General features: G+C 63.2%; 51 protein-coding genes (2 of these 51 running past the window's edge). 24 read left to right on the top strand and 27 right to left on the bottom strand.

Features of this window, described 5'->3' with window-relative positions:
• Window positions 1-796, bottom strand: the 5' portion of a protein-coding gene (locus QMX89_RS03565; RefSeq protein WP_282346900.1) for a glycerophosphodiester phosphodiesterase. 275 nt of this gene lie to the left of the window's left edge; 796 of the gene's 1,071 nt are visible here — the first part of the coding sequence; its start codon is at window positions 794-796; the stop codon falls past the left edge of the window.
• Window positions 797-936: 140 nt separating this feature from the next.
• Between QMX89_RS03565 and QMX89_RS03560 the strand changes: the two genes are divergently transcribed.
• Window positions 937-1,956: a DUF4917 family protein gene (locus tag QMX89_RS03560; protein WP_282346899.1), complete on the top strand. Its 1,020-nt coding sequence runs from the start codon at window positions 937-939 to the stop codon at window positions 1,954-1,956.
• Window positions 1,957-1,968: 12 nt separating this feature from the next.
• Here QMX89_RS03560 and QMX89_RS03555 read toward each other — a convergent pair whose 3' ends face one another.
• Window positions 1,969-2,181: a helix-turn-helix transcriptional regulator gene (locus QMX89_RS03555; RefSeq protein ID WP_275669801.1), complete on the bottom strand. Its 213-nt coding sequence runs from the start codon at window positions 2,179-2,181 to the stop codon at window positions 1,969-1,971.
• A gap of 96 nt (window positions 2,182-2,277) precedes the next feature.
• Complete coding sequence (locus QMX89_RS03550) at window positions 2,278-3,474, bottom strand: SAM-dependent methyltransferase (protein ID WP_282346893.1); 1,197 nt, start codon at window positions 3,472-3,474, stop codon at window positions 2,278-2,280.
• 225 nt (window positions 3,475-3,699) lie between these two features.
• Here QMX89_RS03550 and bglX point away from each other — a divergent pair, with 225 nt between their 5' ends.
• The 5 genes from bglX to QMX89_RS03525 all read left to right on the top strand — a co-directional run bounded on the left by bglX (window position 3,700) and on the right by QMX89_RS03525 (window position 11,296).
• Entirely contained in the window at window positions 3,700-5,991 is a 2,292-nt protein-coding gene (gene bglX / locus QMX89_RS03545) for a beta-glucosidase BglX (protein ID WP_282346891.1), read from the top strand.
• 23 nt (window positions 5,992-6,014) lie between these two features.
• The gene (locus QMX89_RS03540; protein WP_282346889.1) at window positions 6,015-7,769 is read left to right on the top strand and encodes an ATP-binding protein; all 1,755 of its coding nucleotides are present in this window, start codon (window positions 6,015-6,017) and stop codon (window positions 7,767-7,769) included.
• Entirely contained in the window at window positions 7,766-9,094 is a 1,329-nt protein-coding gene (locus QMX89_RS03535; protein ID WP_282346887.1) for a sigma-54 dependent transcriptional regulator, read from the top strand. The genes QMX89_RS03540 and QMX89_RS03535 overlap by 4 nt, the downstream gene beginning before the upstream one ends.
• Window positions 9,095-9,253: 159 nt before the next feature.
• Window positions 9,254-10,573, top strand: a complete 1,320-nt coding sequence (locus tag QMX89_RS03530; protein ID WP_056845109.1) for an MFS transporter — start codon at window positions 9,254-9,256, stop codon at window positions 10,571-10,573.
• A 96-nt stretch (window positions 10,574-10,669) separates the two neighbouring features.
• The gene (locus QMX89_RS03525; RefSeq protein WP_049860689.1) at window positions 10,670-11,296 is read left to right on the top strand and encodes a flavin reductase family protein; all 627 of its coding nucleotides are present in this window, start codon (window positions 10,670-10,672) and stop codon (window positions 11,294-11,296) included.
• On the opposite strand, the gene QMX89_RS03520 is transcribed toward QMX89_RS03525, so the two are convergent.
• On the bottom strand, window positions 11,289-11,528 hold the full coding sequence (locus tag QMX89_RS03520; RefSeq protein ID WP_134722576.1) for a hypothetical protein: 240 nt from the start codon (window positions 11,526-11,528) through the stop codon (window positions 11,289-11,291). The genes QMX89_RS03525 and QMX89_RS03520 overlap by 8 nt on opposite strands.
• Window positions 11,529-11,570: 42 nt before the next feature.
• Window positions 11,571-11,894: an antibiotic biosynthesis monooxygenase family protein gene (locus QMX89_RS03515; protein WP_049860687.1), complete on the bottom strand. Its 324-nt coding sequence runs from the start codon at window positions 11,892-11,894 to the stop codon at window positions 11,571-11,573.
• 312 nt (window positions 11,895-12,206) lie between these two features.
• On the opposite strand from QMX89_RS03515, the gene QMX89_RS03510 reads away from it, so the two are divergent.
• Together QMX89_RS03510 and QMX89_RS03505 are read left to right on the top strand one after the other, a co-directional pair.
• Window positions 12,207-13,136, top strand: a complete 930-nt coding sequence (locus QMX89_RS03510) for an AraC family transcriptional regulator (RefSeq protein WP_282346877.1) — start codon at window positions 12,207-12,209, stop codon at window positions 13,134-13,136.
• Window positions 13,137-13,259: 123 nt separating this feature from the next.
• Complete coding sequence (locus QMX89_RS03505; RefSeq protein ID WP_282346875.1) at window positions 13,260-14,768, top strand: MDR family MFS transporter; 1,509 nt, start codon at window positions 13,260-13,262, stop codon at window positions 14,766-14,768.
• A gap of 111 nt (window positions 14,769-14,879) precedes the next feature.
• On the opposite strand, the gene QMX89_RS03500 is transcribed toward QMX89_RS03505, so the two are convergent.
• Both QMX89_RS03500 and QMX89_RS03495 read right to left on the bottom strand, forming a co-directional pair.
• On the bottom strand, window positions 14,880-15,776 hold the full coding sequence (locus tag QMX89_RS03500; protein WP_049860684.1) for a DMT family transporter: 897 nt from the start codon (window positions 15,774-15,776) through the stop codon (window positions 14,880-14,882).
• A gap of 97 nt (window positions 15,777-15,873) precedes the next feature.
• The gene (locus QMX89_RS03495; RefSeq protein WP_090356615.1) at window positions 15,874-16,506 is read right to left on the bottom strand and encodes a TetR family transcriptional regulator; all 633 of its coding nucleotides are present in this window, start codon (window positions 16,504-16,506) and stop codon (window positions 15,874-15,876) included.
• A 257-nt stretch (window positions 16,507-16,763) separates the two neighbouring features.
• Here QMX89_RS03495 and QMX89_RS03490 point away from each other — a divergent pair, with 257 nt between their 5' ends.
• The 4 genes from QMX89_RS03490 (at window position 16,764) to QMX89_RS03475 (ending at window position 24,129) form a co-directional block, all read left to right on the top strand.
• Window positions 16,764-17,912, top strand: a complete 1,149-nt coding sequence (locus tag QMX89_RS03490; RefSeq protein WP_056845099.1) for an efflux RND transporter periplasmic adaptor subunit — start codon at window positions 16,764-16,766, stop codon at window positions 17,910-17,912.
• A 3-nt stretch (window positions 17,913-17,915) separates the two neighbouring features.
• A complete protein-coding gene (locus tag QMX89_RS03485; protein WP_282346869.1) occupies window positions 17,916-21,086 on the top strand; it encodes an efflux RND transporter permease subunit in 3,171 nt (1,056 codons plus the stop codon).
• Window positions 21,083-22,537, top strand: coding sequence for an AdeC/AdeK/OprM family multidrug efflux complex outer membrane factor (gene adeC, locus QMX89_RS03480; RefSeq protein ID WP_282346868.1), 1,455 nt, complete (start codon window positions 21,083-21,085; stop codon window positions 22,535-22,537). Before QMX89_RS03485 ends, adeC begins: the two co-directional genes overlap by 4 nt.
• A 326-nt stretch (window positions 22,538-22,863) precedes the next feature.
• Entirely contained in the window at window positions 22,864-24,129 is a 1,266-nt protein-coding gene (locus QMX89_RS03475; RefSeq protein ID WP_282346867.1) for an OprD family porin, read from the top strand.
• 50 nt (window positions 24,130-24,179) lie between these two features.
• On the opposite strand, the gene pcaC is transcribed toward QMX89_RS03475, so the two are convergent.
• The 9 genes from pcaC to pcaR form a co-directional block, all read right to left on the bottom strand.
• Window positions 24,180-24,572 (bottom strand): 4-carboxymuconolactone decarboxylase, encoded by a 393-nt coding sequence (pcaC, locus tag QMX89_RS03470; RefSeq protein WP_282346866.1) that lies wholly within the window; start codon window positions 24,570-24,572, stop codon window positions 24,180-24,182.
• 12 nt (window positions 24,573-24,584) lie between these two features.
• Window positions 24,585-25,373 (bottom strand): 3-oxoadipate enol-lactonase, encoded by a 789-nt coding sequence (gene pcaD / locus QMX89_RS03465; RefSeq protein WP_282346864.1) that lies wholly within the window; start codon window positions 25,371-25,373, stop codon window positions 24,585-24,587.
• A 10-nt stretch (window positions 25,374-25,383) separates the two neighbouring features.
• Window positions 25,384-26,748 carry a 3-carboxy-cis,cis-muconate cycloisomerase gene (locus QMX89_RS03460; protein WP_282346862.1) on the bottom strand — a complete coding sequence of 455 codons (1,365 nt, stop codon included), beginning with the start codon at window positions 26,746-26,748 and terminating at the stop codon, window positions 25,384-25,386.
• Window positions 26,749-26,793: 45 nt separating this feature from the next.
• Window positions 26,794-28,083: an MFS family transporter gene (locus QMX89_RS03455; protein ID WP_090356603.1), complete on the bottom strand. Its 1,290-nt coding sequence runs from the start codon at window positions 28,081-28,083 to the stop codon at window positions 26,794-26,796.
• Between the two features lie 219 nt (window positions 28,084-28,302).
• Entirely contained in the window at window positions 28,303-29,508 is a 1,206-nt protein-coding gene (gene pcaF / locus QMX89_RS03450; protein ID WP_282346855.1) for a 3-oxoadipyl-CoA thiolase, read from the bottom strand.
• Window positions 29,505-30,284, bottom strand: a complete 780-nt coding sequence (locus QMX89_RS03445; RefSeq protein WP_056845092.1) for a CoA-transferase subunit beta — start codon at window positions 30,282-30,284, stop codon at window positions 29,505-29,507. Before QMX89_RS03445 ends, pcaF begins: the two co-directional genes overlap by 4 nt.
• A complete protein-coding gene (locus tag QMX89_RS03440) occupies window positions 30,281-31,141 on the bottom strand; it encodes a CoA transferase subunit A (protein WP_043186954.1) in 861 nt (286 codons plus the stop codon). Before QMX89_RS03440 ends, QMX89_RS03445 begins: the two co-directional genes overlap by 4 nt.
• 133 nt (window positions 31,142-31,274) lie before the next feature.
• Window positions 31,275-32,621 (bottom strand): MFS transporter, encoded by a 1,347-nt coding sequence (locus tag QMX89_RS03435; protein ID WP_282346853.1) that lies wholly within the window; start codon window positions 32,619-32,621, stop codon window positions 31,275-31,277.
• A 291-nt stretch (window positions 32,622-32,912) separates the two neighbouring features.
• Complete coding sequence (gene pcaR / locus QMX89_RS03430; RefSeq protein ID WP_282346851.1) at window positions 32,913-33,797, bottom strand: pca regulon transcriptional regulator PcaR; 885 nt, start codon at window positions 33,795-33,797, stop codon at window positions 32,913-32,915.
• A gap of 296 nt (window positions 33,798-34,093) precedes the next feature.
• Between pcaR and QMX89_RS03425 the strand changes: the two genes are divergently transcribed.
• Window positions 34,094-34,294 (top strand): hypothetical protein, encoded by a 201-nt coding sequence (locus tag QMX89_RS03425; protein ID WP_049860670.1) that lies wholly within the window; start codon window positions 34,094-34,096, stop codon window positions 34,292-34,294.
• A gap of 297 nt (window positions 34,295-34,591) precedes the next feature.
• The gene (locus QMX89_RS03420; protein WP_049860669.1) at window positions 34,592-36,064 is read left to right on the top strand and encodes an inorganic phosphate transporter; all 1,473 of its coding nucleotides are present in this window, start codon (window positions 34,592-34,594) and stop codon (window positions 36,062-36,064) included.
• A 69-nt stretch (window positions 36,065-36,133) separates the two neighbouring features.
• Here the strand turns inward: QMX89_RS03420 and QMX89_RS03415 are convergent, their stop codons facing one another.
• Entirely contained in the window at window positions 36,134-37,606 is a 1,473-nt protein-coding gene (locus QMX89_RS03415; protein WP_282346846.1) for a helicase HerA-like domain-containing protein, read from the bottom strand.
• 364 nt (window positions 37,607-37,970) lie between these two features.
• On the opposite strand from QMX89_RS03415, the gene QMX89_RS03410 reads away from it, so the two are divergent.
• Complete coding sequence (locus tag QMX89_RS03410; protein ID WP_056845088.1) at window positions 37,971-38,966, top strand: lysylphosphatidylglycerol synthase transmembrane domain-containing protein; 996 nt, start codon at window positions 37,971-37,973, stop codon at window positions 38,964-38,966.
• On the opposite strand, the gene QMX89_RS03405 is transcribed toward QMX89_RS03410, so the two are convergent.
• Window positions 38,935-39,162 (bottom strand): hypothetical protein, encoded by a 228-nt coding sequence (locus QMX89_RS03405; protein WP_282346840.1) that lies wholly within the window; start codon window positions 39,160-39,162, stop codon window positions 38,935-38,937. The genes QMX89_RS03410 and QMX89_RS03405 overlap by 32 nt on opposite strands.
• Window positions 39,163-39,164: 2 nt before the next feature.
• A complete protein-coding gene (purU, locus tag QMX89_RS03400; RefSeq protein ID WP_056845086.1) occupies window positions 39,165-40,016 on the bottom strand; it encodes a formyltetrahydrofolate deformylase in 852 nt (283 codons plus the stop codon).
• Between the two features lie 314 nt (window positions 40,017-40,330).
• Here purU and mvaT point away from each other — a divergent pair, with 314 nt between their 5' ends.
• On the top strand, window positions 40,331-40,711 hold the full coding sequence (gene mvaT, locus QMX89_RS03395) for a histone-like nucleoid-structuring protein MvaT (protein ID WP_282346837.1): 381 nt from the start codon (window positions 40,331-40,333) through the stop codon (window positions 40,709-40,711).
• Between the two features lie 83 nt (window positions 40,712-40,794).
• Here mvaT and sbcB read toward each other — a convergent pair whose 3' ends face one another.
• From sbcB to QMX89_RS03375, 4 genes are all read right to left on the bottom strand, one after another.
• On the bottom strand, window positions 40,795-42,234 hold the full coding sequence (gene sbcB / locus QMX89_RS03390; protein ID WP_282346834.1) for an exodeoxyribonuclease I: 1,440 nt from the start codon (window positions 42,232-42,234) through the stop codon (window positions 40,795-40,797).
• Window positions 42,235-42,307: 73 nt separating this feature from the next.
• Window positions 42,308-43,465 (bottom strand): phosphatidylserine/phosphatidylglycerophosphate/cardiolipin synthase family protein, encoded by a 1,158-nt coding sequence (locus QMX89_RS03385; protein ID WP_282346832.1) that lies wholly within the window; start codon window positions 43,463-43,465, stop codon window positions 42,308-42,310.
• 122 nt (window positions 43,466-43,587) lie between these two features.
• Window positions 43,588-43,917: an amidase gene (locus QMX89_RS03380; protein WP_282346830.1), complete on the bottom strand. Its 330-nt coding sequence runs from the start codon at window positions 43,915-43,917 to the stop codon at window positions 43,588-43,590.
• Window positions 43,914-44,993: a serine hydrolase gene (locus tag QMX89_RS03375; protein WP_282346829.1), complete on the bottom strand. Its 1,080-nt coding sequence runs from the start codon at window positions 44,991-44,993 to the stop codon at window positions 43,914-43,916. The genes QMX89_RS03380 and QMX89_RS03375 overlap by 4 nt, the downstream gene beginning before the upstream one ends.
• A 208-nt stretch (window positions 44,994-45,201) precedes the next feature.
• Here QMX89_RS03375 and olsB point away from each other — a divergent pair, with 208 nt between their 5' ends.
• Both olsB and QMX89_RS03365 read left to right on the top strand, forming a co-directional pair.
• Entirely contained in the window at window positions 45,202-45,957 is a 756-nt protein-coding gene (gene olsB, locus QMX89_RS03370) for an L-ornithine N(alpha)-acyltransferase (RefSeq protein WP_049860659.1), read from the top strand.
• Window positions 45,957-46,727, top strand: a complete 771-nt coding sequence (locus QMX89_RS03365) for a lysophospholipid acyltransferase family protein (protein WP_282346826.1) — start codon at window positions 45,957-45,959, stop codon at window positions 46,725-46,727. Before olsB ends, QMX89_RS03365 begins: the two co-directional genes overlap by 1 nt.
• A gap of 124 nt (window positions 46,728-46,851) precedes the next feature.
• On the opposite strand, the gene QMX89_RS03360 is transcribed toward QMX89_RS03365, so the two are convergent.
• Entirely contained in the window at window positions 46,852-47,424 is a 573-nt protein-coding gene (locus tag QMX89_RS03360) for an ACP phosphodiesterase (RefSeq protein ID WP_282346824.1), read from the bottom strand.
• Window positions 47,425-47,565: 141 nt separating this feature from the next.
• Here QMX89_RS03360 and QMX89_RS03355 point away from each other — a divergent pair, with 141 nt between their 5' ends.
• From QMX89_RS03355 to QMX89_RS03345, 3 genes are read left to right on the top strand one after another with little or no spacing between them, the layout of a single operon-like run.
• Window positions 47,566-47,868, top strand: a complete 303-nt coding sequence (locus QMX89_RS03355; RefSeq protein ID WP_049860656.1) for a helix-turn-helix transcriptional regulator — start codon at window positions 47,566-47,568, stop codon at window positions 47,866-47,868.
• A 13-nt stretch (window positions 47,869-47,881) separates the two neighbouring features.
• Window positions 47,882-49,048 (top strand): MFS transporter, encoded by a 1,167-nt coding sequence (locus QMX89_RS03350; RefSeq protein WP_282346822.1) that lies wholly within the window; start codon window positions 47,882-47,884, stop codon window positions 49,046-49,048.
• 15 nt (window positions 49,049-49,063) lie between these two features.
• Window positions 49,064-50,113 (top strand): alkene reductase, encoded by a 1,050-nt coding sequence (locus QMX89_RS03345; RefSeq protein ID WP_049860654.1) that lies wholly within the window; start codon window positions 49,064-49,066, stop codon window positions 50,111-50,113.
• Window positions 50,114-50,150: 37 nt separating this feature from the next.
• Here the strand turns inward: QMX89_RS03345 and QMX89_RS03340 are convergent, their stop codons facing one another.
• The 3 genes from QMX89_RS03340 to QMX89_RS03330 all read right to left on the bottom strand — a co-directional run bounded on the left by QMX89_RS03340 (window position 50,151) and on the right by QMX89_RS03330 (window position 53,107).
• On the bottom strand, window positions 50,151-50,990 hold the full coding sequence (locus QMX89_RS03340; RefSeq protein ID WP_282346819.1) for an ATPase: 840 nt from the start codon (window positions 50,988-50,990) through the stop codon (window positions 50,151-50,153).
• Between the two features lie 90 nt (window positions 50,991-51,080).
• Window positions 51,081-52,079 (bottom strand): NAD-dependent epimerase/dehydratase family protein, encoded by a 999-nt coding sequence (locus tag QMX89_RS03335; protein ID WP_282346817.1) that lies wholly within the window; start codon window positions 52,077-52,079, stop codon window positions 51,081-51,083.
• Between the two features lie 137 nt (window positions 52,080-52,216).
• On the bottom strand, window positions 52,217-53,107 hold the full coding sequence (locus tag QMX89_RS03330) for a LysR family transcriptional regulator ArgP (protein ID WP_282346815.1): 891 nt from the start codon (window positions 53,105-53,107) through the stop codon (window positions 52,217-52,219).
• An 89-nt stretch (window positions 53,108-53,196) separates the two neighbouring features.
• On the opposite strand from QMX89_RS03330, the gene QMX89_RS03325 reads away from it, so the two are divergent.
• The 3 genes from QMX89_RS03325 to QMX89_RS03315 all read left to right on the top strand — a co-directional run.
• Window positions 53,197-53,796, top strand: a complete 600-nt coding sequence (locus QMX89_RS03325) for a LysE/ArgO family amino acid transporter (protein ID WP_049860650.1) — start codon at window positions 53,197-53,199, stop codon at window positions 53,794-53,796.
• A gap of 186 nt (window positions 53,797-53,982) precedes the next feature.
• A complete protein-coding gene (locus QMX89_RS03320) occupies window positions 53,983-54,579 on the top strand; it encodes a Fe-Mn family superoxide dismutase (RefSeq protein WP_192065200.1) in 597 nt (198 codons plus the stop codon).
• A gap of 257 nt (window positions 54,580-54,836) precedes the next feature.
• Window positions 54,837-56,757 carry the 5' portion of a GGDEF domain-containing phosphodiesterase gene (locus QMX89_RS03315; protein WP_282346813.1) on the top strand. It continues 149 nt past the right edge of the window, so the window shows 1,921 of its 2,070 coding nt (coding positions 1-1,921); its start codon is at window positions 54,837-54,839; the stop codon falls past the right edge of the window.

The following is a 56,757-nucleotide window of genomic DNA, read 5'->3' as shown; positions in this document are numbered from 1 at the left end:
CCTTGGCGATGTCGAGCCAGCGCTCGAACTCGGCGCGATCACGGGGCTGTTGCTGGGCATAGTACGCCGCCTTGTCGGTCATGCCGGACGCCGCGAATGACCCCTTGGATTTGGGCTCGATGCTGCCCTCGCCGACCCACAGCAACAATACCTTGGGCACCTGCGGCATTTCCTTGGCCAGCAATTCCAGACTGTTTTTCTCGAACGTCTGCAACACCACGCGATGCTGACCATCCAGCCAGCCCCGTTGGGCAAGCTTGGCCTTGAGATCGCGTTCGATACCGGGAAACTGCTGCGGTACCTTGGTTTCGATGTACACCCCAGGTTTGTGGGTACCGTCCTGGGCGACGTCGAGCACTTCGTCCAGCGTGAGAATCTTCAGCCCCTTGTAGCTGTCACGGGCACGCTGCGGGTGCGCAGCATTGAACCAACTGCCGGCGTCGAGGGTTTTCAGCTCCGCCAGGGTGAAGTCGCTGACCGGCTTGTCCTTGCGCTCGGGGAATTTGCTGGCGATGTCGGTGGTGCGCAGCAGGGTGTCGTCGTGCAGCGCGATCAACTGCCCATCGCGGGTGCGTTGCACGTCGAGCTCGAGGTAGTCGGCGCCCAGATCACGCGCCAGCAGGTAGGCCGGCAGGGTGGATTCCGGGGCATCGTACGAGGCACCGCGATGGGCGATGACGGCGGGATAGGGAATGTTGGCGGCATGGGCCAACTGTTCGGGCGTTTGCCCGTGGGCCGAGGCAGCGGCGCCGAGGGCGACGGTCAGGCACAGCGTCTTGCACAGGGATGTCAACATGCGTAGTCCTTTCAGAGGTGATCGAAAACGGCACCGCAAGATACCGATGAACCGACCTAGCATAGACGGCGTCGGATGACAGGAGATGGCGTGCTAGAGTCGCGCCCTTGTCCAAGACACGAGCAGAACGAACCATCACCATGGCACATGACACCTTCGACGCCCACCTCGACGACTGGCAAACCCTGCACACCCGCCAGCCTGCGCAAAGTCTGCTGCTGGGCAACGGCGCCAGCCGTGCGGTCTGGCGCAGCTTCGCCTACGACGCGTTGTTCGAGCGCGCGCAAAAGGTGCGCAACAAACCGTTGAGCCTGACCGACCTGGCCTTGTTCAAGTCGCTGCAGACCCAGAGTTTCGAACAGGTGCTGACCGTGCTCAACAGCACCGTGCGGGTCAACGCGGCGTTGGCGATCAGCTCGACCGCCCCGCTCAACCGCTACTATGCGATCAAGGAAGCGTTGATCCACGCGGTGCGCAGCGTGCACATCCCCTATCGCCTGCTCGACGAGCAACGCCTGGCGGTTCTGAACCGCGAACTGCGTTCGTTCGACACCGTGTACAGCAGCAATTACGACCTGCTCTGCCCCTGGGCCGTGCAGCATGACCCGCAGGGTTTTGCCGAGCTGATGGACGTGGACGCCGGCTTCGACATCCGCCGCACGGCCTCCCAGGGATCGCGCATGCTGTACCTGCATGGCGGTCTGCACCTGATCAAGAACAGCGACGGCACGACCCGGCAGCGGACCGCCGAGGGCGAAGCCCTGCTCGACGGCTTTGCCATCAACACCCCAGGTGATGTACCACTGCTGATCAACGAGGGCCCCAGCGCACAGAAGCTGTGCAGCATCCGCGATTCCGATTACCTGAGCTGGTGCCATGGCGAGTTGAGCCTACAGGACGGTACGCTGTGCATTTTCGGCCACAACCTGGACAGCGACGACGCGCACATTCTCCAGGCCCTGCGCCAGGCGCCTGCGCAGACGTTCCACGTTTCGATCTTTCCGCTCAGCGATGCCTGGATCATCAGCCAGAAGCAGCGTTTCACAGCACTGTTCGCCGACTGCGGCAAAACCCTGCATTTCTTCGACGCAACCAGCCATGGCTTGGGGAGTGCGCAACTGAACGTACCGGTGCCCGCCGTTGTGAAGAAGCGTCGCTGAAGGCAAACGCCTTCAGCACAGCGATATCAACCCTTTCTCCAGCGCCAGCAGTACGGCCACGCTGCGCGAGCCCACGGCGAACTTGCGGCGGATGTTGGCGAAGTGAAAGTTAACCGTAGCCTCGGAGCAGGCCAATATGCGCGAGATTTCCCACGAGGACTTGCCTCTGCCGCTCCAGACGAGCACTTCCTGCTCGCGCGGCGTCAGCTTGATGTCGAGCGTCACTGCAAACTCCAACCCTTGACTTGAGCGCTCATGGTGGCGCTCGCCAAGGGTGGGTCACAACGCCGTCGACTTGTAGTGCCGACGCCTCACAGCAAGCTAGCCCAGCAGGCCGTCTTCCTGCAGCAAGGTCTGCAGGCGCTGCTCGCGAATGCCGTAGAACGCCTTCAACTCTTCGATCCTGGCCAGCGCTTCGGCGCTCGGGCTGGACGTGTCACGTTTGACCGCCAGAATCATCTTGTTCTTGTTGGTGTGTTCCAGAGAAATGAACTCGAACACCTTGGTTTCATAGCCGCAGGCGTCCAGCAGCAAGGCACGCAGGCTGTCGGTGACCATCTCGGCCTGCTGGCCCAGGTGCAGGCCGTATTGCAGCATGGGCTTGAGCAGGCCCGGGCTCTGGATCTGCAGGCGGATTTCCTTGTGGCAGCACGGCGAGCACATGATGATCGCCGCGCCGCAGCGGATACCGGTATGAATGGCGTAGTCGGTGGCGATGTCGCAGGCATGCAGGGCGATCATCACATCGATTTCGCTGGGCACCACCGAACGTACGTCACCGCATTCGAAAACCAGCCCCGGGTGGTCCAGACCAGCGGCTGCGGCGTTGCACAGCTCGACCATGTCAGGACGCAGTTCCACGCCCGTGACCTGTGCCTGAAGCTGCAGGGAGTTGGCCAGGTAGTCGTGGATGGCGAAGGTCAGGTAGCCCTTGCCCGAGCCGAAGTCGGCGACCCGCACCGGCGCGTCGGCCCTGGCCAGCCGGGACGTGGCGAACGCGTGGGAAAACACTTCGATGAACTTGTTGATCTGTTTCCACTTGCGCGACATCGACGGGATCAACTGCCCCTGCTGGTCGGTCACGCCCAGGTCCTGCAGGAACGGCCGGTTCAATTCGAGGAACCGCTTCTTTTCCCGATCGTGGCCCAGCTCCGGCGCAGCCCGTTCCTGTTGTAGCTTGTTGCGATGCAGGCTGGCCTTGTTCTTCTTGCTGAATTCAAGCTGCAACTCATCGGTCAAGGTCAGCAGATGCGCGTTCTTGAAGGTGTCAGGCAAGGCTTCGGCAATGAACTGCTGACCATCGCTGAGACTGAAGTTCTTGGTGATGTCGCACGTCTTGTAGCGGTACACGAACGACAGGCACGCTTCGCCCTTGATGGTCGCCAACTTGACGATCAGCCGCTGCAGCTCCGGCTCCTGGCCGACGTGGCGGGCCAGCACCAGCTTGATGAAAGCGTTCTGCGCCAGGCTGGTGTCGAGCAGGGCAAGGAATTCGGCGCGGGGGTCGGTGACGGGCATGGCGAAACGGATCTCGGGTGTGTTCAGGCGGGCATTTTAGTGGGTGTGCATGGACTTGGGGAAAATGGATTTGCCCTCACTGTCATGGATGCATTTGTATCAATCCTGGCACCTGACTGGATTGACCGGCGCCGATACGTTAAAACACCTCCCACGAACTACAAAAACACTGCCACCTGTCACCGGCTGCAGCACCCTGTGCGGTACGCCAAAGAGAAGAACTCCATGAACAAGCTGTGTCTGCTGGGCGTCGTCGTCGGCCTGGCCTTGCAATCCGCGCATGCCGAAAGCCCCTCCCAAGGTCCGCAGAACAAGGACGCATTCGTTGCCGACCTGCTCGCACGCATGACCGTCGACGAGAAGATCGGCCAGTTGCGGCTGATCGCCATCGGTGGGGAAATGACCCATCAGCGCATCGAAGCGGAGATTGCCGCGGGGCGTATCGGCGGCACGTTCAATTCGGTCACCCGAGCGGAAAACCGCCCCATGCAGGACGCTGCCCAGCGCAGCCGGCTGAAGATTCCGATGTTCTTCGCGTATGACGTCATTCATGGCCACCGTACCCAGTTTCCAATCAGCCTGGGCCTGGCCGCGAGCTGGGACATGGACGCCATTGCCCTGAGCGCCAGGACCTCGACCGCCGAAGCGGCCGCCGACGGGATCGACATGACCTTCGGGCCGATGGTCGACATTTCCCGCGATCCGCGCTGGGGCCGCATCAGCGAAGGGTTCGGCGAAGATACCCATCTGGTGTCGAAGATCGCCCGGGTGATGGTGGAGAACATCCAGGGCTCCAGCCCGGCCAATCCAGACCGGATGATGGCCAGCGCCAAGCATTTCGCCATGTACGGCGCAATCGAAGGCGGGCGCGACTACAACACCGTGGACATGAGCCCGCAGCGCATGTTCCAGGACTACCTGCCGCCCTACCGCGCCACCGTCGATGCCGGCACGGGCGGCATGATGGTCGCCTTGAACTCGATCAACGGCGTGCCGGCGACGTCCAACACCTGGCTGATGCAGGATGTACTGCGCAAACAATGGGGGTTCAAGGGCGTCACCATCAGCGACCACGGTGCCATCCATGAGCTGATCAAGCACGGTGTGGCCGCCGATGACCGCGAGGCGGCGAAACTGGCAATCAAGGCCGGCATCGACATGAGCATGAACGATCAGGCCTACGGCGAGCACCTCCCAGAGCTGCTCAAGAGTGGTCAGATCAGCGAGGCCGATCTCGACAACGCCGTGCGCGAAGTGCTCGGGGCCAAGTACGACATGGGTTTGTTCGCCAATCCGTACCTGCGCATCGGCAAGGCTCAGGACGATCCAGCCGACGTCAATGCGGAAAGCCGTCTGCATCGCGCCGAAGCCCGCGACGTGGCCCGCAAGACCCTGGTCCTGCTGAAAAACCAGAAGCAGACGCTGCCGCTGAAAAAGGATGCACGCATCGCGCTGATCGGGCCACTGGCCGATGCGCCGGATGACATGCTCGGCAGTTGGTCTGCCGCAGGCGTGGCCGGGCAGTCGGTAACGCTGCTCAAGGGCCTGCGCAATGCCGTGAGCGACCCGGCGCATATCAAATATGCGTTAGGCGCCAACCTCAGCGACGACCGCGCCACCGTGGAGTTCATCACCCGGTTCCTGCCTGAAAACATGAAACTGCCCCACGATCCGCGCTCCAGCCAGGCCCTGATCGACGAGGCGTTGGCGGCGGCACGTGATGCTGACGTGATCGTCGCGGCGGTTGGCGAATGGCGTGGCATGAGCCATGAATCGGCCAGTCGCGTCGCGCTCGATCTACCTCGCACCCAGCAGGCCTTGATCACGGCCCTGCGCGCCACCGGCAAACCGCTGGTGCTGGTACTGATGAACGGCCGTCCACTGACCATTGGCGAACAGCAGCGCCAGGCCGACGCGGTTCTGGAAACCTGGTACGCCGGCACCGAGGGTGGCAATGCCATCGCCGATGTGCTGTTCGGCGACTACAACCCGTCCGGCAAGCTGCCGGTCACCTTCCCGCGCTCGGTGGGCCAGGTGCCGCTGTACTACAGCCACTTGAGCATTGGCCGGCCGTTCACGCCAGGGCATCCAGGCAACTACAGTTCCCAATATTTCGATAGCGAGCAAGGTCCGCTGTACCCCTTCGGCTACGGCTTGAGCTACACCGATTTTAGCCTGTCGGACGTCAAGCTGTCGAGCAAGCGTATGAGCCGCGATGGCAAGGTCACAGCCAGCATCAACGTACGCAACATCGGCAAGGTCGCGGGCGAAACCGTGGTGCAGTTGTATGTGCGCGACGTGGCCGCTTCCATGGCCCGACCGGTCAAGGAGCTCAAGCATTTCCGCAAGCTGATGCTCAAGCCGGGCGAAAGCCAGACCCTGACCTTCGACATCGTCGAGGACGATCTGAAGTTCTATAACCAGCAACTGGTTCGTGCAGCGGAAGCGGGTCAATTCACTGTCATGATCGGGCTGGATTCCGACGACGTGAAAGAGGCGAGCTTCGAGTTGTTGTAGCCGGCAATGGTCGAGTAGCGCCCGTGATCGACTCCCGTGCCCTGCGCCTGAGCGCCATCGTGCTGGCCATCGTGGCCGGCGCGGTGCTGTCCGCCGTCTGGGCCAGCGGCCATGCCCAGCGACTGGCCCAGAACGAAGAGGCGTCGCGCAGCAATGGCCAGCTGGCTTTGTACGCCAACAGCCTGCACACGCTGATCGAGCGCTACCGCACCCTGCCTGCCGTACTGGCGCTGGATCCGCAATTGCAGCAGGCGTTGCAGGGGCCGATCGACGCGGCCACCCAGGATGTGCTGAACCGCAAGCTGGAGCGCATCAACGCGGCAGCTCGCTCCTCGACCCTGGAACTGCTCGACCGCGCCGGTCTGGCGGTGGCCGCCAGCAACTGGCGCCTGCCCACCAGCTATGTGGGTCACAACTACGCGTTCCGTCCTTATTTCAGCCAGTCGGTCAGCCAGGGCAGCGGGCGCTTCTATGCCGTGGGCGTGACCAGCGGTATCCCCGGCTATTTCCTGTCCAGCGCCATCAAGGACAGCCGGGACGGTTTTCTCGGCGCCATGGTGGTCAAGCTGGAACTGCCCGAGCTGGAACAGGAATGGGCGCAGGGGCCTGACACGCTGCTGGTCAGCGATGCGCGGGGCGTGGTGTTCATCGCCAATCGGCCGGGCTGGCGCTATCGCACGCTGCACGCCTTGAGCGATGCCGACCGCGCTGAGTTGCAGCGCACTCGCCAGTATCACGACCAAGCCGTGCAGCCGCTGGATCACCAAGTGCTGGACACGCTCGACGCCGCCGCCAGGCGAGTACGGGTCAACGGCCCACAGGGCACGGCCGACTATCTCTGGGCATCGTTGCCGATGGCCAGTGAAGGCTGGACCTTGCACCTGCTCAAACCACCCGTCGCGGGCAACGAGGACAGCCGCAATGCCGCGCTGGCGGCGGTGGGCGTGTGGCTGAGCCTGGTCTTCGGTGGCTTGTGGCTGAACCAGCGCCGTCGTCTGGCCGCACTGCGCCAGCGCAGCCGCGAGCAGCTGGAGTCGCTGGTACGAGCACGCACCCGTGAATTGCGTGACGCCCAGGAAGGTCTGGTTCAGGCGGCGAAGCTGGCCGCCCTGGGCCAGATGTCGGCTGCGCTGGCCCACGAGATCAGCCAACCGCTGACGGCGCAGCGCATGCAACTGGCGAGCCTGCGGCTGCTGCTCGATCAGGATCGCATCGATGCGGCGCGCCAGGCCCTGGCGCCACTGGAACAGATGCTGACACGCATGGCGGCGCTGACCACACACTTGAAAACCTTCGCCCGCAAGAGCCCGGCAGGCGTACGCGAACGACTCGACCTGGCGCGGGTGCTCGATCAGGCCTTGCAGTTGCTGGAAACGCCTCTGCAGGCAGCCGGGGTCCGCCTGCATCTGCAGGTCAGCCGGCCTGCCTGGGTGCGCGGCGACGCCATTCGCCTGGAACAGGTGATGATCAACCTGTTGCGCAATGCGCTGGACGCCATGAGCAGCGAGCCGGCCAAGGACCTGCACATCACCCTGCAGATTCACGGCGAACACTGGCATCTGGGCATCGCCGACAGTGGCAGCGGCATTGCCAGTGAACACATCGAGCATTTGTTCGATCCGTTTTTCACCACCAAGCCGATCGGCGAAGGGCTTGGCCTGGGGCTGGCGGTCTCGCTGGCGATCGCCCATGAACACGGTGGTCAGCTGAGCGCGGAAAACCTGGAGCGTGGCGCTCGCTTCACCCTCGCCCTGCCCCTCGACAAGGAGCCTGCATGAGCAATCAAGTGATGGTCATCGACGACGAAGCGAGCATTCGTGACGCCGTCGAACAATGGTTGGGCCTCAGTGGCTTTTCGGTGCAGCGTTTCAGCCAGGCCGAGGAGTGCCTGGCACAACTGCCAGAGGATTTCCCCGGCGTGATCCTCAGCGATGTGCGCATGCCGGGCATGGGCGGGCTTGGTCTGCTGGCGCAACTCCAGGCACGCGATCCCGAATTGCCGGTGATTCTCTTGACCGGCCACGGTGACGTACCGATGGCGGTGCAGGCCATGCGCGATGGTGCCTACGACTTTCTCGAAAAACCATTCAGCCCGGAAAGCTTGCTGAGCAGCTTGCGGCGGGCTCAGGACAAGCGTCGGCTGGTCCTGGAAAACCGCCGTCTGCACAACCGCGCCGACTTCAGCGAGCAATTGCAGGCGACCCTGCTCGGCGCGGCGCCCGCCATCGCCCAACTGCGCCGCCAGGTGCTGGACCTGGCCTCACTGCCGGTCAACGTAGTGATTCGCGGCGAGACCGGCAGTGGCAAGGAGCTGGTCGCACGCTGCCTGCACGATTTCGGCCCGCGCGCCGGCAAGCCGTTCGTGGCGCTCAATTGCGCTGCCATTCCCGAGGCGCTGTTCGAGGCCGAACTGTTTGGCCATGAAAGCGGCGCCTTCACCGGTGCGCAAGGCAAGCGCATCGGCAAGCTGGAATACGCTCACGGCGGAACGTTGTTTCTCGACGAGATCGAAAGCCTGCCCATGGCCCAGCAAGCCAAGCTGCTGCGCGTGCTGCAGGAGCAGAAGCTCGAACGCCTGGGCTCCAACCAGAGCATCGCGGTGGACCTGCGCCTGGTCGCGGCCAGCAAGCCCGATCTGCTGGAGCAGGCCCGGGCCGGGCTGTTTCGCGAAGACCTGGCTTATCGGCTGAATGTCGCCGAACTGCGCCTGCCACCGCTGCGCGAGCGGCGTGAAGACATCGTGTGCCTGTTCGATCATTTCACGGCGGCCACCGCAAAGCGCCTGGGACGCCCGGTACCGGTGGTGAACTCGACGCAACTGAGTCAGTTGCTCAGTCAGGATTGGCCCGGCAATGTCCGCGAGCTGGCCAACGCCGCCGAACGCCACGTGCTGGGGCTGGCCGCGCCTGCCCTGGAAACACCCGGCGGCGGGCTGTCGTTGGCGGCGCAGCAGGAAGCGTTCGAAGCGCAATGCCTGCGTGCGGCACTGGCCCGACATCGGGGTGACATCAAAGCGGTGATGCACGCCCTGCAAGTGCCCCGGCGGACCTTGAACGAAAAGATGCAGCGTCACGGACTGGCGCGTGAAGACTTTCGCGAATAGGCAAAAATCCGCTTATCACCCTTCTCGTATCAGCAAGAATCCGCCTACTTTATGCATAAGCCCCCGCAAAACCTGGGCTTCGCAGGCTGGCACGGCTTCTGCTATTGCCTTGGCAAGCGCGACTCAACGTGCTGCCAACAATAACGAGAAGGTTCCATCATGGATAACTCAAACACCCTGCCCGCCGGGGCAACTGCTGCATCCGCCCCGCCTCGCACCACCGCCAGCCGGGTCAAATCGATCTTCAGCGGTTCGGTCGGCAACATGGTCGAATGGTATGACTGGTACGTCTATGCCGCATTCTCCCTGTACTTCGCCCAAGTGTTCTTCCCCAAGGACAGTCTCAACGCCCAACTGCTCAACACTGCCGCGATCTTCGCCGTCGGGTTTCTGATGCGCCCCATCGGCGGCTGGCTGATGGGCCTGTATGCCGACCGCAAAGGCCGCAAGGCGGCGCTGATGGCCTCGGTCCTGCTGATGTGCTTCGGCTCGCTGGTGATCGCCCTGACACCGGGCTACGAAACCATTGGCATCTGGGCACCGGTGCTGCTGGTCTTGGCGCGGCTGATGCAGGGCCTCTCGGTGGGCGGTGAATACGGCACCTCCGCCACCTACCTGAGCGAGATGGCCACCCGCGAGCGACGTGGTTTCTTCTCCAGCTTCCAGTACGTCACCCTGATCTCCGGTCAGTTGATCGCGCTGGCGGTGCTGATCGTGCTGCAACAGACGCTCACCGAAGAACAACTGCTGAGTTGGGGCTGGCGCGTACCCTTCGTGATCGGTGCGCTGTGCGCCGTGGTTGCTTTGTGGCTGCGTCGCGGTATGGAAGAGACCGAATCCTTCACCCAGAAAAAGGTCTCCAAGGAAAGCACGATGCGCACCCTGTTGCGCCACCCCAAGGAACTGCTGACCGTGGTCGGCCTGACCATGGGCGGTACGCTGGCGTTCTACACCTACACCACCTACATGCAGAAGTACCTGGTCAACACGGTGGGCTTCAGCAAGGCCGACTCGACGGCCATCTCGGCCGCCACGCTGTTCCTGTTCATGTGCCTGCAACCGGTCATCGGCGCCCTTTCCGACAAGGTCGGACGCCGCCCGATCCTGATCGCCTTTGGCGTACTGGGCACCCTGTGTACCGTCCCCATCCTGACCACCCTGCACACCATTGAAACCTGGTGGGGCGCGTTCTTCCTGATCATGGCGGCGCTGATCATCGTCAGTGGATACACCTCCATCAACGCGGTGGTCAAGGCCGAGCTGTTCCCCACCGAAATCCGCGCCCTGGGCGTCGGCCTGCCCTACGCACTGACCGTATCGGTCTTCGGCGGCACCGCCGAACTGATCGCTCTGTGGTTCAAGCAGATCGGCATGGAAACCGGTTACTACTGGTACGTGACCGCCTGCATCGCCTGCTCGCTGCTGGTATACGTGTTCATGAAGGACACCCAGAAGCACTCGCGGATCGAAACGGACTGAAGCCAGGCATGCCCCCGCCGCGACGGCGGGGGCAGTTGCACTGGAAACCGCTGACAACGCACACTGGGGGCACTTGAACGCTGAGGACTGCCCCCGATGTCGGATGACACCTACTACTACGAACCCGCCAAGGGCCATGGTTTGCCCCACGACCCGTTCAACGCCATCGTCGGCCCGCGGCCGATCGGCTGGATCTCCTCCCAGGACCGCGAAGGTCGTCTGAACCTGGCGCCCTACAGCTTCTTCAACGCCTTCAACTACACGCCGCCGATCATTGGCTTCGCCAGTGTGGGACGCAAGGACAGCCTGAACAACATCGAACAGACCGGCGAATTCGTCTGGAATCTGTCGACTCGCGCCCTGGCCGAGCAGATGAACCAGAGCTGCGCGGCGGTGGGCCCCGAAGTCGACGAGTTCGAACTCAGCGGTTTGCAGCACGCGCCTTCGAAGATCGTCAGCGTGCCGCGGGTGCTCGAAGCGCCGGTGTCATTCGAATGCAAGGTCACCCAGATCATTCAACTCAAGGGCGCCGATCAGCAAGAGGTGCCCACCTGGTTGATTCTGGGTGAGGTGGTGGCGGTGCACATCGCCAAGTCACTGCTCAAGGACGGCATCTACGACACAGCCGCGGCCGGCCCGATCCTGCGTGGCGGTGGCCCGGCCGATTACTTCGAGATCGGTCCGCAGGCGCTGTTCCAGATGCACCGGCCACAGGTCAAGTAGGCGCAAACACCGGTTCGCCGTCTTCGTCGACACGGGCCAGTGTCGACAAGACCTCGGCGGCAGCGCCATCGGCCTCGTGGGCAGTGGCGAACGACTGGCCGTCGAGCACCTTGTGGAAACGCGGGGCGCCGCCGCCCTGCAGCGCCTTGATGGCAATGGCGGCGCGGTAACTGCCCGCCTCCGGCACTACTGCCGAAACCGCTTCGTGATGTTCGAATACCTTGCGTGCCATGACGTACCTCGGGCCGATGGAAAAGCCGCGATTGTACGCGGCTCAGGCCGCACTGGCATGTTCGAGCGCGGCGTCACCGAAGGTGTGCAGGTCGAGGCTGGTCACCAGCAGGCCGTGGACCAGATCGGAGAACACCTGCATGCCCGGCGAGTTGAGCCAGGCGGTCATCGCGGCCTGATCGCGCCAAACGCCAGCCACCTGCCACAGTCGCTCGTCGCCGTGACTGCGCTGGACCGCAAAGTGCAGACAGCCAGGCATGGCCAGCGCGGGCCGTACCAGCGCCGACAAACCCAGCCCGACCCGCTCCGAATCACCTGGCCGGGCGGTGACCAGGGCACAATGACTGACGGTAGAAAATGAGTTCATGCGCGACTCTCCCTGATTGAACGTTCTGCGGTGAACAAGGCTGCAGCGACAACGTTACGCAACCCCGGACCGCAGGGGTTAGCCGTTTCCTGTCAAGGTCTTGCCCGATCCTGCCGGGTTGCAGCTTCGTTCAACCGGAATGGCTTATTTTGGGCACTTTCAGGCTTGCCCGCAGACACTGCCCGCCTCGGTGTGTACAAGGCCCTGACGCAAGTTGGCAGGATTGGGCAAACATCCGGCAGCTATCGTCTACCTCTGGCATTAAGCGCGGATTATCCTCGCCTGATGTGATGTACAGATCCTGGAGCCTGCATGACCCTCTCCGCCCCTGCTTTGTTACCGCTGGACCCCGCTCTGGAACACAGCCGTCGCGAACTGGCCGAGCGCATCGCGCGCGGCGCCCAGACGCCAGGCGACCATGGCACCGCGATCAGCGGCCTGCGCCTGGTGCGTTATGAGGAATGCGTGCAGTCGTTCCCGGCCCTGGTCCAACCGGCGCTGTGCATCCTTGCCAATGGCAGCAAGGAAGTGCGCCTGGGCGATGAGCGCTATGTCTATGATCCGTTGAATTTTCTGGTGGTGTCGGTAGCCATGCCGGTCTCGGGACGGATCCTCGATGCCACCCCGCACGATCCCAGCCTGTCGCTGCGGCTGGACATCGACCCTGAGGAAATCAACGCAGTGATCGCCGACGCCGGACCGTTGGGTGTGCCTACGCGCTCGACCCAGCGCGGCTTGTACGTGGAGCGAATGGACACGGCCTTTCTGGATGCCGTGCTGCGTCTGGTTCGACTGCTGGAAACACCGAAAGACATTGCCGTGCTGGCACCCCTGGTACGGCGGGAAATCCTCTACCGTCTGTTAGGCGGGCAACAAGGTCATCGACTGTACGAAATCGCGGTGGCGCACAGTCAGACCCATCGCGTGAGCCAAGCCATCGCCTGGATCAACCGGCATTTCCATCGCAGCCTGCGCATCGAAGACCTGGCCCGGGAAGTCAACCTGAGCGTGTCCACCCTGCACCACCGCTTCAAGGCGGTAACCTCCATGAGCCCGCTGCAATATCAGAAACAGCTTCGCTTGCAGGAGGCGCGCCGGCTGATGCTCAGCGAAGACCTCGACGCCTCGGCGGCCGGGTATCGAGTGGGTTACGAAAGCCCTTCCCAGTTCAGCCGCGAATACAGCCGCCATTTCGGCGCGCCGCCGGTGCGCGATCTGGCACGGCTGCGGATCAGTCTGTAGGGCCGCGCAGGCAGACCTGGAAAAAACACCGGGTCACCGATAGAACCGATAGCTAGCTATCCAGTACACTCTAAGCCACGGCCCGCGGCCATCTGGCCTCGGCGTTTCTCTACAGGCCCACCTGTGACCGATCTCAGCCATTCCCCGCCGGCCATCAAGAGCATTCTAGTGGCCTTGATGCTGGCCATTTTTCTCGGCGCCCTGGATCAGACCATCGTTGCGGTCTCGATGCCGGCCATCTCTGCGCAGTTCAACGATGTCGACCGTCTGGCCTGGGTGATTTCCGGGTACATGGTGGCCATGACCGTGGCCACGCCGATCTACGGCAAGCTGGGCGACCTGTATGGCCGTCGGCGGATGATCCTCATCGGCACCGGATTGTTCACCGTCGCGTCGCTGTTCTGTGGCATGGCGCAGAGCATGGAGCAGCTGGTGCTGGCGCGCCTGCTGCAAGGGGTGGGTGCTGGCGGCATGGTATCGGTCAGCCAGGCAATCATCGGTGACGTGGTGCCGCCCCGCGAGCGCGGTCGCTACCAGGGGTATTTCAGCAGCATGTACGCCGCAGCCAGTGTGCTGGGGCCGGTGCTCGGCGGCTACATGACCCAGTACCTGTCGTGGCGCTGGGTGTTTTTGATCAACCTGCCGCTGGGCGCATTCGCCTGTTGGTACGCCAACCGCAAATTGGCAGGGCTGCCGATTCCGCAGCGCACGCCGATCATCGACTACCTGGGCACGGTGCTGATGATCATCGGCTTGAGTACCTTGCTGATGAGCATCACCCGCATCGGCCAGGGCCATGGGCTGGGCGACACGCAGGTGTGGGGCCTGCTGGTGGTGGCCGTGGTGGCACTGCTGGGTTTCGTCTGGCATGAGCGACGCTTTCGCGAGCCTCTGCTGCCGCTGCACCTGTTCGCCATTCCAGCGGCGGTGCTGTGCTGGTGCTCGGTATTTTTCACCAGCTTTCAGGCCATTGGCCTGAGCGTGATGATGCCCCTGCGTTTCCAGACCGTCACCGGGGCCGGGGCCGATGCAGCGGCGCTGTACCTGCTACCGCTGGCGCTGGGCCTGCCGATTGGCGCGTTCCTGGGCGGGCGTCGGACTTCACAGACCGGGCGTTACAAACCGATCATCCTGACTGGGGCGCTGCTTGCCCCGTTGGGCATTGTGGGCATGTCGTTCAGCCCGCCGGACAACCTGCTGCTCAGCGTGGGCTTCATGTTGTTGACCGGCTTCGCCTGCGGCCTGCAGTTTCCCACCTCGCTGGTGGGCGCGCAGAACTCGGTGCAGGCCAGGGACATTGGTGTGGCGACCAGCACCCTGGCGTTGTTTCGCTCGCTGGGGGGCGCGGTTGGGGTGGCCTGCCTGTCGGCCCTGCTCCTGGCCATGTTGCATGGCGTGCAGTTGGCGGACGGTGCCTTGGGCGGTCACGGCCTCGAGGCGATGGGCGACAATGTACTGCTGACCGGGCTCAATGCGGCGGCAGGCCCGGCACGGGACGCCTTGCGGCTGGAACTGGGGCAGACCTTTCAACACCTGCTGTGGGCCAGTGCCGGTATTTCGCTGCTGGGACTGGCCGTGGCATTGGCGCTGCCCAATCTGGAACTGAGGGGCCGTGGGCATGGGGAGAAGTAGCTTGTGTGGGGGGGCAGGTCTGGCCTCTTCGCGGGTAGAACCCGCTCCCACAAGGGGTGGAGCGAAGCTGCTTGACCTGTGGGAGGGGGTTCTAACCGCGAAGGGGCCCGCTCAGACAGCCGGTCGCTTCTTGCGTTGGGCCCAGGCCACGGCCAGGCCGCTGAGGCAGATGACGCTGATGCCCACCACCCCGAAGATATCCGGGGTATGGTCGAAGATCAGGTAACCGTACATCCCGGCAAACAGGATCTGTCCGTAGCTGAACGGCGCCAGCAGCGCCGGCGCCGCATGGCGAAAGGCTTGAGTCAGCAACAGATGCCCGAGCATGCCGCAGGTGCCCAGGCCTACCATGAACAAGGCATCGATCCAGCCCGGTGCCTGCCAGAAGAACGGCAGCACCGCGCTCATGATCAGGGTGTTGAAGATACCGGCAAGAAAGTTGCTGGTGGTCGGGCTGTCGATGCCGCTCAGCTTGCGCGTGAGCAACTGGTACAGACCGAAGAAGAACGCGGAAATCAGCGGCAGGATGATCGCCGGCGTGAACAAGGCACCGCCGGGTCGGATGACGATGAGCACACCGATGAAGCCGGTGATCACCGCCGCCCACTGCGCGCGCGTAACGACTTCCTTGAGCAGCGGTACCGACAGCGCCGTCACCAGCAAGGGGGCCAGGAAGTTCACCGCGGTGGCCTCGGCCAACGGTATGTAACGCAGGCTGGTGGTGAAGAACAGGCTGGTGGCGATCAGGCACAGCGCGCGCAGCAGCTGCAGTCCGGGTCGCTTGGTGCGGATGACCGTGGACAAACCGGTCTGCGGCACGAAGATGGCCAGCATCAACAGGGTGTGCACCACATAGCGCGCCCACACCACCACGACGATGGGAAAAAACCCGGAGAGGTACTTGGACAAGGCGTCGTGACTGGCGAACAGCAACGTCGCCAGACAGATCAGCGCGATACCGCGCAGCGGCTGGCTGGCCCCAGTAAGCAACGGGTTTTGCACGCTCATTCACACGCTCGCAACAGGATGATGAAAGGGTACCGACCGGGCGGGTAAGGTCGATGATGGCGCGAGCGGGGGCAGTGTTACAACTTGATTCACAACTTTATTTGCGCAACGCCGGCGTCAGGCTCAGCGTTTGCAGGCTCAGGTCCACCCAACGCTCGGCTTCCTGGAAAAGGTCGAAACTGTCAGGGACCAGCAACCATTGACCGATCATGCCATCTATATAGGCGTGCAAGGCGATGGCGGCCCTGACGGTGTCCAGGTCACGCGGCAGCTGTTCGCGGTTCACCGCATTTCTCAGCGAGCGTTCGATGCGCACATTGCAGTCGATGCTGACCGTCTGACGTTGGCGACGCATGTCACACATTTCATCGGTGAACTCGCACTTATGATGCAGAATTTCGTTGAGACGGCGGGTCTTGGGGTCCACGGCGATCTGCTGGAACAGGCGGATCAGCAGTTTGCGCATGCAACCCAGCGGGTCTGGCTCATCCTCGCTTTCGCTGGCCTGGGCCAACTCTTCGAGCGGTTCCTGCAGGCTGTCGAGCATGGCCTGGACCAGATCGGCCTTGTTGCTGAAGTGCCAATAGATGGCGCCGCGCGTCACCCCGGCCAGGGTTGCGATGTCGGCCAAGGTCGTGCGAGCCACACCGCGCTCGTAGAAAGCCTGTTCGGCGGCCTCGAGAATCTGGCTTCGGGTTTCCTGGGCTTCCTCTTTGGTACGGCGAACCATGGCAGTAGAACCTCAATCTTCAATGCACGGGCCATGCGGTACGCGGCGCGTGCTCAGGCCGGGAATCCCTTTTATGCGGGGCTTGTCCCGAATGTCGATGGTGCGCCGCCTCGTCGCGGGCATCAGGCCATCAAGTTGTTTACAAACAACCACGAATGTAAGTATATTCGTTAGTAAGCTATTAATCCAGTCGTAACATTTTTTCAACCTTCCACTATTCTTGAGCCCTCCCACGCGCTCACGACCCGAGGATCTTCATGCAATTCAAGCCAGTTGTTACCGCTCTGGTATCCGCCGTCGCCCTGGCCACTCTGCTCAGCGGCTGTGACAAAAAGGAAGAAGCAGCCCCGCAGCAGGCTCAGCAGGCTCCTCAGGTCGGCGTGGTTACCCTGAAAACCCAACCCTATACCCTGACCAGCGAACTGCCGGGTCGGACCACTGCGTACCGCGTGGCCGAAGTGCGGCCGCAGGTCAACGGGATCATCCTCAAGCGTCTGTTCAAGGAAGGTACCGAGGTCAAGGCCGGGCAGCAGCTCTACCAGATCGACCCGTCGGTGTACGAGGCCACGCTGGGCAGCTCCCAGGCGACCCTGGAATCGGCCAAGTCGCTGGCTGGACGCTACAAGCAGCTGATCGACGAGCAAGCCGTCAGCCGTCAGGAATACGACAACGCCCGCTCGCAGCAGCTGCAAGCCGAAGCCTCGGTCAAGAGCGCGCAGATCGACTTGCGCTACACCAAGGTGCTGGCGCCGATCTCGGGCCGTATCGGTCGTTCCGACGTGACCGAAGGTGCACTGGTGACCAACGGCCAGACCAACGCCATGGCCACCATCCAGCAGTTGGACCCGATCTACGTCGACGTGACCCAGTCGTCCGCCGAAATGCTCCGGTTGCGTCGCGACCTGGACAGCGGCAAGTTGCAGAAGGCCGGCGACAATGCCGCGTCGGTGAAGCTGACCCTGGAAGACGGCAGCGAATACAGCCAGACCGGCAAGCTGGAGTTCTCCGAAGTGTCGGTCGACCAGGCCACCGGTTCGGTGACCCTGCGCGCCGTGTTCCCCAACCCCGAGCACGTGCTGCTGCCAGGCATGTTCGTTCACGCCAAGCTGCAGGCCGGTGTGCGCAGCGAGGCGATCCTGGCACCGCAGCAAGGCGTGACCCGTGACCTCAAGGGCACCCCGACTGCCTTGATCGTGAACAAGGACAACAAGGTCGAGCAGCGCGAGCTGGTAGCCAATCGCACCGACGGCGCGTTCTGGGTGATCGAGAAAGGCCTGAACGCCGGCGATCGCGTCATCACCGAGGGCCTGCAGTACGTCAAGCCTGGTGCCGACGTGACCGTGAAGGAAGCGGGCAACCTGACGCCCGGCCAGTCCGATTCCACCGCCACAGGCGAAGGTAAGTAATCGATGTCCAGATTCTTTATTGACCGCCCCATTTTCGCCTGGGTGCTCGCCCTGGTGATCATGCTCGTGGGTGGGCTGGCAATTCTCAAGTTGCCCATCAACCAATACCCGGCCATCGCGCCGACCGCCATCGATATCCAGGTCACCTACCCTGGTGCTTCCGCACAGACCGTGCAGGACACCGTGGTCCAGATCATCGAGCAGCAGCTCAACGGTATCGACAACCTGCGTTACGTGTCCTCGGACAGTAACTCCGATGGCAGCATGACCATCACCGTGACCTTCAACCAGGGCACCAACCCCGACATCGCTCAGGTTCAGGTGCAGAACAAGCTCAACCTGGCCACGCCCCTGTTGCCGCAGGAAGTGCAGCAACAAGGTCTGCGTGTGACCAAGTCGGTGAAGAACTTCCTGCTGGTGATCGGTCTGGTGTCCGAAGATGGCAGCATGACCAAGGACGACCTGTCCAACTACATCGTTTCCAACATCCAGGACCCGATCTCGCGGACTTCCGGTGTGGGTGACTTCCAGGTGTTCGGTTCGCAGTATGCCATGCGTATCTGGCTGGATCCGGCCAAGCTCAACAAATTCCAGCTGACACCGGTGGAAGTGAGCGCTGCGATCACTGCGCAGAACGTGCAGATCGCGACCGGTCAGTTGGGCGGCCTGCCGGCCTTGCCCGGCACCCAGCTCAACGCCACCATCATCGGCAAGACCCGCCTGCAGACTGCCGAGCAGTTCGGCAATATCTTCCTGAAAGTCGACAACGACGGCGCGCAGGTCCGCCTCAAGGACGTCGCGCGCATTGGCCTGGGCGGTCAGAACTACAGCATCGACGCGCAGTTCAACGGCAGCCCGGCTTCGGGTATGGCGATCAAGCTGGCCACCGGCGCCAACGCTCTGGACACGGCCAAGGCCATTCGTGCCACGGTGTCCAACCTGGAGCCGTTTTTCCCGCCTGGGATGAAGGTGGTCTACCCGTATGACACCACACCGACCGTGACCGAATCGATCACAGGCGTGGTCCACACCCTGATCGAAGCGATCGTGCTGGTGTTCCTGGTGATGTACCTGTTCCTGCAGAACCTGCGCGCGACCATCATCACTACGATGACGGTGCCGGTGGTACTGCTCGGCACTTTCGGCATCCTCGCCGCCTTCGGTTTCACCATCAACACCTTGACCATGTTCGGCATGATCCTGGCGATCGGGCTATTGGTGGACGATGCGATCGTGGTGGTGGAGAACGTCGAACGGGTGATGGAAGAGGAGCATCTGTCGCCCAAGGAGGCGACCAAGAAATCCATGGACCAGATCCAGGGTGCTCTGGTCGGTATCGCCATGGTGCTGTCGGCGGTACTGCTGCCGATGGCCTTCTTCGGCGGCTCCACGGGTGTGATCTACAAGCAGTTCTCCATCACCATCGTTTCGGCCATGGCCCTGTCGGTACTGGTCGCATTGATCTTTACCCCGGCGCTGTGCGCCACCATGCTCAAGCCGATCGATCCGGAAAAGCACGGCCAACCCAAGCGCGGCTTCTTCGGCTGGTTCAACCGGACCTTCGACCGCAGCGTGGTCAAGTACGAGAACGGCGTCAAACGCATGGTGACCCACAAGTTGCCGGCGTTCCTGGTGTACCTGCTGATTTTCGCTGGCATGGTCTTCCTGTTCATGCGTATTCCGGCAGCGTTCCTGCCGGATGAAGACCAGGGCGTGATCTTTGCCCAGGTGCAGACCCCGGCTGGCTCGTCCGCCGAGCGGACGCAGAAAGTCATCGACGACATGCGCACCTACCTGCTCGATGGCGAAAACGGCGAAGGCGCGGGCGTCAAATCCGTGTTCAGCGTCAACGGCTTCAACTTCGCTGGCCGTGGCCAGAGTTCGGGCCTGGCGTTCGTCATGCTCAAGCCCTGGGATGAGCGCGACGCCGAGACTACCGTGTTCAAGATCGCCGAGCGTGCGCAGAAACACTTCGCCAGCTTCCGCGATGCCATGGTGTTCGCCGTGGTGCCTCCGTCGGTACTCGAACTGGGTAACGCCTCGGGCTTCGACGTCTACCTGCAGGACCAGGGCGGTGTAGGCCACGAAAAACTGCTGGAGGCGCGCAACCAGTTCCTCGGCATGGCGGCACAGAGCAAGATTCTGGCAGGCGTACGTCCCAACGGCCTGAACGATGAGCCGCAATACCAGCTCACCGTGGATGACGAGAAGGCCAGTGCACTGGGCATTACCTTGTCGAACATCAACCAGACCCTATCGATCGCTCTGGGTGGTAGCTACGTCAACGACTTCATCGACCGCGGTCGGGTGAAGAAGGTGTACGTGCAGGGCGAAGCCTTCGGTCGCATGACACCTGAAGACCTGAACAAGTGGTACGTGCGCAACGACGCCGGGACCATGGTGCCGCTGTCTGCGATTGCCACCGGTGAATGGATCTACGGTTCGCCCAAGCTGTCGCGCTACAACGGTGTCGCGGCCATGGAAATCCTCGGTACTCCGGCACCGGGCTACAGCTCGGGTCAGGCGATGGCCGAGGTCGAGGCGCTGGCCAAGAAGCTGCCTGCCGGCGTGGGCTATTCGTTCACCGGTCTGTCATACGAAGAGCGTCTGTCCGGCTCGCAGGCTCCAGCGCTGTACGCCATCTCGCTGCTGTTCGTGTTCCTGTGTCTGGCGGCCTTGTATGAAAGCTGGTCGATCCCGATCGCGGTGCTTCTGGTTGTGCCGCTGGGTGTGATCGGTGCGCTGATCGCGACCAGCATGCGCGGGTTGTCCAACGACGTGTTCTTCCAGGTAGGCTTGCTGGTTACGGTGGGGTTGGCAGCCAAGAACGCCATTCTGATCGTCGAGTTCGCCAAGGAACTGCACGAACAGGGCAAGAGCCTGGTGGAAGCGGCCGCCGAAGCATGCCGGATGCGTCTGCGACCGATCATCATGACGTCCCTGGCGTTCATCCTCGGCGTAGTACCGCTGGCGATTTCCAGCGGCGCAGGCTCAGGTAGCCAACATGCGATCGGTACCGGCGTAATCGGCGGTATGATCACCGCCACCGTCCTGGCAATTTTCTGGGTGCCGATGTTCTACGTGGCCGTGTCGTCGCTGTTCAAGAGCAAGTACGACAAGGAACACGAGAAGGACAACGACAAAGCCATTACACACGATGAGGCTGGCCAATGAGCAAGTCACTGATATCCATCGCTGTCGCCGCCTTCGTGCTCGGCGGCTGCTCGATGATCCCCGAGTACAAGCAGCCTGCCCTGCCGGTGGCCGAGCAGTTCCCGCAGGGCGAGGCCTACGCGCCCGCCGAGGCGGCCGAAGTGGCGGCGGCGGAACAAGGCTGGCGGCAGTTCTTCACCGATCCGGCGCTCGAGCGCCTGGTGCAGGTAGCGCTTGAGAACAACCGCGACCTGCGTGTCGCGGCGCTGAACATCGAAGCCTATCGGGCGCAGTACCGCATCCAGCGTGCCGATCTGTTCCCGGCCATCAATGCCGACGGCACCGGTACGCGTCAGCGCACACCGGCTGACCTGTCACAGCTTGGCGAGTCGGGCATCTCCAGCCAGTACGCCGTTACGCTGGGCGTGAGTGCCTATGAGCTGGACCTGTGGGGGCGCATCCGCAGCCTCAGCGAACAGGCCTTGCAAACCTATCTATCCACCGAGGAGGCTCGTCGCTCCACACAGATCAGCCTGGTGGCCAACGTGGCCAACGCCTACCTGACCTGGCAGGCCGACCAGGCACTGCTGAAGTTGACCCAGGAGACCTTGGGCGCTTTCGAGCAGAGCCTCAAGCTGACCAGCCGCAGCACCGAAGTAGGCGTGTCCTCGGCCCTGGACCTGAGCCAGGCGCGCACGGCGGTGGAAACTGCCCGTGTCAGCCTGGCGCGCTACAAGCGCCAGGTGGCTCAGGATCGCAACAACCTGACCCTGTTGCTGGGCACGGCCATTCCGACCGACCTGCCAGAAGCCCGCGGGCTGGATGCCGACCTGCTCAGCGAAGTGCCGGCCGGCATGCCGTCGCAGTTGCTGACCCGACGCCCGGACATTCTCGAAGCCGAGCACGCCCTGCTGGCCGCCAACGCCAACATCGGCGCGGCCCGCGCGGCGTTCTTCCCCAGCATCAGCCTGACTGCCAATGCCGGTACGTCGAGCCGACAGCTGTCCGGCCTGTTCGACGCCGGTTCCGGCAGCTGGCTGTTCTCGCCGAGCATCAGCCTGCCGATCTTCAATGCCGGTGCGCTGCGTGCCAGCCTGGACTACTCGAAGATCCAGAAAGACATCAACGTGGCCAATTACGAGAAGGTCATTCAGACGGCGTTCCAGGAAGTGTCCGACGGCTTGGCCGCACGCAAGACCTACAACGAGCAGTTGCAGGCCCAGCGTGATTCGGTGCAGGCCAACCAGGATTACTACCGCCTGGCCGAGCGTCGCTACCGTATCGGTATCGACAGCAACCTGACCTTCCTCGATGCCCAGCGCTCGCTGTTCAGTGCCCAGCAATCGCTGATCACCGACCGGCTGTCGCAGCTGACCAGCGAGGTCAATCTGTACAAGGCGCTGGGAGGCGGCTGGTACGAGCGCACTGGCCAGGCTCAGTTGGCCCAGCCAGCGCAGGCGCCCAAGAGCTGACCCCTGATGGCATGAAAAAACCACCGCTTGCGGTGGTTTTTTTACGCCTGTGACCCGCTGCCAGGAGTGAGTCAGCGCGAAAGGGCTGAAGAAAATGTCACGCGGGACTGGCCGAAAGTTCAATCATGAGCAATAGTGGTCCGATGACCAGATAACTGACTTGTTATTAACTAGTTAGTTAGTGTTCGGTTATCGCACGCATTCCTGTGCGGTCGGTTGAATCGTGTTTCACCCCGAAGCACCATCCGCGCAACACGTAACAAAATGTCAGAAAAGCCCGTTCCAGCGTGCGTCAATCATAAAATCAATAACAATAGGTTTACCCCATGCGCCAGCACTTCCATCGTTCACCCCGTCTGTTGCCCAACCTGATCGCGTTGACCGTTGCCACGGCCGCCCTGCCTTCCTTCGCAGCCGAGTCCGGCTTTCTGGAAGACGCCAAGGTCGGTCTGAACCTGCGCAACTTCTATTTCAATCGCAATCACGTAAACCCAGCCTTCCCGCAAAGCAAGTCCGAGGAGTGGACCCAAAGCTTCATACTCGACGCCAAGTCCGGCTACACCCAGGGCCTGGTCGGCTTCGGTGTGGACGTGCTGGGCATGTACTCGGTCAAGCTCGATGGTGGCCGCGGTACCTATGGCACGCAGTTGTTGCCTGTGCATGACGGCAACAACCCGGCCGACGATTTCGGCCGTCTGGGTGTAGCCGCCAAGGCCAAGATCTCCAAGACCGTGCTCAAGGTCGGCGAGTGGATGCCGGTGCTGCCTATCCTGCGTTCGGACGACGGCCGCTCGCTGCCCCAGACCTTCCAGGGCGGACAGATCACCTCTCAGGAAATCGATGGCCTGACCCTGTACGGTGGCCAGTTCCGCAAGAACAGCCCGCGCAACGATGCCAGCATGGAAGACATGTTCCTGCAGGGTCGCGCCGGCATCACCTCCGACCGTTTCAACTTCGTCGGTGGCGAGTACACCTTCAACAACAAGAACACTCTGGTCGGCCTGTGGAACGCCGAGCTCAAGGACATCTACCAGCAGCAGTACCTGCAGATCCTGCACAGCCAGCCGATTGGCGACTGGACCCTGGGCGCCAACCTGGGCTTCTTCCACGGCAAGGAAGACGGCAGCGCACGGGCCGGCGATCTGGACAACAAGACCTGGTCGGCGCTGCTGTCCGCCAAGTATGGCAGCAACACGTTCTATGTCGGCCTGCAGAAAGTCACCGGCGACAATGGCTGGATGCGCGTCAACGGCACCAGTGGCGGTACCTTGGCTAACGACAGCTATAACTCCAGCTACGAGAATGCCAAGGAAAAATCCTGGCAATTGCGCCACGACTTCAACTTCGCCGGCGTGGGCGTACCGGGGCTGACCCTGATGAACCGCTACATCAGCGGCGACAACGTGCACACCGCCACCGTCACCGACGGCAAGGAATGGGGGCGCGAAACCGAGCTGGCCTACACCGTGCAGTCGGGCACCTTCAAGAGCCTGAACATGCGCTGGCGCAACTCGACCATGCGTCGCGACTACAGTACCAGCGAGTTCGACGAAAACCGCGTGATCGTCAGCTACCCGTTGAGCATTCTGTAATCGCCGGGGCGGTGGCGCGCGTTCAGCGCGCTACCGCCCTCCTTCCCCTATCACTGGCGTGATTCGACGCCCAGCTCATCCCAGACCGATTCGGCCAGGTGAAACGTTGCATTGGCCGCTGGAATGCCGCAGTAGATCGCACTCTGCATCAGGACTTCCTTGATCTCCTCACGGGTGACGCCGTTGCTGGCGGCCGCGCGCAGGTGCAGTGTGAGTTCTTCACTGCGGTTCATACCGATCAGCATGGCGATGGTGATCAGGCTGCGCGTATGCCGCGGCAGGCCCGGACGGGTCCAGATATCGCCCCACGCGTGGCGGGTGATCATCTCCTGGAACTCGCTGTTGAACTCGGTCAGGTTGTTCAGGCTGCGCTCCACATGGGCCTCGCCCAACACGGCACGCCGGACTTTCATTCCTTCGTTGTAGCGTTCTTTCTCGTCCACGAACGGGCTCCTTCAGCGCAATAGAAATTCGACGACCCGGTCGCTGAACGGCGCACCGATTTCGACGTTGGAGAGATGCGCGGCGGCAAATTCGGCGTACTGCGCACCCGTCACCTGCTCGACGATGAACTGCGCATCTGCCGGCGTGGTGACAGCGTCCTCGGTGCCTGCGATCACCAACAGCGGCACCTGGATGGCAACCAGCTGTTCGCGAAAATCGGCGTCGCGCACCGCAGCGCAGTTGGCGGCGTAGCCCTGCGGGGAGGTGGCGGCGAGCATGTCGGTGATGCGTGTGGCCTCCAGCGGATGGGCCTCGGCGAACGCCGGGGTGAACCAGCGTGCGATGGACGCGTCACGCAACGCCTGCATGGCAGCCTCGCCTTGGCCGAGGACCATTTCGATGCGTGGATTCCAGACGTCCTGGGTGCCGATCTTCGCCGCCGTGTTGCAGATCACCAGCTTGTGCAGGCGCTCGCCGGCATTGATGCCCAGCCATTGGCCGATCAGACCGCCCATGGACAGGCCACAGAAATGCACCTTGTCCAGGTTCAGGGCATCGAGCAACGCCAGGACGTCGCCGCCCAACTGCTCGATGGTGTACGTCCCAGGGGTGACCAGGGACTGGCCATGACCACGGGTGTCGTAGCGCAGGACCTGGAAATGTTCGGTGAAGGCGGCCATCTGGCCGTCCCACATGTGTCGGTCGGTGCCCAGCGAGTTGGACAGCACCAGGACGGGCTTGTCCTTGGGGCCTTCCAGGCTGTAATCGAGTTCGCCGTCGGCGAGTTGTACCTGTGCCACGCTCATCTCCTCACGCATTCAAAAGATCGTGTTCGGCTACGGCCCGTTCAACCCAGACCTGGGCCTGGCCCAGGTAGTGCGAAGGGTCCAGCAGACGGTCCAGTTCATCGGCACTCAATTGCTCGGTGACCTGCGGCTCGTCGCCGAGCACCGCACGTAGATGTCGGCCTTGAGCGACGGCCCGCTTGCAGCACTGTTCCAGCACATGGTGCGCGCGGTCGCGACCGATCCGCTGGGCCAGCACGATGCTGACGGCTTCGGCCAGCACCAGGCCCTGGGTCAGGTCCAGGTTCGCCCGCATGCGCTCAGCGTCGACCTGCATGCCATCGGCAATGGCCAAGGCCTGCTGCAACGCACCGGAAACCAGGCAGCAGATCTCCGGCAGGGTTTCCCATTCGGCATGCCACAGCCCCAGGCTGCGTTCATGCTCTTGAGGCATGGCGCTGAACAGCGTCGCCACAAGCCCCGGCACTCGGGTGGCAGCGCCGATGAGCACTGCCGCACCGACCGGATTGCGCTTGTGCGGCATGGTCGACGAACCGCCCTTGCCCGGCGCGGACGGCTCGAACACTTCCGCCGCTTCGGTCTGCATCAACAGGCTGATGTCCCGGCCCAGCTTGCCCAGGCTGCCGGCCACCAGGCCAAGTACCGAGGCCAGTTCCACCAGCCGGTCGCGCTGGGTATGCCAGGGCTGGTCGGGCAGGTTCAGGTGCAGTTCCTCGGCCAGCGCCCGGGCCACCGACATTGCCTGTTCGCCGAGAGCAGCCAAAGTGCCCGAGGCACCGCCGAACTGCAGGCAGGCCAGCCGTGGCCTGAGCTCACGCAGGCGTTGCCGGCTGCGGGTCAGGGCGCCGAGCCAGCCGGCGATCTTCATGCCCAGGGTGACGGGCGTGGCGTGTTGTAGCCAGGTGCGTCCGGGCATGACCGTGGCGGCATGGCGACGGGCCTGCTGGCTCAGCGCCTCGCTCAGACGTCGCAGGTCGGCTTCGATCAGGTCGACCGCCGCCAGCAGTTGCAGGACCAGTCCGGTGTCCATGACGTCCTGACTGGTCGCGCCCAGGTGCACATAGCGCTCGGCATCCGGGTCGGAAGCGGCGATGACCTTGCCGAGCATCTTGACCAGCGGAATGGCCGAATTGCCGGCGCTGGCGATGGCCTGCGCCAGGGCCTGAAAGTCGTACTGCTCGGCCTTGCAGGCCGCCTCGATGGAGGCGACGGCCGAGCCGGGTATCACGCCGACGCGGGCCTGGGCCCGAGCCAGCGCGGATTCGAAATCAAGCATGCCCTGCACCCGGCCATGGTCGCAGAAAATCTGGCGCATGGCGGGCGCAGTGAAATAGACATCGAACAACTGATTGTTCGGCGGTTGGCTCATGGAACTCCCCTGTAACGGCGCGTCACACAAGGCGCGCCTGTGGGCTTAATGGTCGGTATGCAGGTACTTGGGTTGCTTGGGCAAGCGCAGGCTGAACAGGAACGCGATCGCCATCATTACCGTCACGTACCAGTAGAACGCGTTTTCGTTGCCCATGTTCTTCAGGTTCAGCGCGACGAACTCCGCCGACCCGCCGAACACGGCGTTGGCCACGGCGTAGGCCAAACCAACGCCCAGCGCGCGCACTTGCGGCGGGAACATCTCGGCTTTGACCAGACCGCTGATCGAGGTATAGAAGCTGACGATGGCCAAGGCCAGGGTGATCAGCACGAAAGCCAGGAACGGGCTGGTAACGGTCTTCAATACCATGAGGATCGGCAAGGTGCACAAGGTGCCGAGGCCGGCGAACCAGAGCATGGAGTTACGGCGGCCGATCCGGTCGGCGAGCATGCCGAACAGCGGCTGCATGCACATGTACAGGAACAGCGCGCCAGTCATGATCAGGCTGGCGGTCTTGGCGTGCAGGCCCGCGGTATTGACCAGGTATTTCTGCATGTACGTGGTGAAGGTGTAGAAAATCAGCGAGCCACCTGCGGTGTAGCCCAACACGGTGATGAACGCCGCGCTGTGGTTCTTGAACAGCCCGGCTATGCTGCCAGCGTCCTTGTCGTTGCGGGTCTCGGCGGTACTGGTTTCCTCAAGGGTACGGCGCAGCAACAGCGAAATGATCGCGGCCACCGCACCGACGAAGAACGGAATACGCCAGCCCCACGCGCGCAATTCCTGCTCATCGAGAAACTGCTGAAGGATGACCACGGTCAACACCGCCAGCAGTTGCCCACCGATCAGGGTGACGTACTGGAACGATGCAAAGAAGCCACGCTGCCCACGCAAGGCCACTTCCGACATGTAGGTGGCCGTGGTGCCGTATTCACCGCCCACCGAAAGGCCCTGGAACAGACGGGCCAGCAGCAGGATGATCGGCGCCCAGACGCCGATGGTGGCGTAGGTGGGCAGGCAGGCGATCACCAGCGAGCCGGCGCACATCATCAGCACCGAGATCATCATCGAATTCTTGCGGCCATGCTTGTCGGCCACCCGCCCGAACAGCCAGCCACCAATGGGCCGCATCAGGAAGCCCGCCGCGAAGACCCCGGCGGTATTGACCAATTGCACGGTGGGATCGTCGGAGGGAAAGAACGCGGGGGCGAAATAGATGGCGCAGAAGGCGTAGACATAGAAGTCGAACCACTCCACCAGATTGCCCGATGACGCGCCGACGATTGCGAAAATGCGCTTCTTGCGCTCCTCACCGGTGTAATGAACTGTTGTCATGTTTTAGTTCTCATTGAGGTCGGTAAAGGCTAGACATAACCTGTTACAACCCCAGGCACAAGTCAGGTGGCTGCTTGATACATAGAGTATGGCTTGATGGCCTCTTCGCGGGCAGAGCCCGCTCCCACAGAAAGCCTGCTCCCACAAGAACATTTGATCTATGTGGGAGCGGGGCGGGCGGCGAGCTCTCTGCCCGCGAAGAGGCCCGTCAGGTCCCCCTCAAACCCGCTCGATCGCCAACGCCAACCCCTGCCCTACCCCTACGCACATCGTCGCCAGCCCGCGCTTGCCGCCGCTTTTTTCCAACTGATGCAGCGCCGTCAACACCAGCCGCGCGCCGCTCATGCCCAGCGGATGACCCAAGGCAATCGCCCCGCCGTTCGGATTGACCTGCGCGGCATCGTCCGCCAGCCCCAGGTCGCGCAGCACTGCCAGGCCCTGGCTGGCGAACGCCTCGTTGAGCTCGATCACGTCGAAGTCCTCGACCGCCAGGTTCAGGCGTTCGAGCAGTTTGCGCACGGCCGGTACCGGACCGACCCCCATGACCCGCGGTGCGACCCCGGCACTGGCCATGCCCAGCACGCGGCCACGGGCAGTCAGGCCGTGCTTTTGCACAGCCTCGGCGCTGGCGAGGATCATCGCGGCGGCGCCGTCGTTGACACCCGAAGCGTTGCCCGCGGTCACGGTCTTGTCGGCGCCGTTGACCGGCTTGAGCCTGGCCAGGGTTTCCAGGGTGGTGTCGGCGCGCGGATGCTCGTCCTGCTCGACCACGGTTTCGCCTTTCTTGCCCGGAATGCGCACAGGCACGATTTCTTCGGCGAAGAAACCCGCAGCCTGTGCGGCAGCGGTACGTTGCTGGCTGCGCACGGCGAAGGCGTCCTGGTCTTCACGGGAGACCTGGCAATCATCGGCCACGTTATCCGCCGTCTGCGGCATCGCATCGACGCCGTACTGGGCCTTCATCAGGGGGTTGATAAAACGCCAACCGATGGTGGTGTCTTCCAGTTTCATGTTGCGGGAAAAACCGGCATCGGCCTTGCCCATGACGAAAGGCGCGCGCGACATCGATTCGACGCCGCCGGCAATCGCCAGCTCCATTTCGCCACTGGCGATGGCGCGGAACGCCGTACCCACCGCATCCATGCCCGAGGCGCACAGGCGGTTGAGGGTCACGCCGGGCACGCCCTCGGGCAGACCGGCCAACAGCAGCGCCATGCGTGCGACGTTGCGGTTGTCTTCGCCCGCCTGGTTGGCACAGCCCATGAACACTTCGTCCAGCTGCGCCCAGTCCACGCTAGGGTTGCGTTCGAGCAACGCCTTGATCGGCACGGCGGCCAGATCGTCGGCGCGAACGTGGGCCAGGCTGCCGCCGAAGCGACCGATGGGCGTGCGCACTGCATCGCAAATGAATACGTCGCGCATCATGCTTCTCCCGGCGCCTGGCCGTGGGCGGCCGCTGTGCGTGCTTCCAGGGCGCGCAACGCTTCAAGTTCCGTGGCGTCAGGCTCGGCCGTGGTCTGCACCTGGTCGGCGAAGCGGATCGGCCAGCCGGTGGCTGCGCTGATTTGTTCACGCGTCACGCCCGGGTGAATGGACGTCACCACGAATTCGTTGGAGCCGGCTTCAGGCTCCATGATGCACAGGTCGGTGATGATCCCTACCGGCCCCTGTCCTGGAAGGCCCAGGCGCTTGCGCGAATCGCCGCCTTCGCCATGGCCGACCGAGGTGACGAAATCGAGCTTCTCGACGAAGCTGCGGTGCGACTGTTTGAGAATGATCAACACGCTCTTGGCCGAACCTGCAATCTCCGGTGCACCACCGGCGCCCGGCAGACGGACCTTGGGCTGATGGTAGTCGCCCACTACAGTGGTGTTGATGTTGCCGAAACGGTCGACCTGAGCGGCGCCGAGAAAGCCCACATCGATGCGTCCGCCTTGCAGCCAGTAGCGAAAGATCTCACCGGTAGGCACGACGGTGTCGGCGGTTTCCGCCAGTTCGCCATCGCCGATGGACAGGGGCAGTACAGTGGGTTTCGCGCCGATCGGGCCGGACTCGTAGATCAGCACCACGTCCGGCGAGGAGGTCAGACGGGCCAGGTTGGCGGCCTTGGACGGCAGGCCGATGCCGACGAAGCACACCGCGCCGTTTTGCAGACGCCGCGCGGCTGCGACGGTCATCATCTCGTTGGTGGAGTAAGTCATGGGGTCACCTGCGCTGCGCTGGCCAGTTTCGCCTGGTATTCGCTGAAGTCCTGGGTACCGCGGATGTACGTGTCGATCCAGGCGGTGAAGGTCGCCCGGTCGCGGGCGATCGGGTCCCAGGCCTGGTAGAACACGTTGTCGCGCTCGGTGTAGCCATGGGCGTAGGACGGATGCGCACCACCGGGCACATGGCACACGGCGGCCAACGCCCAGGTCGGCAACACGCAGCTGTTCATCGGCGCGTTGAGGTCATCGACGATTTCCTCGACCGTGACGATGCAGCGCTTGGCGGCCAGGGCCGCTTCCTTCTGCACCCCCAGAATGCCCCACAGCAGCACGTTGCCCTTGCGGTCGGCTTTCTGCGCGTGAATCACGGTGACGTCGGGGCGTACCGAAGGCACGGCTGCAAGCACTTCGCCGGTGAACGGGCAGGTGACTGTCTTGATCAGCGGGTTGACCTTGGGCAGATCGGAACCGGCGTAGGCCCGCAGGACCGCGAACGGCAGGCCGGAGGCGCCGGCGACGTAGGCATTGGCCAGGTCGGCATGGCTGTGTTCTTCGATCTCCAGCGGCTGGGGCCACTGCTTCTCGACCGCGTCGCGCAGACGATGCAGCGAGCCGACACCGGGGTTGCCGCCCCACGAGAAGATCAACTTGCGAGCGCAACCGGCGCCGATCAACTGATCGTAGATCAGGTCGGGGGTCATGCGGACCAGCGTCAGGTCTTTCTTGCCTTGACGAATGATCTCGTGACCTGCGGCGGTTGGAATCAGGTGGGTGAAGCCTTCGAGCGCGACGGTGTCACCATCGTTGACGAATTGCTTCACCGCATCGGTAAGCGACAGGATTGCAGCCATGTGGGCAGGACTCCTCGATACTGTGAGCCATCTTGTTTGAATGAAGCTGGCGTACAGGTTAGGGCGCCAGCTCCTCACGAACAATCCGATTATCGACTATCCGTTCGATAATCGAACGATACAGCGGCGTGTTTCAGGTCGCGTCGGCGTGGCTGACCCGACTCTTGATCAGCAAGGCCACGGTGGCCAGCACGGCAGGAACGACCAGCGCGGTCAGGACCTGTTCGAAATTCCAGCCGAGGCCCAGCAAGGTCGCGCCCATCCAAGCCCCCAGGATCGCGCCGAAACGGCCGATCCCTAGCATCCAGGACACCCCGGTGGCACGCCCTTGCGTGGGGTAGAAGCGCGCGGCCAGCGACGGCATGGCCGACTGCGCGCCGTTGACGCACATGCCGGCAATCAGTACCAGCGTCGCCAGCAGCGTGATGTTGCCCAGGCTTTGCCCGACCGCGTAGGCGAACACCCCAGCGAGCAGGTAGAACGTGGCAATGACCTTGTGCGGGTTGAACCGGTCCATGGCCCAGCCCACGCCCACGGCACTCAGCACACCGCCGAACTGGAACAGCGCGCCGATGAACGCGGCCTGCTCCAGGCTCGCGCCGCTCTCGCGCATCAGCGTCGGCAGCCAGCTGGTCAAGAGGTAGACGATCACCAGACCCATGAAGTAGGTCAACCACAGCAGCAAGGTGCCGGCGCGGTAGGTGCCGGAAAAGATCACCGCCAGCACGTTGCTCGCCTTGACGGTTTTCTGTTCGGGCACGCTGAAGCGCTCGGCCCGCGCCACTTGCTCCGGGTCGATCGGCGCCAGAGTGCGACGTATCTTTTCCACACCCTTGTTGCGCACCACCAGATACCGCGCCGACTCGGGCAGCCAGATCATCAACACCACCGCCAGCACCAGCGGCAGCACACCGCCGAGCAGCAGCAGGCTGTGCCAGCCGAAGGCGGGAATCAGCTTGGCGGACATGAACCCGCCCCCGGCCATGCCGAGGTTGAACCCACAGAACATGCTGGTCACCAGCAGCGAACGAAAGCGCTCCGGGGTGTACTCGGACAACAGCGTAGTGGCGTTGGGCATGCCGGCCCCTAACCCCAACCCGGTGAGAAAGCGCAGGATCAACAGCTGATCGACGTTGCTGCTGTAGGCCGAAGCCAGGCTGAACCCGCCGAACACCAGCACGGCGCCGACCAGCACCAGCTTGCGCCCGAAACGGTCGGCCAATGGCCCGGAGCCCAGGGCGCCGAACACCATGCCGATCAATGCGGCGCTCATCACCGGTCCGAGGCTGGCGCGGTCGATGCCCCACTCCTGCGACAGCGCAGGTGCGATGAAGCCCATGGCGGCGGTGTCCAGCCCGTCGAGGAAGACGATCAGGAAACACAGGATGACCACGCGCCATTGATAGCGCGACAGCGGTCGGTCGTTGATCAGGGTCTGCACATCCAGGCACAGCCCCGCAGCGTCGGCAGGTTTGTTCATTGTTGTTCTTGTCATTGTGATTGTCCGGGAAAGACGGGCACGTCGATGCGGGCCATGCGGCCGCATGCCTGGGCAGTCGAAGGTCTAGGGGTGTCGCGTGGCGAGCGTCGGAACGGAAAGGGAGCAAAAGCTGAAGGCATTGCGCATGAGGTGATCCTCGCTATTTTTATTGGCGACCGCTTGAGCGGTCGATGCGATGGACATTAGTCAGCGCGCCCCGGTCGGGTCAATCGGGCACTGGCGGATGTGTGCGGTCACCGCACACTGCCATGCAGAGCCCCCGCCAAGCGTTCAAGCGAACAGCTGCGCGCTTAGATCGCGACTGGCCGACAGCATGATCGGCAGAAAACGCTGCTCAAGTTCCGCCCGGGTGACGCGACCGGCGTGGGTGCTGACATTGAGCGCGGCCAATACCTGCCCCGACGCGTCGTACACCGGCACGGCAATCGAACGCAGCCCTTGCTCCAGCTCCTGATCGACGATGCACCAGCCCTGCTGGCGAACCCGTTCCAGGCACTCCAGCAACGCAGTTTTGTTGGTCAGGGTCCGACTGGTCTTGGGCGCAAGATCGGTGTGCTGCAGGTATTCGTGCAGCGACGCGTCGTCGAGTGCCGCGAGCAGGATGCGACCCATGGAAGTGCAATACGCCGGCAGCCGACCGCCTACCGACAGGTCCACCGAGATCAGCCGCTGGGTCGTGGCCGAACGGGCGATGTAGAGGATGTCATCGCCTTCGAGGGTGGCCATGTTGCAGGCTTCGTGCAACTGCTCACTCATGCGGTCCAGGTAGGGTTGCGCCGAGACGGCCAATGGTGTCGAGGACAGGTAGGCATGGCCCAGGGTCAGCACTTTGGGCAGCAGCGAGTAGGTGCGCCCATTGGTGGTGGCATAACCCAGCTTGATCAAGGTATGAAGACAGCGCCGCACGGCAGCGCGGGGAATTTCCGTCCGGTGGCTGATCTGCGCAATGGTCAGGTGTCGCTTGCGCTCCTGGAACGCCTGCACCACCGCCAGTCCGCGGGCCAGCGAGGTCATGAAGTCCGGGTCGCCGGTGAAGGCCTGAATGCGCTTGGCGGGCGATGCGACGATCGGCGGGGCCAGTGAGCTGAACGCAGGGCGCTGTGGCACTTTCGAACCGGTCGCTGACGGGCCTGCCGGTGGTGTGTGTTCGCTCATGGTACTGCCCTCTGGAATGTTCGAAACCGACCGAGGGCGATTATCGGACCGGTGGGCGATAATCGCAAATCCATTGCGTTGATGCGATTTCCGGCAAGATGGCGTTGCCAGGTGGTCCTGAAACTTATTCCTGTCTGTGCTTTCTCAGATTGTGTTGTGCACATTGATACACACTGAATGAACGGCCTTCCTGCACCGTCGCGGTTGCAACCGGCTACAATGCGGGCTCCAACTGCCAGGCGGCTTTCGACGCCTCATCGGTGGGTTTCAACTTTCCAAATAACAGAGTAATAAAAGTGACGAAAGACGAACTGCGCGCGCAACTGGAGCGCCAGGAACAACGTTACAAGGAAGTCTACGGCGGTGAGATCACCACCTATGCCGCTCAGCCAGATCCAGAACGCAAACCGTGGCGCAAACGTGCCAGCATTCTCGATCAGGCCTTTCAGGAAGAGATCCAGAAGATCGAAAAGGATCTCGAGCAACAGAACGCATGACACAGGCGTGGCAGGCGGCCGTTGGCCGCTTGTGCCACGTCAATTGCCTTCAGAATTGCGTCATCCGCTGACAAATTTCATACGCCCGTTTGAATGATTCGTCTGGCTTGCCGCTTTATCGTGCCCTATCGATAGCCCGAATTTTCGGGGCTCAAGCCAGGCTCGTCTGCAGGCCATGCGCTGCGACCCTTGCCCAATCACTCGAAAAGCGGACCCACCGGTCAGCGCCTGGGGGGTCATACCGCGTCGATTTCTGGCATAATCGCGCCCCCTCAATGGCCCGGTCACAAAACCTTCATGATCGAATTATTCAGCGCACTGGATGCGTGGGTGCTGATCAGCCTGTTCTTAGCGCTGGCGTTCGTACTCACCTTCGAATTCATCAACGGCTTTCATGACACCGCCAACGCGGTCGCCACAGTCATCTATACCAAGGCCATGCCGCCGCACCTGGCGGTGTTCCTGTCCGGTATCTTCAACTTCCTCGGTGTACTGCTGGGCGGCGTCGGCGTGGCCTACGCAATCGTTCACCTGCTGCCGGTCGAGTTGCTGATCAACGTCAACACCGGACACGGCCTGGCCATGGTGTTCTCGCTGTTGGCCGCGGCCATTACCTGGAACCTGGGCACCTGGTACTTCGGCATTCCGGCGTCGAGCTCGCACACCCTCATCGGCTCGATTCTGGGCGTGGGCCTGGCTAACGCGCTGATCAACGACATCCCACTGGGCGATGGCGTCAACTGGCAGAAGGCGATCGATATCGGTGCCTCGCTGGTGTTCTCGCCGCTGGCCGGCTTCGTGGCGGCGGCCCTGGTGTTGATCGGTCTGAAGTGGTGGCGTCCGACCTCCAAGATGCACAAGACGCCTGAGCAGCGCCGCAAGCTGGACGACAAGAAACACCCGCCGTTCTGGAATCGCCTGGTGCTGGTCCTGTCGGCCATGGCCGTGAGCTTCGTGCACGGTTCCAACGATGGCCAGAAGGGCATCGGCCTGATCATGCTGGTGTTGATCGGTATCGTTCCGCAGCAGTTCGTGCTGGACCTGAACGCGACCACCTACCAGATCGAGCGGACCCGCGACGCGACCCAGCACCTGAGCCAGTTCTACCAGCGCAACCAGGCCACCCTGGGTGAATTCCTGGCGCTGGGCAAAGCTCAGCAGGGCGATCTGCCGGAGAAATTCAGCTGCAATCCACAGCAGACAGAACCGACCATCGCGGCGCTGCTGAGCACCCTCGATGGCGTCTCCGACTACCACTCGCTGGCTGCCGAACACCGTATCGAAGTGCGTCGCTACCTGCTCTGCCTGGATGACACGGCGAAGAAGGTCGGCAAGCTGCCGGCACTGGAACCGCGCGAGAAATCCGACCTGGAGAAATTGCGCAAGGACCTCACTGCCACCACCGAGTATTCGCCGTTCTGGGTGATTCTGGCCGTGGCCCTGGCGTTGGGTATCGGTACCATGGTCGGCTGGAAGCGTGTGGTTCTGACCATCGGCGAGAAGATCGGCAAGCAGGGCATGACCTATGCGCAGGGCATGTCGGCTCAGATCGTCACCGCCTGTGCGATCGGCGCGGCCAACGTGTTCAGCCTGCCGGTCTCGACCACCCACATCTTGTCCTCGGGCGTGGCCGGGACCATGGTGGCCAACAAGAGCGGCCTGCAAGGTGGCACGGTTCGTACCATCATGTTGGCCTGGGTGCTGACCCTCCCGGCCTCCATGGGCCTGGCGGCCGGTCTGTTCTGGTTGGCCAGCCAACTGGTGGGATGACCACCGCGTGACACTCTGCAAAAAGGCGCCCACGGGCGCCTTTTTGCATGGCTGAAGAAACCTCCTGCGCTACTTGCGCTTGCTCCCTCCCAACAGGGAGCCCATCAAGCCACGCACCAACTGGCGGCCGAACTGGTTGGCAGCCTGGCGCATCGCCGACTTCAACGCCTGCCCTGCTGCCCCACTGAGAAACTCGCCGGCCTTGTCGGCCAGGCTCGGCTCCGATGGCTGTACGGGATCCGCCGTCGGCGGCAGTTTGCGCGCGGTCAGCATTTCATAGGCGGATTCGCGGTCGATCGGTTTGTCGTAGCGACCGGCGAGAGGCGAGTTGCGCACCGTGACCGCGCGCTCGGCGTCTGTCAGTGGGCCGATGCGCGACTGCGGTGGCGCGATCGCGACCCGCCGGACCATCGCCGGGGTGCCCTTTTCCTGCAGCGTCCCGACCAAGGCTTCACCCGTGCCCAATTCGGTCAGCACGGCCAGAGTGTCGAACTCGGGGTTGGGCCGGAAGCCCTCGGCGACGGCCTTCAAGGCCTTCTGCTCGCGGGCGGTGAATGCACGCAGGCCGTGCTGGATGCGCAGGCCCAGCTGAGCCAGCACTGCATCGGGCAGGTCGCTGGGCGACTGAGTGACGAAGTACACGCCAACGCCCTTGGAACGGATCAACCGCACCACCTGTTCCAGACGATCCTGCAAGGCCTTGGGCGTGCCGTTGAACAGCAGGTGGGCTTCGTCGAAGAACAATGCCAGCAGCGGCTTGTCGGCATCACCGCGCTCGGGCAATTGCTCGAACAGTTCGGCCAGCAGCCACAGCAGGAACGTGGCATAGACCTTGGGGGCTTCGTGGACCAGGCGGCTGGCGTCGAGCAAATGGATGCGGCCGCGACCCTCGGCGTCGGGGTGCAGAATGTCTTCCAGGCGCAAGGCCGGCTCGCCGAACAGCGCTTCGGCGCCCTGTTGTTCCAGGCTGGCCAGACGGCGCAACAGGGCCTGGCTCGACCCCGTGGTCATCAAGGCGCTGTCGTCGCCCAGCAGCTCGGGATTGTCCCGAAGGTGGTTGAGCAAGGCCTTGAGGTCCTTGAGGTCGAGCAGGAGCAGGCCTTCGCGATCGGCCACCTTGAAGGCGGCGTACAGCGCCGACTGCTGGCTGTCGGTGAGCTCCAGCAGGCTGCCTAGCAGCAGCGGCCCCATTTCGCTGAGCGTGGTTCGCAGCGGATGGCCGGATTGGCCGTGGATGTCCCACAGCGTGACCGGGCAGGCCTGCGGGCGATAATTGAGCCAAGGCATCTGGGCAATGCGCTCGGCGATCTTGCCCTGAGGGTTGCCGCTGGCACCCAAGCCACACAGGTCGCCCTTGATATCGGCGGCGAATACCGCCACCCCGGCCTCGCTGAACGCCTCTGTCAGGCGCTGCAGGGTTACCGTCTTGCCGGTCCCGGTGGCCCCGGCGATCAAACCATGGCGGTTGGCCAAGCGCAGGTCCAGGCCTACGGGTTCACCGCTGGAATCGGCACCGAACAGTACGTGTCTGGCATCCGTCATCTTGCACCTCTGCTGTTATTCAATGAAGCATGACCCAGCGTAATGCCAAAAAAGTCGGCGTGCAGGAAAAACGTGCGCTGGAACCATTTCTGTGGGAGTCAGTGAGGGCCTCTTCGCGGGCAGAGGGCTCGCCGCCCTCCCCGCTCCCACAGGCGTGTGTGTGTGCATGTGGGAGCGGGTCTCTGCCCGCGAAGAGGCCCGAGAATTCGTGCACCGGCCAAGCCCCACAACGCCAAGTCGCTGACGAATCCCCCCGACGCGGCTATCATCTCGGCCACGACGGCCTGGCGCCGGCCCATACGGACTTTCCCATGCAGCGCACTCCCCTTTCGCTTCCCTGCAACCTCGCGGCGAACCACCAGCCATGAACCGAATGCTGTGGCTGGTCCTGATCATCGTCGTCGCCGTACTGATTCCAGTGATCATGGGCGGCACCGAAATGCTTCAGCGCCTGCGCGGGTTCTCGTTGCTTCTGCTGCTGGGCATGTTCGGCATGATCTGTGTCGGCTGGGTGGTGAATGCCATGCGCCTGCGCCTGCTGCTGGCCGAGCAGGCGGCGCGCATCGGTCGGCTGAAGACCGTGGCCGTGGTGATGGCCGCAGAGTTCGCCTATTGCGCCACCCCTGGCGGCAGCGGCGCACCGCTGACACTGCTGGCGCTGCTCGGCCGGCACGGCATCGGCGCGGCCAAGACCAGCGCCGTGTTCGCCATGGACCAACTCAACGACCTGATGTTCTTCTTTTTCGCCCTGCTGTGCATTCTGGTCTACGCGCTGTTTCACAACCTTAGCCAGGCCCTGGAAAGCATGCTGCTGGCCAGCGGCATCCTGATGGCCGGGGCCTTGGTCGCCTGCGCAGTCCTGGCGCGCTATCACCGCCCGGCGATCAAGCTCAACGGTCGATTCCTGCGACTGCTGCGAATCAAGCCGGCCACGCGCCGGCGCTGGGCACGCAAGCTGCTGCACTTTCTGGACGCCTTCGCCGACAATTTCCGTCTGCCCCGCCGCGTGCTCGCCCAGGTGTTCGCCTTGACCTGCGTACATTGGACGTTGCGCTACAGCGTGCTGTATTTCACCTTGCAGGGATTGGGCAGCGAAGTGGACTGGGCGTGGAGTTTCCTGATTCAGATGCTGGCCCTGAGTGCCGGCCAGTTCAGCCTGTTGCCCGGTGGCGCGGGCGCGGCCGAGCTGGCCTCGGCCGCGTTGCTGGCGCCCATGGTAGGCAAGTCGACTGCTGCCGCCGCCATCCTGATCTGGCGACTGGTGACCTACTATTTCTACCTGATCGCCGGCGGCCCGGTGTTCGTTGCCCTGCTGGGCAAGCCCCTGCTCAACAAGTTGCTGCGGGCTCGTCAGGCTTGAGCTCGGCAGGCGTGTCGGCGTCGCGGGCAGGCGCACCCTGCTGCCGTTCCGATACCTGTTGCGCCCACAACGCCTCGGCACCGGGAAACTCGGTGCCGTGCTCTTCGCTCAGCGCTTCGGGATCATAACGGCTCGCGCAACCGGCGCCGAGCACCGGCAACGGCTTTGCGCTGGCCTTGTCGCCGGGCTCGTTCATGTTCAGCTGAACACGACGGTCTTGTTGCCGTGCACCATCACCCGATCTTCCAGGTGATAGCGCAGGCCACGGGCCAGGACCATCTTCTCCACGTCGCGGCCGAAACGCACCATGTCGTCGATGCTGTCGCTGTGGCTGACACGGACCACGTCCTGCTCGATGATCGGACCGGCGTCCAGTTCTTCGGTCACGTAGTGGCAGGTAGCACCGATCAGTTTCACGCCGCGCAGCGAGGCCTGATGGTACGGCTTGGCACCGACAAAGGACGGCAGGAAGCTGTGATGGATGTTGATGATCTTGCCGGCATAGGCCTGGCACAGCTGAGGTGGCAGGATCTGCATGTACCGCGCCAGCACCACGACGTCGGCCTGGTGCTGATCGACCAGGCGCGAGACCTCGGCAAACGCCGGCAGTTTGTCCGCAGGGTCGACCGGCACGTGGTAGTAGGGAATGCCATGCCATTCGACCATGCTGCGCAGGTCATCGTGGTTGGACACCACACAGGCGATGTCGCAGTCCAGCTCGTTGCTGTGCCAGCGGTGCAGCAGGTCGGCCAAACAGTGGGATTCGCGGCTGGCCATGAGCACCACGCGCTTCTTCTGCGCGGTGTCGGTGACCCGCCATTCCATGGCGAATTCTTCGGCGATGGGCGCGAACGCGGCGCGGAACGCTTCGATGTCGAACGGCAGGGTGTCGGCACGAATTTCGTGGCGCATGAAGAACCAACCGTTCTGGTCATCGGAGTGGTGGTTCGATTCGGTGATCCAGCCATTGTGGGACGCCAGGAAATGGCTGACTTTGGCAACGATGCCAACGCGGTCCGGGCAAGCGGTCACCAGCCGAAAAGTGCGCATGTATTCAAACTCCAGAAACTTCGCAAAGGGCGCCATTCTAGCGGTTGACGGGCAAGTCTGCAGTATTGATTGCAGCCTTGGCTGTCAGGTGCAGAGCCGCCCTGCTGCGCCGATCGGCGCCGACGACCACAGTGTCGATACAGAGGCAGGTATTATATAGATGTGCGGATGTAAACATGAAAAACCCTTCACCTGAATCGTGGATAACCGGCTCGGCGCAAAACGCTGTTCACGTTAATTGTTTACTTGGTTCGGAAGGATGCTTATTATCACCCCACTGTTTTCACTGACACTTGCATTCCCGAGGTATCACCATGTCCCTGATCAACGAATATCGCGCTACAGAAGAAGCCATCAAAGAGCTTCAAGCCCGCTTGAAAAACCTGTCGCAAGACGACAAATTGCAAACCGAACTGGAATTCGAAGGCAAATTGCGCACCCTGATGGGCGAATACCAGAAATCGCTGCGCGACATCATCGCCCTGCTGGACCCGGAAGCCAGGTTGAACAAGGCACCGCGCCCTGCCACCGGTAAAGTTACCGGCACCAAGCGTGCGCGCAAGGTCAAGCAATACAAGAACCCGCACAACGGTGAAGTCATCGAAACCAAAGGTGGCAACCACAAGACCCTGAAAGAATGGAAAGCCAAGTGGGGTGGCGATGTGGTCGAAACCTGGGCTACTTTCCTGGGCTAATCGTTACATCTTGTTAAGTCGCACCGTGCCAATCAAAGAACGCCAGTCCCAGGACTGGCGTTTTTTTATGGCCTCTGTTCAGCTCAGTGAGGCACCATGCCCACGCGTGCCGCCAATGCCTGAGCGTAGGCCTGCCAATGCCGCAGAACCTGCGTCTGTGTCGGATCGGCCTTGGCCATGCACTCGCCCAGCGCGGCATTGAAACCTTGCAGCGTATTGGGTGCGCCAAATACAGGATCGCTCAAGCGCTGTTGGCAGAATTGCAACCAGCGCTGTGTTTCAAGAGGATTCAGTGTATCCGGAAAGTTACGCGCCCTGTAGCGAAACAATAATTCGGGCAGTCGATCGTCATCGAACATCAAGTCGGCACGGGCCAACTGTTCTGGATCCAATGTACGAATGCGTTCACACAATAATCGGTCGCGGTCGCCAATGAAGCTGTCGTACAACTGCTGCTCTGGATCGGCACTCTCGGGAAACGTCGTCGTTTGATAGAGCAGTGACAATTTGTAATGCCATTGCGGCTGGTCATTGCATAAGCGCATTGCTCGAGCCTGATAGAGCGGTTTATCCAGATTGAGGCGCTGCCAATCTTCATCGCGCAATACGTTGAGGGGCGCGATGACCGGGCAACGATTGATGTGCAGAAGTTTCAAAGGCACGGGCGCTTCGCCCTCGGCCAGATCCTGACGCCGCTTGTACAATCGCTCTTGCAATACTTCGATACTTTGTTCGATCAAGGGTTGGGGATCGTGAGCCAGATCATAGACGATCAACGCATTGCGATTGGTCGGATGCCAAGCCAGTGGCAGGACTACTGCGGCATAGCGTCGCGCAGCGCCGAATTGACCGGAAACATGTACCAGCGGCTGCAACAGCTGAATGCTTTGCTGCACCCGTTGTTTGCTGCGCATTTGAAACAGCCAGTCGTACAGTTTCGGTTGGCGTTGGCGGATCAAACGTGCAAGGGCGATGGTGGCGCGGACGTCGGACAGCGCGTCATGGGCCTGCCCATGGTCGATGCCGTTGGCCGCCGTGAGCAGCTCCAGACGCATGCTGGCGCGCCCGTCCACCTCTGGCCATTCGATGCCGTCCGGACGCAGGGCATAGGCCGCACGCACCACGTCGATCAGGTCCCACCGGCTGTTGCCACCCTGCCATTCCCGCCCGTAGGGGTCGAAGAAATTGCGGTACAGGCTGTAACGGGTCATCTCGTCATCGAAGCGCAGGGTGTTGTAGCCGGCTCCGCAGGTACCGGGCATGGCCAGTTGTGCGTGGACCCGGGTCATGAAATCGGCCTCGCCCAGGCCACGGTCGGCCAGGCGTTCGGGGGTGATGCCGGTGATCATGCAGGCCGCAGGGTGCGGAAGAATGTCGTCGCTGGGCTGGCAGTACAGATTGACTGGCGCGGCGATCTCGTTGAGATCGGTATCGGTGCGGATCCCGGCGACCTGCAAGGGCCGGTCGCAGCGCGGATTGATGCCGGTGGTTTCGTAGTCGTACCAGAAGATGCTGGAAGTCACTGAGGTGTCCTGTGCGCAGTAGCGCGACAGTGTAGAGCCCTGCCCGGCATCCGGCCACGCCTGCCGAGCAGCTTCAGCCGCGGCGGCGGAACACGGCCACGCTCAGGCGATCCATCCAGCCAAAGATGCGCTGCTGGACGCGCCCCCAGAACGGCCGACGGCGCCAATCGCTCAGACTGACTTCGTGGCTGGCCGCAAAGTCGGTGGTGAAGCTGCGTTCCACCGCCTCGGTCAGGACGGGATCGAGCGCCTCGAGGTTGGCTTCCAGGTTGAAGCGCAGGTTCCAGTGGTCGAAGTTGCAGGAACCGACACTGACCCAGTCATCGATCAAGACCATTTTCAGGTGCAGGAAACAGGGTTGGTATTCGTAGATCTTGACCCCGGCCCTGAGCAGCTTGGGGTAATAGTTGTGTCCGGCGTAGCGCACCGAGGGGTGGTCGGTGCGCGGGCCGGTGAGTAGCAGCCGTACATCCAGGCCGCGACTGGCCGCCCGCCGCAGCGAACGGCGCACCTTCCAGGTCGGCAGGAAATACGGCGTCGCCAGCCAGATGCGCCGCTGTCCGCTGTTGAGCGCGCGCACCAGTGATTGGAGGATGTCGCGATGTTGACGAGCGTCCGCGTAGGCTACCCGACCCAGCCCTTGGCCGCCTTCGGGCATGGGCGGCACGCGCGCGAGGCCGAAATGGGTCGGCGGGCGCCAGGCAGTGCGCCTCAGGTTGGCACGCCATTGGCGGTCGAACAGCATCTGCCAGTCGGCGACCAGGGTGCCGGTGATGGCGACCATCACTTCGTGCCATTCGCTGACACTTTCATCCGGCTGCCAGAATTCATCGGTCACACCAGTGCCGCCCACCATCGCCCATTGCTGGTCCACCAGCAGCAGTTTGCGGTGGTCGCGGTACAGGTTGCGCACGCCGCGACGCCAGCTGATCGGGTTGTAGAAGCGTAGTTCGACGCCGGCGTCGGTCAGCTGCGCGCGCAGTTCCGCAGTGAAGGCCAGCGAGCCGTAATGGTCGAACAGGCAGCGCACCTGAACACCACGCACTGCAGCCGCCTGCAGTGCCTGGACCACAGCCCCGGCGCAGGCACCGGCTTCCACCAGGTAGAGTTCGAGATCAATCGTGTGCTCGGCCTGGCCGATGCGTTCAAGCATGCGCGGAAAGAACTGCGGCCCATCGATGAGCAGTTCGAACTCGCTGGAATTGCGCCATGGGAACACCGGCCCGCCCATATCAGCGCCCCTTCATGACAGGTGGGGTCGCTTGCAAGCCATTCGAATCATGCATGGGCAGTCCTGTAACCAAGTGAAAGAAGAGGCCAGTGATCGGCGCGGGCATCGTGGCTCGGGCAGTTTCATCCATCACTCCCCGGAATCAACCGGCAGCCTTGCCGCGGACCGACCCAGGCTGCCGTGTTGCTGCGTCCCAGGCCACTGGCCAGGACCCGCCGCTGGCCCGAGTCTTCGCTCAGGCTGCTCAGCGGCAGATACTGTCTGATGTAGCTCTGACAGTACTCGACGCTGTTTTGCATGACGTAGCGGCATGAACAGTACTCTTTTGCCGAATAGGCACTGAGGATGTCCGGAAATGCCAGCAACTGTGTGCGCTCGTGCCACAGCCATGTGGCCGCCGCCAGCGATAGCAGCAGGCTGAGGGCCACCCAGGCGCGCTTGCCGGTGCTCATTGGCCAACCTCTGGGGCAAAGGCGGCCAGCAGCCGTTGCAGCAGTGCATCATGGCTGAAGCTGGCATCGCGATCGTCGGCATAGCGCACGATCACCAGGCGTTGCTCGGGCAACACGTACAGGGCTTGTCCCCAGTGCCCCAGCGCCGCCATGGTGCTGCGGGGGGCATGGGGCCAGGCGGCGTTGCTGTTGAGCCACCAATGCGCGCCTGCGGCCGGCTCGCCCGGCACGTCCCGGCTCGGGGCGAATGGGGTGCGATTGAAGGCGACCCAGGCCTGAGGCAGCAACTGCCGGCCCTGCCATTGGCCATCGCGCTGCATGAGCAGGCCCACGCGCGCCAGATCCCGCGCAGTCAGGTAGGCATACGAAGAGGCAACGAAGGTGCCGCTGGCATCGGTTTCCCACACCGCCCGGTCGATGCCCAGCGGGGTGAACAACGCCTGCCAGGGATAGTCCGGGTATTCATGCAGGCCGACCATGTTGCGCAGCGCGGCGGCGAGCAGATTGCTGTCGCCGCTGGAGTAACGAAACCGTTCGCCGGGGGCATGGGCACGTCGGTGGCTGGCAGCGTAGCTGGCCATGTCCTGGCGGCCGCGTGTGTAGAGCATCGCCACCACCGATGAATTGAGCGGTGCGTATTCGTAGTCCTCCTCCCAGTCCAGGCCCGAGGCCCAGTGCAACAGGTCCTCGACCCGGATGTCACGATGGGAGTCGAGCGGCTGGAAATAGTCGGCAGCGGCATCCTCCAGGGCGAAGCGCCCTTCGCCGTAGGCCACGCCCATCACCGTTGCCAGCAGGCTCTTGCTGATCGACCAGGTGGCATGCACCCGATCGGCGGCGCCTGGCCCGGCGTAGCGCTCGTAGACGATCTCGCCGTCGCGGATGACCAGCAAGGCGTCGGTGCGCACGCCTTCGCGCGTGACGTCATCGCGCGGCACGAACGCATAGCGCTCCAGCTCGGCAATGGCCGGCGACGCCGGTGCCAATGCCTGGGGCCACTGCGCAGACGGCCAGCTTTGCGCACCCACCGATACCGAGCACAGCAGAAAGATCGACAGGATAAACAGACGCGACATGCGGGAAAGGCTCGTGAGCGGGGTTGGCGCGAGTGTGCAGTGCGGGTATGACAGCCGTTCGCTGCAAGAGTTGTGTGGCATGCGGCCGCCGGGTCTGTCACGCAAGCATCACCAAAGCTTCACGGGGGTGACACCGCGTCTTCCTAGGCTGGCCATGCCTAGCAAAATCGACCTGCCGCACTCACCGGCCGGCTTTTGGAGACTTGCAATGACTCAGATCGCACGCTCTGGCGACACCCGTACCGAACGCCGTCTGCAGGCCGAACGCCTCACCGGCCCGCAAGCTCTGCACGAGGCCCAGGCCCTGCGCTTCGCCGTGTTCAGCACCGAACTCAACGCCACGCTCAAGAGCGCCGAGCTGGGTCTGGACGTCGACGACTACGATGCCCACTGTCAGCACATCGGGGTGCGCGACCTGGCCACCGGGCGGCTGGTGGCGACCACCCGCCTGCTCGACCATCAAGCGGCCAATCGGCTGGGCCGCTTCTACAGCGAAGAGGAATTCAGCCTGCACGGTCTGCGGCATCTGCAGGGCTCGATCCTGGAAATCGGCCGGACCTGCGTCGCGCCCGCCTATCGCAACGGCGGCACCATCGCGGTGCTCTGGGGCGAGCTGGCCGAAGTCCTCAACGAAGGCGGCTACGATTACCTGATGGGTTGCGCCAGCATTCCGATGCAGGACGGCGGCATCCAGGCCCAGGCGATCATGCAGCGGCTGCGCGAGCGCTACCTGTGCACCGAGCACTTGCGTGCCGAGCCGAAGATGCCATTGCCGAGCCTGGACATTCCCGGCAACGTCATCGCTGAACTGCCGCCGCTGCTCAAGGCCTACATGCGCCTGGGCGCGAAGATCTGCGGCGAGCCGTGCTGGGACCCGGATTTCCAGGTGGCCGACGTGTTCATCCTGCTCAAGCGCGACGACCTCTGCCCGCGCTATGCCCGCCACTTCAAGGCGGCCGTGTGATGCCGCGCTGGCGCGTCTACGCGCGCATCCTGCGGCTGCTCTGGGTGATCGGTCTGGGCCTGGCGCTGGCCGGGACGTTCAGCCTGCTGGAGCGGCTGCGCGTACCGAACTGCATGGAGCGGCGCCAGCGCTGGTCGCGCTGGTTCATGGAACGTCTGAGCAACGCCCTGCCCTTCGAAGTCACCGTGCAGGGCGAGTTGCCACGCACGCCCATGCTGTGGGTCGGCAATCATGTGTCCTGGACCGACATCCCGCTGCTCGGCATGCTGGCGCCGCTTTCGTTCCTGTCCAAGGCCGAAGTCCGCACCTGGCCGGTGGCTGGCTGGCTGGCGCTCAAGGCGGGGACGCTGTTCATCCGCCGCGGCGCAGGCGACAGCCAGCTGATCCGCCGGCAAATGACCCAGCACCTGCGCAACGATCTGGACCTGATGATCTTCCCCGAAGGCACGACCACCGATGGACATAGTCTGCGGACGTTCCATGGGCGGCTGATGTCCAGCGCCATCGATGCCGGCGTGGCGGTGCAGCCGATCGCAATTCGCTATGAACGGGGCGGCGATCTGGATCCGATCGCGCCGTTCGTGGGCGATGACGATCTGTTGTCGCACCTGTTGCGTCTGTTTGCGCAGCCTCGGGGGCAGGTATTGATTCAGGTGCTGACGCCGATTGCCAGCACCGGCAAGGAACGGGCGGCGCTGGCCTTTGAAGCGCAGAAGGCGGTGCGGGTGGCGTTGTTCGGTGAGGTCGAGGAGATGCGGCGGGCGGCGTGAGTCAGGTGTTCCGAGTTGCCTCATTCGCGGGCAGAGCCCGCTCCCACATAATAGGGGATAGGGGATGGGCTTTGTGGGAGCGGGGCGGGCGGCGAGCCCTCTGCCCGCGAAAGCGTCGGCACAATCACCGCATCTCCCGAGCGAACCCCTGCACCACCGGATAGAACGCCCGAAAATCCTCGCTCAGCGGCTCATACAGCGCCTGTACTTCCTCGAACGCCCCAGCCAGCCCCTCGGGCTTGGACAGGCGCCGTGAAATCCCCTGCAGCACCCGCTCGATAATCTGAAAATCACGGTACGACCCCAGCCAATCCTCGGCGATCATGTGTGGCGCCATGGCCGCCAGCCGTCCGGGCAGGTCGGCTTCGGCGGCCAGCACGCGATAGACGTGGCGTGAGAAGTCCGCCAACGGCTGCTGTGAATAATCCGCCCAGTGCCGCGCCAGGCAGTGATCGAAAAACACGTCGACGATGATCCCGGCATAGCGTCGCCGCTCTGCCGGAAAACGGCCGATGGCACCCAGCACCAGCGGATGGCTGTCGGTGAACGCGTCGATCTGCCGATGCAGCCGGATGCCGGCTTCCAGACGCGCGCTGAAGCGCCCCTCCAGGCGACCCTTGACGAAATCGCCATAGAGGCTGCCGAGCAGTTGCTCAGGTAAAGGACCGCCGAGATGAAGGTGCGCAAGGTAGTTCATGCCGGGCAGCTTAGCACCATTGCGTCTGTATCGTTATAACCCGATATAGCCGAACGGCCATTCGTTAGCACGCAATCATATTTGTATATCGCGAAATACAGATATATATTTCGTCCCGTCCCGATATAAGCCGAGTCCGTCATGCCCCTTGATCTCGACGAAATAATAAAAGCCCTCTCCCACCCCGTGCGCAGGGAAATCCTGGCGTGGCTCAAGGATCCCCAGGGGCAGTTTCCCGATCAGCACCACAGCACTGAAAACGGTGTATGTGCCGGGCAGATCGACCAACGCTGCGGCCTCTCGCAGTCAACCGTCTCCGCCCATCTGGCGACCCTGCAACGGGCCGGCCTGATCAGCAGCAAGAAGGTTGGCCAGTGGCACTTTTTCAAACGCAACGAGGACGTCATCCAGGCGTTTCTCGCGCAAATGAGCGAACAGCTCTGACAAGGATTTTTCCATGCCTCTATCCCTGCTGATCCTGGCGCTGAGCTCTTTCGCCATCGGCACCACCGAGTTCGTCATCATGGGCCTGCTGCCCGATGTGGCGGGCGATCTCGGCGTGAGCATCCCCAGCGCCGGCTGGTTGGTCACCGGCTACGCCCTGGGCGTCGCCATTGGCGCCCCATTCATGGCCCTGGCCACCGCGCGCCTGCCACGCAAGGCGGCGCTGGTGGTGCTGATGGGCATTTTCATCGTCGGCAACCTGCTCTGTGCGATCGCCAGCGACTACAACGTGCTGATGTTCGCCCGGGTGGTCACCGCGTTGTCCCACGGCGCCTTCTTCGGCATCGGTTCGGTGGTGGCTGCGGGGCTGGTCGCGCCCAACAAGCGCGCTTCGGCCGTAGCCCTGATGTTCACCGGCCTGACCCTGGCCAACGTGCTGGGTGTGCCGCTGGGCACCGCATTGGGCCAGGCCGCAGGCTGGCGTTCGACCTTCTGGGTGGTGACGCTGATCGGCGTCGTCGCCCTGATCGGTCTGCTGCGTTTTCTGCCGAGCAATCGCGAAGAAGCCAAGCTGGACATGGTCGCCGAACTGTCGGCGCTCAAGGGCGCCGGGATATGGCTGTCTCTGAGCATGACGGCCTTGTTCGCCGCGTCGATGTTCACCTTGTTCACCTACATCGCGCCGCTGCTGGGCGATGTCACCGGCATCTCGCCGCGCGGCGTCACCTACACCCTGCTGCTGATCGGCCTGGGCCTGACCGTGGGCAACATCATCGGCGGCAAGCTGGCGGATCGACGCCTGGGCGCGACCCTGGTCGGCGTGTTCGCGGCCATGGCGGTGGTGTCCACCGCGCTGAGCTGGACCGCAGTCGCCGTCATTCCCACCGAAATCACCCTGTTCCTGTGGGCCGCTGCAGCCTTCGCCGCCGTGCCTGCGCTGCAGATCAACGTGGTGACCTTCGGCAAGTCGGCACCCAACCTGGTGTCGACCCTGAACATCAGCGCCTTCAACGTCGGCAACGCCCTGGGCGCCTGGATCGGCGGCGCCGTCATCGCCGGCGGCCTCGGCCTGACCAGCGTGCCACTGGCCGCGGCGGTTCTGGCCGTGCTCGCCCTGATCGTCACCCTGATCACCTTTCGCCAGACCCGGACTCCGGACCTGGCACCTGCCACTCACTGATAGAGGCTGTTTTCCATGACTACACTTTTCGACCCGATCAAGCTCGGCGCGCTGGAACTGCCGAACCGCATCATCATGGCCCCACTGACCCGCTGCCGCGCCGACGAAGGCCGCGTGCCGAACCAGATGATGGCCGACTACTACGTGCAACGCGCCAGCGCCGGTCTGATCCTCAGCGAAGCGACCTCGGTCACGCCCATGGGCGTCGGTTACCCTGACACCCCCGGCATCTGGTCCAACGACCAGGTGCGTGGCTGGGCCAACGTCACCCAGGCCGTACACGCCGCCGGTGGGCGGATCATGCTGCAGCTGTGGCACGTGGGCCGTATCTCCCATTCGCTGTACCTGAACGGCGAACTGCCGGTGGCCCCCAGCGCCATCGCCGCTGACGGCCACGTCAGCCTGGTGCGTCCGATCACCGGTTTCGAAACGCCACGGGCGCTGGAAACCGCTGAAATCGCCGACATCGTCGAGGCCTACCGTGTAGGCGCGGAAAACGCCAAGGCCGCCGGCTTCGACGGCGTGGAAATCCACGGCGCCAACGGCTACCTGCTCGACCAGTTCCTGCAGAGCAGCACCAACCAGCGCACCGACGCCTACGGCGGCTCGCTGGAAAATCGCGCGCGCCTGCTGCTGGAAGTGACCGATGCGGCCATCGACGTCTGGGGCGCCGACCGTGTCGGCGTGCACCTCTCGCCACGCGCCGACCTGCATGACATGGGCGACGCCAACCGCGCCGAAACCTTCACCTATGTGGCCCGCGAGCTGGGCAAGCGTGGCATCGCGTTCATCTGTGCCCGCGAGAAGGAAGGAGAAGACAGCCTGGCCGCGCAACTGCGTGATGCATTCGGCGGTCCGTACATCGTCAACGAGCGTTTCGACAAGGCCTCGGCCAACGCTGCCCTGGCCAACGGCATCGCCGATGCCGTGGCCTTCGGCGTGCCGTACATCGCCAACCCCGACCTGCCCGAGCGTCTGCAGGCCGATGCACCGCTGAACGAGCCACACCCTGAAACGTTCTACGCCAAGGGCGCTGCTGGCTACCTGGACTACCCGCGCATGTAAGCGGCAGGCCGGGCCGCCATCAGGCGTGCCCGGCCGTTCAACGCCGCAGCTGACTGATCTGCTGTTGCAGGTTCTGCACCTGACTCTGCAAGGTGGTCAAGCTGCGCGTCGCCTGCCCGCGAAACGCATCGAATTCATTGACGCTCGGCCCACTGCTGGCCGCCGGGCGATTCTCCTGCTCGCTCTTGAGCACGATCAGGTCCTGCTCCAGACGCTCCAACTGCGCGCTGGGGTTGCTCTTCTTCAATGCGGCCAGCTCGCCGTCCAGGCCATCCAAGCGTGCCTGCAACTTGCCGGTATCCGGCTGGGCCTGCTTGAGTGCGGCAAGCTCGCTGCCCAGGCTCTTCAACTGCGCCTGCAACTGCTCGTTGAGCGTCTGCTGCGCGGCCACTTGCGACGCCGCCTGCTCCAGACGTGTCTGCAAGGTGCTCTGCTGACCGGCCACACCACTCTGCTGCTGGGTCTGCTGCGCCAACTGGTCCTGCAACTGCTTGATCTCGGCCCGCATCGCTTCGCTGCCCGACACGGCAGTGGATTGGGTGTTGGCGACCTTGCCACTGATGTCCTGCAGGCGCCCCGCCGCTTCTTCGCTGATGCGCGCAAAGCTCTCCTGGGTCGCCACCAACTGCTGCTCCATCAGGTTGATCTGCTGGAAGCTCCACCACCCCAGCCCGCCCAAGGCGATGAACAAGGCCCCGATCAGTGCCCACAGCGCGCCGGTGCTGGGCGCCTTGACGCGCACCACCGGGGTGTTGCGCGAATACAACGCATCGCGCTCGCGCCCGCCGCCCACTGGGGCGAAGTCGTCATCGTCGCGGGTATCGCCGCGCAGGCTGGGCAGGTTGTCGTCGAAGTCGTCGCGGGCATCTTTGCGCATGTGAGAAACCTTTGTGTCACGGGGTAATGGCCGGGACCGCGAGTATAACCTCGCAACGGTGGTCATCGACCGACCACCGAGGCAATTGGCTCAGGCGCCGGGCGCGCCCTGGGCACGCCACCAGCCACAGAACTCATCCAGCGATGCCCACAGCGAGGTCCGCGGGTCGTAACCCAGGTAGTGTCGGGCGCGGTTGATATCCAGCGTGAAATGCTCGTGCAGCGCCTGCACCTCGTAGCGCGACAGTCGCGGCCGAGGCTGGCCGGGCCAGAGCAGGCAGGCCGCCTCGCCGAGCGCAGCGCTGCCGTGGGCCAGGCCGAAATCGCGATAGCGCTGCACCTGGGGCAATTCCAGCTGGCGCATCACATAGTTGATCACGTCCCACAACGGTATCGGCGCGCCATTGCTGATGTTGTAGACCTGATTGAGCGCGGTATCGCCCGCCGACAACGCGCCCAGCAGTGCCTGGTTGAGGTTCTGCACACTGGTGAAATCGACCTTGTTCAAGCCGTCACCGATGATCCGCAGGCGATTCTTTCGCTGCCGCTCGATCAGCCGTGCGAACTGCTGCCCGTCGCCAGCGCCGGTCACCCGATGCGGGCGCAGCACGACGGTTTCCAGGCCGAACTCGGCGGCGCCCAGGACCTTCTGCTCGGCCAGCCACTTGGTGCGCGCCTCATGGCCACGCAGGCGCTTCGGCACCCGCTCTTCCTTGAGTCCGAGGTGGCTGCGGCCGTCGACATACACCGCCGCCGACGACAGATACACCAGCCGTTGCACATGCTCCTTGAGACAGGCCTCGACGACGTTCTCGGTGACTTCGACGTTGGCCTGATGAAACGTCTGGTAGCGGCCCCAGGTACCCACGGCCCCGGCGCAATGCACCACCGCATCGATGCCTATGCACAGGCGCTTGGCCAGATCGGGGTCGAGCAAGTCACCCTGGGTGAACTGCGCACCGCGTCGAACCAGATGCTCCACCCCTTCGGCCCGGCGACCATTGATGCGCACCTCAAGCCCCTGCTCCAGCGCCAGACGCGTGAAGCGTCCGCCGATGAAGCCGCTTGCGCCGGTGACCAGAATCTTCATGAATTGCTCCGCTGTACATCGATCAATGTGTAACCGCAGCTCGCCTGGAAAAGGGCTTTGCCGCGTGCTTCGAGGTGATTTACGGGCGTGCACTGCACGCCTGGACGACGCCTGCTACCGATAGACGCGCGCAGGGCTCACAGCGGCACCAACCAGCTCCCGGCACCGTCGCGCAGATGCTGCGTGAGCCGTTCGAGCAGCTGTCCGCCGTTGCGCCAGTGATGCCAGTACAGCGGCACATCCACCGGATGTCCGACGCAGATCTCGATCAGACTGCCTTCGGCCAGCGCGTCCTCGACCTGCAGTTCGGGCACCATGCCCCAACCCATGCCGGCCTTGGCCAAACGGTTGAACCCCTCGGACGAGGGGCACAGGTGATGGAGAAAGCCCTCGGCCAGACCCAGCGATGCCAGAAAGCGGTGTTGCAGATAGTCGTCGGGACCGAACACCAGTGCGGGCGTGCGCGGCAGATGGGCCGGGTCGAACCCGTCGGGAAAATGCCTGGCCATGAAATCGGGGCTGGCCAGCGCCCGGTAGCGCATGGCCCCCAGCAAGAGACTCCGCGCGCCGGCCAGAGGCCGCTCGCTGGCACACAGGCAGGCCGCCACTTCACCGGCACGCATGCGCTTGAGGCCGACGTCCTGATCCTCCACCACATGGTCCAGAAGCAACTGCTCGCGAATGCAGAACTCACCCACCGCGCCCGCCCACCAGGTGCCGAGGCTGTCGGCATTCAAGGCGATGCGCAGGCGCTCGGGCATGCCCTGCTCATCCAGCGTCGGTACCTGCCCCTGCAGATCACGCTCGAGCAAGCGCACCTGCTGCACATGGTTGAGCAGGCGCCGGCCGATATCGGTCGGTGCCGGTGGCGTGGCGCGGATCAGCACCGGCTGACCCACCCGTGCTTCGAGCAGCTTTATCCGCTGCGAAACCGCCGATTGCGACAAGCCCAGCACCTGGGCAGCACGCTCGAACCCGGTCTGTTCCACCACGGCAGCCAGTGCAGCGAGCAGCTTGTAATCGAACATCAGTTTTCCTAATGAGTGATCAGCACTATTGGTTTTTCTTATACCGCGCCAGTCCTCACAATGGCCAGCTTCTAAAGGGAGAAACACCGATGTGGCAGAGTTACCTGAATGGTTTGCTGGTTTCATTCGGCCTGATCATGGCGATCGGCACGCAGAATGCGTTCGTTCTGGCGCAGAGCTTGCGCCGCGAGCATCACCTGCCCGTAGCCCTGCTGTGTGTGACCTGTGACGCGCTGCTGGTGGCCGCCGGTGTGTTCGGCCTGGCCACGCTACTGGCGCACAATCCGACGTTGCTGGCGGTGGCGCGCTGGGGCGGCGCTCTGTTCCTGCTGTGGTACGGCGCCCAGGCGTTGCGCCGTGCCTGCTCGCGGCAGAGCCTGGAACGGGCCGACAATACCGGGCTGCGCTCGCGCAAGGCGGTGCTGCTGAGTGCGTTGGCGGTGACCCTGCTCAATCCCCATGTGTACCTGGACACGGTGCTGTTGATCGGCTCACTGGGCGCCCAGCAAAGCGTACCGGCTGCCTACGTTGCCGGCGCCACCAGTGCGTCGCTGATGTGGTTCTTCGGCCTGGCCCTGGCTGCGGCCTGGCTCGCCCCCTGGTTGGCACGCCCCACCACCTGGCGCCTGCTCGACCTGATGGTGGCGGTGATGATGTTCGCGGTCGCGGCGCAACTGGTGTTCACCTGAAACCGTCAGTCTGGCCAGGCAAAGGCTCTGGAACCTCTATCCCACACAGTTGTTGCGTGGTTAAGGCCCCATGCCGATGCTATGATCCGGCACTGCGTCGCAAAGAGTAAAAACTCGCCGACGTTTCTCAGGCCGCCCGTGATCGGCCGTGCGCAAACCGCAACAGACCTGATTAGGAGAATCACCATGGCTTTCGAATTGCCGCCGCTGCCCTACGCCCACGATGCCCTGCAGCCGCACATCTCCAAGGAAACCCTGGAGTATCACCACGACAAGCACCACAACACCTATGTCGTGAACCTGAACAACCTGGTGCCTGGCACCGAGTTCGAAGGCAAGACCCTCGAAGAAATCGTCAAGTCGTCGTCCGGTGGCATCTTCAACAACGCCGCCCAGGTCTGGAACCACACTTTCTACTGGAACTGCCTGGCGCCCAACGCCGGCGGCCAGCCTACCGGTGCATTGGCCGAAGCCATCAACACCGCGTTCGGTTCGTTCGAGACGTTCAAGGAAGAGTTCACCAAGACGTCGGTCGGCACCTTCGGTTCCGGCTGGGGCTGGCTGGTGAAGAAGGCTGACGGCTCCCTGGCCCTGGCCAGCACCATCGGTGCCGGCAACCCGCTGACCAACGGCGACACCCCGCTGCTGACCTGCGACGTCTGGGAACACGCCTACTACATCGACTACCGCAACGTGCGTCCAAAGTATGTCGAGGCGTTCTGGAACCTGGTGAACTGGGACTTCGTGGCCCAGCAGTACGAAGGCCGCGCCTTCACTGCATAAGCCACATCGTTTCTGAAAAGCCCGGCCCTCGTGCCGGGCTTTTTTGTGCCCGCCTGCATTCGCCGATGGCACTTCCCGTCCAGCTTGTTGCCAGATTGTCGCTCAAGAATGCATCCAGGCCGGCCGACACACTGGCGCGCCTGTCGCCATTCGAGACAATCGGTACGATTCGCGTTCATTTGTGGCTTTACGGCCCACGGTAAGTTGCCAATACTCGTGGCATCTTGATGCCAAGCGTTCGACACAAGGAATTGCCATTGAAGCTGGAAGTCAGGAACAGCTTGTCCGTCAAGTTGCTTCGCGCGGTGCTGGTGTCGGCCCTGGTCGTGGGCATGGTGCTCAGCTGTGCGCAGATCGTCTTCGATGGCTACAAGACCCGCCAGGCCATCTCCGCCGACGCCGAGCGGATCCTGGCCATGTTCCGCGACCCTTCGACCCAGGCGCTCTACAGCCTGGACCGGGAAATGGGCATGCAGGTGATCGAAGGGCTGTTTCAGGATGAAGCGGTGCGTCAAGCGTCCATCGGCCACCCCGACGAAGCCATGCTGGCCGAACGCTCGCGCCCACTGCAGAGCTTGAGCAGCCGCTGGCTGACCGATCGCATCCTGGGCCAGGAGCGCAGCTTCAGCACCCGCCTGGTCGGTCGCGGCCCGTTCAGCGAATACTACGGCGACCTGCACATCACCCTGGACACCGCCACCTATGGCGAGGACTTCATCGTCAGCTCGGTGATCATCTTCATTTCCGGTACCTTGCGCGCCCTGGCCCTGGGCCTGTTGCTGTACCTGATCTATCACTGGCTGCTGACCAAGCCGCTGTCACGAATCATCGAACACCTGCTGCAGATCAACCCCGACCGGCCCGGCGAATACCAACTGCCGTTGCCACGCGGTCATGAGCACAATGAGCTGGGCCTGTGGGTCAACACGGCCAACCAGCTTCTGGCGTCCATCGAGCGCAACACCCAACTTCGCCACGAAGCCGAAGACACCATGCTGCACATGGCCCAGCACGACGTGCTGACCGGCCTGGCCAATCGCGTGCAGCTGCAGCAACAACTGGACAAGGTCCTGCTTGACGCCCATCGCCTGCAGCGTCGGGTCGCGGTGTTGTGCGTCGGCCTGGATGACTTCAAGGGCATCAACGAGCAGTTCGGCTACCAGACGGGCGACCTCCTGCTGCGCGCCCTGGCCGACCGCCTGCGGGCCCACAGCGGCAGGTTCGGCAACCTGGCACGCCTGGGCGGCGACCAGTTCGCGCTGGTTCAGGCGGACATCGAACAGCCCTACAAGGCCGCGGAGCTGGCGCAGCGCATTCTCGACGACCTCGATGCCCCTTTCGCGCTCGACGAGCATTCGATCCGCCTGCGCGCCACCATCGGCATCACCCTGTTTCCCGAAGACGGCGACAGTACCGAGAAGCTGCTGCAGAAAGCCGAGCAGACCATGACCCTGGCCAAGGTCCGTTCGCGCAACCGCTACCAGTTCTACATCGCCAGCGTCGACACCGAGATGCGCCGACGCCGCGAGCTGGAAAAGGACCTGCGCGAGGCACTGGCGCGCAATCAACTGCACCTGGTCTACCAGCCGCAGATCAGCTACCGCGACCACAGTATCGTCGGCGTCGAGGCGCTGCTGCGCTGGCAGCACCCGGAACACGGCCTGGTTCCCCCCGATCAGTTCATCCCCCTGGCCGAGCAGAACCGCAGCATCATCGCCATCGGCGAATGGGTCCTCAATCAGGCCTGCAGCCAGTTGCGCGAGTGGCATGACCAAGGCTTCATCGGCCTGCGCATGGCAGTCAACCTGTCCACGGTGCAGTTGCACCACAACGAACTGCCCCGCGTCGTCAGCAACATCCTGCAAATGTATCGTCTGCCGCCGCGCAGCCTGGAGCTGGAGGTAACCGAAACCGGCCTCATGGAAGACATCAGCACGGCCGCACAGCACCTGCTGAGCCTGCGCCGCTCGGGCGCACTGATTGCCATCGACGACTTCGGCACTGGCTATTCATCGCTCAGTTACCTGAAGTCGCTGCCTCTGGACAAGATCAAGATCGACAAGAGTTTTGTCCAGGACGTGCTCAGCGACGAGGATGACGCGACCATCGTGCGGGCCATCATCCAGCTGGGCAAGAGCCTGAACATGCAGGTCATCGCCGAAGGTGTCGAAACTCTGG

Origin of the sequence: Pseudomonas sp. PS01301, assembly GCF_029960215.1 — a bacterium.
GTDB lineage: Bacteria > Pseudomonadota > Gammaproteobacteria > Pseudomonadales > Pseudomonadaceae > Aquipseudomonas > Aquipseudomonas coleopterorum.
This window is presented reverse-complemented; position numbering and strand designations above follow the sequence as displayed.

What these genes read in the sequence shown, in the direction of transcription:
- QMX89_RS03560 (WP_282346899.1), top strand. Translation starts at nt 937, where the DNA reads ATGGCACATGACACCTTCGACGCCCACCTCGACGACTGGCAAACCCTG.
- QMX89_RS03550 (WP_282346893.1), bottom strand. Translation starts at nt 3,474, where the DNA reads ATGCCCGTCACCGACCCCCGCGCCGAATTCCTTGCCCTGCTCGACACC.
- bglX (WP_282346891.1), top strand. Translation starts at nt 3,700, where the DNA reads ATGAACAAGCTGTGTCTGCTGGGCGTCGTCGTCGGCCTGGCCTTGCAA.
- QMX89_RS03535 (WP_282346887.1), top strand. Translation starts at nt 7,766, where the DNA reads ATGAGCAATCAAGTGATGGTCATCGACGACGAAGCGAGCATTCGTGAC.
- QMX89_RS03530 (WP_056845109.1), top strand. Translation starts at nt 9,254, where the DNA reads ATGGATAACTCAAACACCCTGCCCGCCGGGGCAACTGCTGCATCCGCC.
- QMX89_RS03525 (WP_049860689.1), top strand. Translation starts at nt 10,670, where the DNA reads ATGTCGGATGACACCTACTACTACGAACCCGCCAAGGGCCATGGTTTG.
- QMX89_RS03520 (WP_134722576.1), bottom strand. Translation starts at nt 11,528, where the DNA reads ATGGCACGCAAGGTATTCGAACATCACGAAGCGGTTTCGGCAGTAGTG.
- QMX89_RS03515 (WP_049860687.1), bottom strand. Translation starts at nt 11,894, where the DNA reads ATGAACTCATTTTCTACCGTCAGTCATTGTGCCCTGGTCACCGCCCGG.
- QMX89_RS03510 (WP_282346877.1), top strand. Translation starts at nt 12,207, where the DNA reads ATGACCCTCTCCGCCCCTGCTTTGTTACCGCTGGACCCCGCTCTGGAA.
- QMX89_RS03500 (WP_049860684.1), bottom strand. Translation starts at nt 15,776, where the DNA reads ATGAGCGTGCAAAACCCGTTGCTTACTGGGGCCAGCCAGCCGCTGCGC.
- QMX89_RS03495 (WP_090356615.1), bottom strand. Translation starts at nt 16,506, where the DNA reads ATGGTTCGCCGTACCAAAGAGGAAGCCCAGGAAACCCGAAGCCAGATT.
- QMX89_RS03490 (WP_056845099.1), top strand. Translation starts at nt 16,764, where the DNA reads ATGCAATTCAAGCCAGTTGTTACCGCTCTGGTATCCGCCGTCGCCCTG.
- QMX89_RS03485 (WP_282346869.1), top strand. Translation starts at nt 17,916, where the DNA reads ATGTCCAGATTCTTTATTGACCGCCCCATTTTCGCCTGGGTGCTCGCC.
- adeC (WP_282346868.1), top strand. Translation starts at nt 21,083, where the DNA reads ATGAGCAAGTCACTGATATCCATCGCTGTCGCCGCCTTCGTGCTCGGC.
- QMX89_RS03475 (WP_282346867.1), top strand. Translation starts at nt 22,864, where the DNA reads ATGCGCCAGCACTTCCATCGTTCACCCCGTCTGTTGCCCAACCTGATC.
- QMX89_RS03460 (WP_282346862.1), bottom strand. Translation starts at nt 26,748, where the DNA reads ATGAGCCAACCGCCGAACAATCAGTTGTTCGATGTCTATTTCACTGCG.
- QMX89_RS03455 (WP_090356603.1), bottom strand. Translation starts at nt 28,083, where the DNA reads ATGACAACAGTTCATTACACCGGTGAGGAGCGCAAGAAGCGCATTTTC.
- pcaF (WP_282346855.1), bottom strand. Translation starts at nt 29,508, where the DNA reads ATGATGCGCGACGTATTCATTTGCGATGCAGTGCGCACGCCCATCGGT.
- QMX89_RS03445 (WP_056845092.1), bottom strand. Translation starts at nt 30,284, where the DNA reads ATGACTTACTCCACCAACGAGATGATGACCGTCGCAGCCGCGCGGCGT.
- QMX89_RS03440 (WP_043186954.1), bottom strand. Translation starts at nt 31,141, where the DNA reads ATGGCTGCAATCCTGTCGCTTACCGATGCGGTGAAGCAATTCGTCAAC.
- QMX89_RS03435 (WP_282346853.1), bottom strand. Translation starts at nt 32,621, where the DNA reads ATGAACAAACCTGCCGACGCTGCGGGGCTGTGCCTGGATGTGCAGACC.
- pcaR (WP_282346851.1), bottom strand. Translation starts at nt 33,797, where the DNA reads ATGAGCGAACACACACCACCGGCAGGCCCGTCAGCGACCGGTTCGAAA.
- QMX89_RS03420 (WP_049860669.1), top strand. Translation starts at nt 34,592, where the DNA reads ATGATCGAATTATTCAGCGCACTGGATGCGTGGGTGCTGATCAGCCTG.
- QMX89_RS03415 (WP_282346846.1), bottom strand. Translation starts at nt 37,606, where the DNA reads ATGACGGATGCCAGACACGTACTGTTCGGTGCCGATTCCAGCGGTGAA.
- QMX89_RS03410 (WP_056845088.1), top strand. Translation starts at nt 37,971, where the DNA reads ATGAACCGAATGCTGTGGCTGGTCCTGATCATCGTCGTCGCCGTACTG.
- QMX89_RS03405 (WP_282346840.1), bottom strand. Translation starts at nt 39,162, where the DNA reads ATGAACGAGCCCGGCGACAAGGCCAGCGCAAAGCCGTTGCCGGTGCTC.
- purU (WP_056845086.1), bottom strand. Translation starts at nt 40,016, where the DNA reads ATGCGCACTTTTCGGCTGGTGACCGCTTGCCCGGACCGCGTTGGCATC.
- mvaT (WP_282346837.1), top strand. Translation starts at nt 40,331, where the DNA reads ATGTCCCTGATCAACGAATATCGCGCTACAGAAGAAGCCATCAAAGAG.
- QMX89_RS03385 (WP_282346832.1), bottom strand. Translation starts at nt 43,465, where the DNA reads ATGGGCGGGCCGGTGTTCCCATGGCGCAATTCCAGCGAGTTCGAACTG.
- QMX89_RS03380 (WP_282346830.1), bottom strand. Translation starts at nt 43,917, where the DNA reads ATGAGCACCGGCAAGCGCGCCTGGGTGGCCCTCAGCCTGCTGCTATCG.
- QMX89_RS03375 (WP_282346829.1), bottom strand. Translation starts at nt 44,993, where the DNA reads ATGTCGCGTCTGTTTATCCTGTCGATCTTTCTGCTGTGCTCGGTATCG.
- olsB (WP_049860659.1), top strand. Translation starts at nt 45,202, where the DNA reads ATGACTCAGATCGCACGCTCTGGCGACACCCGTACCGAACGCCGTCTG.
- QMX89_RS03365 (WP_282346826.1), top strand. Translation starts at nt 45,957, where the DNA reads ATGCCGCGCTGGCGCGTCTACGCGCGCATCCTGCGGCTGCTCTGGGTG.
- QMX89_RS03360 (WP_282346824.1), bottom strand. Translation starts at nt 47,424, where the DNA reads ATGAACTACCTTGCGCACCTTCATCTCGGCGGTCCTTTACCTGAGCAA.
- QMX89_RS03355 (WP_049860656.1), top strand. Translation starts at nt 47,566, where the DNA reads ATGCCCCTTGATCTCGACGAAATAATAAAAGCCCTCTCCCACCCCGTG.
- QMX89_RS03350 (WP_282346822.1), top strand. Translation starts at nt 47,882, where the DNA reads ATGCCTCTATCCCTGCTGATCCTGGCGCTGAGCTCTTTCGCCATCGGC.
- QMX89_RS03345 (WP_049860654.1), top strand. Translation starts at nt 49,064, where the DNA reads ATGACTACACTTTTCGACCCGATCAAGCTCGGCGCGCTGGAACTGCCG.
- QMX89_RS03340 (WP_282346819.1), bottom strand. Translation starts at nt 50,990, where the DNA reads ATGCGCAAAGATGCCCGCGACGACTTCGACGACAACCTGCCCAGCCTG.
- QMX89_RS03335 (WP_282346817.1), bottom strand. Translation starts at nt 52,079, where the DNA reads ATGAAGATTCTGGTCACCGGCGCAAGCGGCTTCATCGGCGGACGCTTC.
- QMX89_RS03330 (WP_282346815.1), bottom strand. Translation starts at nt 53,107, where the DNA reads ATGTTCGATTACAAGCTGCTCGCTGCACTGGCTGCCGTGGTGGAACAG.
- QMX89_RS03325 (WP_049860650.1), top strand. Translation starts at nt 53,197, where the DNA reads ATGTGGCAGAGTTACCTGAATGGTTTGCTGGTTTCATTCGGCCTGATC.
- QMX89_RS03320 (WP_192065200.1), top strand. Translation starts at nt 53,983, where the DNA reads ATGGCTTTCGAATTGCCGCCGCTGCCCTACGCCCACGATGCCCTGCAG.